Source organism: Paracoccus ravus, assembly GCF_004522175.1.
GTDB classification, from domain to species: domain Bacteria; phylum Pseudomonadota; class Alphaproteobacteria; order Rhodobacterales; family Rhodobacteraceae; genus Paracoccus; species Paracoccus ravus.
Genome location: NZ_SDEB01000009.1, coordinates 56,287 through 112,570, shown reverse-complemented (window position 1 = coordinate 112,570; position 56,284 = coordinate 56,287). Strand labels below are relative to the sequence as shown.

The 56,284-nt window shown below is 64.3% G+C and carries 51 protein-coding genes and 1 pseudogene (2 of these 52 running past the window's edge); 28 read left to right on the top strand and 24 right to left on the bottom strand.

Annotated elements, in window-relative coordinates; genetic code table 11:
* The 3 genes and pseudogenes from ESZ60_RS09730 to ESZ60_RS09720 all read left to right on the top strand — a co-directional run.
* Nucleotides 1–925 (top strand): annotated as a pseudogene (locus tag ESZ60_RS09730) (FecCD family ABC transporter permease); it begins 107 nt to the left of the window's first position.
* Between the two features lies 1 nt (nucleotide 926).
* The gene (locus ESZ60_RS09725; RefSeq protein ID WP_134680379.1) at nucleotides 927–1,961 is read left to right on the top strand and encodes a FecCD family ABC transporter permease; all 1,035 of its coding nucleotides are present in this window, start codon (nucleotides 927–929) and stop codon (nucleotides 1,959–1,961) included.
* Nucleotides 1,958–2,776 (top strand): ABC transporter ATP-binding protein, encoded by an 819-nt coding sequence (locus ESZ60_RS09720; protein WP_134680378.1) that lies wholly within the window; start codon nucleotides 1,958–1,960, stop codon nucleotides 2,774–2,776. The genes ESZ60_RS09725 and ESZ60_RS09720 overlap by 4 nt, the downstream gene beginning before the upstream one ends.
* A 9-nt stretch (nucleotides 2,777–2,785) precedes the next feature.
* Here the strand turns inward: ESZ60_RS09720 and ESZ60_RS09715 are convergent, their stop codons facing one another.
* Both ESZ60_RS09715 and ESZ60_RS09710 read right to left on the bottom strand, forming a co-directional pair.
* Entirely contained in the window at nucleotides 2,786–3,619 is an 834-nt protein-coding gene (locus tag ESZ60_RS09715) for a GNAT family N-acetyltransferase (protein ID WP_134680377.1), read from the bottom strand.
* Nucleotides 3,616–4,299, bottom strand: coding sequence for a GntR family transcriptional regulator (locus ESZ60_RS09710; RefSeq protein WP_134680376.1), 684 nt, complete (start codon nucleotides 4,297–4,299; stop codon nucleotides 3,616–3,618). Before ESZ60_RS09710 ends, ESZ60_RS09715 begins: the two co-directional genes overlap by 4 nt.
* A gap of 227 nt (nucleotides 4,300–4,526) precedes the next feature.
* Here ESZ60_RS09710 and ESZ60_RS09705 point away from each other — a divergent pair, with 227 nt between their 5' ends.
* From ESZ60_RS09705 to ESZ60_RS09650, 12 genes are all read left to right on the top strand, one after another.
* Entirely contained in the window at nucleotides 4,527–5,498 is a 972-nt protein-coding gene (locus ESZ60_RS09705) for an ABC transporter ATP-binding protein (RefSeq protein WP_134680375.1), read from the top strand.
* A 35-nt stretch (nucleotides 5,499–5,533) separates the two neighbouring features.
* On the top strand, nucleotides 5,534–6,799 hold the full coding sequence (locus ESZ60_RS09700; RefSeq protein WP_134680374.1) for an ABC transporter substrate-binding protein: 1,266 nt from the start codon (nucleotides 5,534–5,536) through the stop codon (nucleotides 6,797–6,799).
* A 58-nt stretch (nucleotides 6,800–6,857) separates the two neighbouring features.
* Nucleotides 6,858–7,712, top strand: a complete 855-nt coding sequence (locus tag ESZ60_RS09695) for an ABC transporter permease (protein WP_134680373.1) — start codon at nucleotides 6,858–6,860, stop codon at nucleotides 7,710–7,712.
* 1 nt (nucleotide 7,713) lies between these two features.
* Nucleotides 7,714–8,532, top strand: a complete 819-nt coding sequence (locus ESZ60_RS09690) for an ABC transporter permease (RefSeq protein WP_134680372.1) — start codon at nucleotides 7,714–7,716, stop codon at nucleotides 8,530–8,532.
* Nucleotides 8,532–9,188, top strand: coding sequence for an aspartate/glutamate racemase family protein (locus ESZ60_RS09685; protein ID WP_134680371.1), 657 nt, complete (start codon nucleotides 8,532–8,534; stop codon nucleotides 9,186–9,188). The genes ESZ60_RS09690 and ESZ60_RS09685 overlap by 1 nt, the downstream gene beginning before the upstream one ends.
* Nucleotides 9,189–9,272: 84 nt before the next feature.
* Nucleotides 9,273–10,997, top strand: coding sequence for an aspartate-alanine antiporter (aspT, locus tag ESZ60_RS09680; RefSeq protein ID WP_209021270.1), 1,725 nt, complete (start codon nucleotides 9,273–9,275; stop codon nucleotides 10,995–10,997).
* A gap of 549 nt (nucleotides 10,998–11,546) precedes the next feature.
* Nucleotides 11,547–12,560, top strand: a complete 1,014-nt coding sequence (locus tag ESZ60_RS09675) for an ABC transporter substrate-binding protein (RefSeq protein ID WP_134680370.1) — start codon at nucleotides 11,547–11,549, stop codon at nucleotides 12,558–12,560.
* A complete protein-coding gene (locus ESZ60_RS09670; RefSeq protein ID WP_245155646.1) occupies nucleotides 12,557–13,339 on the top strand; it encodes an ABC transporter ATP-binding protein in 783 nt (260 codons plus the stop codon). Before ESZ60_RS09675 ends, ESZ60_RS09670 begins: the two co-directional genes overlap by 4 nt.
* A 13-nt stretch (nucleotides 13,340–13,352) precedes the next feature.
* A complete protein-coding gene (locus ESZ60_RS09665; RefSeq protein ID WP_245155645.1) occupies nucleotides 13,353–14,249 on the top strand; it encodes an ABC transporter permease in 897 nt (298 codons plus the stop codon).
* Nucleotides 14,250–14,335: 86 nt separating this feature from the next.
* Nucleotides 14,336–15,331 carry an isopenicillin N synthase family dioxygenase gene (locus ESZ60_RS09660; protein WP_134680368.1) on the top strand — a complete coding sequence of 332 codons (996 nt, stop codon included), beginning with the start codon at nucleotides 14,336–14,338 and terminating at the stop codon, nucleotides 15,329–15,331.
* A 67-nt stretch (nucleotides 15,332–15,398) separates the two neighbouring features.
* Nucleotides 15,399–16,301, top strand: coding sequence for a LysR family transcriptional regulator (locus tag ESZ60_RS09655; protein ID WP_209021269.1), 903 nt, complete (start codon nucleotides 15,399–15,401; stop codon nucleotides 16,299–16,301).
* Nucleotides 16,302–16,340: 39 nt separating this feature from the next.
* Nucleotides 16,341–17,702 carry a cytosine deaminase gene (locus tag ESZ60_RS09650; RefSeq protein ID WP_134680366.1) on the top strand — a complete coding sequence of 454 codons (1,362 nt, stop codon included), beginning with the start codon at nucleotides 16,341–16,343 and terminating at the stop codon, nucleotides 17,700–17,702.
* A 77-nt stretch (nucleotides 17,703–17,779) separates the two neighbouring features.
* On the opposite strand, the gene ESZ60_RS09645 is transcribed toward ESZ60_RS09650, so the two are convergent.
* The 6 genes from ESZ60_RS09645 to ESZ60_RS09620 form a co-directional block, all read right to left on the bottom strand.
* The gene (locus tag ESZ60_RS09645) at nucleotides 17,780–18,949 is read right to left on the bottom strand and encodes a Hint domain-containing protein (RefSeq protein WP_245155644.1); all 1,170 of its coding nucleotides are present in this window, start codon (nucleotides 18,947–18,949) and stop codon (nucleotides 17,780–17,782) included.
* Between the two features lie 370 nt (nucleotides 18,950–19,319).
* Complete coding sequence (locus ESZ60_RS09640; protein ID WP_134680365.1) at nucleotides 19,320–20,282, bottom strand: ABC transporter substrate-binding protein; 963 nt, start codon at nucleotides 20,280–20,282, stop codon at nucleotides 19,320–19,322.
* A 20-nt stretch (nucleotides 20,283–20,302) separates the two neighbouring features.
* Nucleotides 20,303–21,274, bottom strand: coding sequence for an ABC transporter permease (locus ESZ60_RS09635; RefSeq protein WP_134680364.1), 972 nt, complete (start codon nucleotides 21,272–21,274; stop codon nucleotides 20,303–20,305).
* Nucleotides 21,271–22,755 (bottom strand): sugar ABC transporter ATP-binding protein, encoded by a 1,485-nt coding sequence (locus ESZ60_RS09630; RefSeq protein ID WP_134680406.1) that lies wholly within the window; start codon nucleotides 22,753–22,755, stop codon nucleotides 21,271–21,273. Before ESZ60_RS09630 ends, ESZ60_RS09635 begins: the two co-directional genes overlap by 4 nt.
* The gene (locus ESZ60_RS09625; RefSeq protein ID WP_134680363.1) at nucleotides 22,752–23,846 is read right to left on the bottom strand and encodes a Gfo/Idh/MocA family protein; all 1,095 of its coding nucleotides are present in this window, start codon (nucleotides 23,844–23,846) and stop codon (nucleotides 22,752–22,754) included. The genes ESZ60_RS09630 and ESZ60_RS09625 overlap by 4 nt, the downstream gene beginning before the upstream one ends.
* Entirely contained in the window at nucleotides 23,843–24,895 is a 1,053-nt protein-coding gene (locus tag ESZ60_RS09620) for a sugar phosphate isomerase/epimerase family protein (RefSeq protein WP_134680362.1), read from the bottom strand. The genes ESZ60_RS09625 and ESZ60_RS09620 overlap by 4 nt, the downstream gene beginning before the upstream one ends.
* Before the next feature lie 82 nt (nucleotides 24,896–24,977).
* On the opposite strand from ESZ60_RS09620, the gene ESZ60_RS09615 reads away from it, so the two are divergent.
* The gene (locus ESZ60_RS09615) at nucleotides 24,978–25,991 is read left to right on the top strand and encodes a LacI family DNA-binding transcriptional regulator (RefSeq protein WP_134680361.1); all 1,014 of its coding nucleotides are present in this window, start codon (nucleotides 24,978–24,980) and stop codon (nucleotides 25,989–25,991) included.
* Here ESZ60_RS09615 and ESZ60_RS09610 read toward each other — a convergent pair.
* The 8 genes from ESZ60_RS09610 to ggt all read right to left on the bottom strand — a co-directional run bounded on the left by ESZ60_RS09610 (nucleotide 25,975) and on the right by ggt (nucleotide 36,563).
* The gene (locus tag ESZ60_RS09610) at nucleotides 25,975–27,786 is read right to left on the bottom strand and encodes an ABC transporter ATP-binding protein (RefSeq protein ID WP_209021268.1); all 1,812 of its coding nucleotides are present in this window, start codon (nucleotides 27,784–27,786) and stop codon (nucleotides 25,975–25,977) included. The genes ESZ60_RS09615 and ESZ60_RS09610 overlap by 17 nt on opposite strands.
* A gap of 1 nt (nucleotide 27,787) precedes the next feature.
* Nucleotides 27,788–29,569 carry a gamma-glutamyltransferase family protein gene (locus tag ESZ60_RS09605; protein WP_134680359.1) on the bottom strand — a complete coding sequence of 594 codons (1,782 nt, stop codon included), beginning with the start codon at nucleotides 29,567–29,569 and terminating at the stop codon, nucleotides 27,788–27,790.
* Between the two features lie 15 nt (nucleotides 29,570–29,584).
* Nucleotides 29,585–30,445, bottom strand: a complete 861-nt coding sequence (locus ESZ60_RS09600) for an ABC transporter permease (protein ID WP_167620102.1) — start codon at nucleotides 30,443–30,445, stop codon at nucleotides 29,585–29,587.
* Nucleotides 30,442–31,389: an ABC transporter permease gene (locus ESZ60_RS09595; protein WP_134680358.1), complete on the bottom strand. Its 948-nt coding sequence runs from the start codon at nucleotides 31,387–31,389 to the stop codon at nucleotides 30,442–30,444. Before ESZ60_RS09595 ends, ESZ60_RS09600 begins: the two co-directional genes overlap by 4 nt.
* Before the next feature lie 90 nt (nucleotides 31,390–31,479).
* Nucleotides 31,480–32,988 (bottom strand): ABC transporter substrate-binding protein, encoded by a 1,509-nt coding sequence (locus ESZ60_RS09590; protein WP_134680357.1) that lies wholly within the window; start codon nucleotides 32,986–32,988, stop codon nucleotides 31,480–31,482.
* A gap of 53 nt (nucleotides 32,989–33,041) precedes the next feature.
* Entirely contained in the window at nucleotides 33,042–33,767 is a 726-nt protein-coding gene (locus ESZ60_RS09585; RefSeq protein WP_134680356.1) for a FadR/GntR family transcriptional regulator, read from the bottom strand.
* Between the two features lie 207 nt (nucleotides 33,768–33,974).
* Nucleotides 33,975–34,964 carry a bile acid:sodium symporter family protein gene (locus tag ESZ60_RS09580; RefSeq protein WP_134680355.1) on the bottom strand — a complete coding sequence of 330 codons (990 nt, stop codon included), beginning with the start codon at nucleotides 34,962–34,964 and terminating at the stop codon, nucleotides 33,975–33,977.
* An 18-nt stretch (nucleotides 34,965–34,982) separates the two neighbouring features.
* On the bottom strand, nucleotides 34,983–36,563 hold the full coding sequence (gene ggt / locus ESZ60_RS09575) for a gamma-glutamyltransferase (RefSeq protein WP_245155643.1): 1,581 nt from the start codon (nucleotides 36,561–36,563) through the stop codon (nucleotides 34,983–34,985).
* Nucleotides 36,564–36,648: 85 nt separating this feature from the next.
* Between ggt and ESZ60_RS09570 the strand changes: the two genes are divergently transcribed.
* Complete coding sequence (locus tag ESZ60_RS09570; RefSeq protein WP_134680354.1) at nucleotides 36,649–37,269, top strand: GntR family transcriptional regulator; 621 nt, start codon at nucleotides 36,649–36,651, stop codon at nucleotides 37,267–37,269.
* Between the two features lie 9 nt (nucleotides 37,270–37,278).
* Here ESZ60_RS09570 and ESZ60_RS09565 read toward each other — a convergent pair whose 3' ends face one another.
* From ESZ60_RS09565 to ESZ60_RS09535, 7 genes are all read right to left on the bottom strand, one after another.
* On the bottom strand, nucleotides 37,279–38,178 hold the full coding sequence (locus ESZ60_RS09565) for a glycosyltransferase family 2 protein (RefSeq protein WP_245155648.1): 900 nt from the start codon (nucleotides 38,176–38,178) through the stop codon (nucleotides 37,279–37,281).
* A 345-nt stretch (nucleotides 38,179–38,523) separates the two neighbouring features.
* Entirely contained in the window at nucleotides 38,524–39,975 is a 1,452-nt protein-coding gene (locus ESZ60_RS09560; protein WP_134680352.1) for an aldehyde dehydrogenase, read from the bottom strand.
* 16 nt (nucleotides 39,976–39,991) lie between these two features.
* Nucleotides 39,992–40,708 carry an ABC transporter ATP-binding protein gene (locus ESZ60_RS09555; protein WP_134680351.1) on the bottom strand — a complete coding sequence of 239 codons (717 nt, stop codon included), beginning with the start codon at nucleotides 40,706–40,708 and terminating at the stop codon, nucleotides 39,992–39,994.
* A complete protein-coding gene (locus ESZ60_RS09550) occupies nucleotides 40,701–41,429 on the bottom strand; it encodes an ABC transporter ATP-binding protein (protein ID WP_134680350.1) in 729 nt (242 codons plus the stop codon). Before ESZ60_RS09550 ends, ESZ60_RS09555 begins: the two co-directional genes overlap by 8 nt.
* A complete protein-coding gene (locus tag ESZ60_RS09545) occupies nucleotides 41,426–42,337 on the bottom strand; it encodes a branched-chain amino acid ABC transporter permease (RefSeq protein ID WP_134680349.1) in 912 nt (303 codons plus the stop codon). Before ESZ60_RS09545 ends, ESZ60_RS09550 begins: the two co-directional genes overlap by 4 nt.
* On the bottom strand, nucleotides 42,334–43,209 hold the full coding sequence (locus ESZ60_RS09540) for a branched-chain amino acid ABC transporter permease (protein ID WP_134680348.1): 876 nt from the start codon (nucleotides 43,207–43,209) through the stop codon (nucleotides 42,334–42,336). The genes ESZ60_RS09545 and ESZ60_RS09540 overlap by 4 nt, the downstream gene beginning before the upstream one ends.
* 75 nt (nucleotides 43,210–43,284) lie before the next feature.
* Complete coding sequence (locus ESZ60_RS09535; protein WP_134680347.1) at nucleotides 43,285–44,499, bottom strand: amino acid ABC transporter substrate-binding protein; 1,215 nt, start codon at nucleotides 44,497–44,499, stop codon at nucleotides 43,285–43,287.
* Nucleotides 44,500–44,618: 119 nt separating this feature from the next.
* Here ESZ60_RS09535 and ESZ60_RS09530 point away from each other — a divergent pair, with 119 nt between their 5' ends.
* The gene (locus tag ESZ60_RS09530; protein ID WP_134680346.1) at nucleotides 44,619–45,434 is read left to right on the top strand and encodes a helix-turn-helix domain-containing protein; all 816 of its coding nucleotides are present in this window, start codon (nucleotides 44,619–44,621) and stop codon (nucleotides 45,432–45,434) included.
* Nucleotides 45,435–45,437: 3 nt separating this feature from the next.
* Here the strand turns inward: ESZ60_RS09530 and ESZ60_RS09525 are convergent, their stop codons facing one another.
* On the bottom strand, nucleotides 45,438–46,457 hold the full coding sequence (locus tag ESZ60_RS09525) for an Ldh family oxidoreductase (protein WP_134680345.1): 1,020 nt from the start codon (nucleotides 46,455–46,457) through the stop codon (nucleotides 45,438–45,440).
* 192 nt (nucleotides 46,458–46,649) lie between these two features.
* Between ESZ60_RS09525 and ESZ60_RS09520 the strand changes: the two genes are divergently transcribed.
* The 10 genes from ESZ60_RS09520 to ESZ60_RS09475 form a co-directional block, all read left to right on the top strand.
* On the top strand, nucleotides 46,650–47,456 hold the full coding sequence (locus tag ESZ60_RS09520; protein WP_134680344.1) for a transporter substrate-binding domain-containing protein: 807 nt from the start codon (nucleotides 46,650–46,652) through the stop codon (nucleotides 47,454–47,456).
* A 72-nt stretch (nucleotides 47,457–47,528) separates the two neighbouring features.
* The gene (locus tag ESZ60_RS09515) at nucleotides 47,529–48,194 is read left to right on the top strand and encodes an amino acid ABC transporter permease (RefSeq protein ID WP_134680343.1); all 666 of its coding nucleotides are present in this window, start codon (nucleotides 47,529–47,531) and stop codon (nucleotides 48,192–48,194) included.
* Between the two features lie 12 nt (nucleotides 48,195–48,206).
* Nucleotides 48,207–48,860 carry an amino acid ABC transporter permease gene (locus ESZ60_RS09510; RefSeq protein WP_134680342.1) on the top strand — a complete coding sequence of 218 codons (654 nt, stop codon included), beginning with the start codon at nucleotides 48,207–48,209 and terminating at the stop codon, nucleotides 48,858–48,860.
* Nucleotides 48,853–49,575, top strand: coding sequence for an amino acid ABC transporter ATP-binding protein (locus ESZ60_RS09505; RefSeq protein WP_134680341.1), 723 nt, complete (start codon nucleotides 48,853–48,855; stop codon nucleotides 49,573–49,575). The genes ESZ60_RS09510 and ESZ60_RS09505 overlap by 8 nt, the downstream gene beginning before the upstream one ends.
* 2 nt (nucleotides 49,576–49,577) lie before the next feature.
* Nucleotides 49,578–50,852 carry an NAD(P)/FAD-dependent oxidoreductase gene (locus ESZ60_RS09500; protein ID WP_134680340.1) on the top strand — a complete coding sequence of 425 codons (1,275 nt, stop codon included), beginning with the start codon at nucleotides 49,578–49,580 and terminating at the stop codon, nucleotides 50,850–50,852.
* Nucleotides 50,853–50,855: 3 nt separating this feature from the next.
* Entirely contained in the window at nucleotides 50,856–51,857 is a 1,002-nt protein-coding gene (locus ESZ60_RS09495; RefSeq protein WP_134680339.1) for a 4-hydroxyproline epimerase, read from the top strand.
* On the top strand, nucleotides 51,854–53,530 hold the full coding sequence (gene lhpI / locus ESZ60_RS09490; protein WP_134680338.1) for a cis-3-hydroxy-L-proline dehydratase: 1,677 nt from the start codon (nucleotides 51,854–51,856) through the stop codon (nucleotides 53,528–53,530). Before ESZ60_RS09495 ends, lhpI begins: the two co-directional genes overlap by 4 nt.
* A gap of 10 nt (nucleotides 53,531–53,540) precedes the next feature.
* Nucleotides 53,541–54,569, top strand: coding sequence for a trans-3-hydroxy-L-proline dehydratase (locus ESZ60_RS09485; RefSeq protein WP_134680337.1), 1,029 nt, complete (start codon nucleotides 53,541–53,543; stop codon nucleotides 54,567–54,569).
* Nucleotides 54,570–54,647: 78 nt separating this feature from the next.
* Nucleotides 54,648–55,349, top strand: a complete 702-nt coding sequence (locus ESZ60_RS09480) for a GntR family transcriptional regulator (RefSeq protein ID WP_134680336.1) — start codon at nucleotides 54,648–54,650, stop codon at nucleotides 55,347–55,349.
* Between the two features lie 164 nt (nucleotides 55,350–55,513).
* Nucleotides 55,514–56,284 carry the 5' portion of a dihydrodipicolinate synthase family protein gene (locus ESZ60_RS09475; RefSeq protein WP_134680335.1) on the top strand. The gene runs 192 nt beyond the window's last position, so the window shows 771 of its 963 coding nt (coding positions 1–771); the start codon lies at nucleotides 55,514–55,516; the stop codon falls past the right edge of the window.

The window sequence follows — 56,284 nt, the reverse complement described above, 5'->3', positions numbered from 1 at the left end:
GCTGGCCATCGGAACCCGCAGCGTCGCCTGGCCCGAGATCGTCTCGGCCCTCGGCGGGCGGACCGACACCATCGGCGAGGCCGCAGTCGGAACCCGCATTCCGCGCACGGCCCTGGCGCTTCTGGCGGGCTCGGCCCTTGGCCTTTCGGGGGCGGTGCTGCAGGGGCTGACACGCAATCCGCTGGCCGATCCCGGCATTCTGGGGCCCAATATGGGAGCCTCGCTCGTCGTGGTGATCGGGGTGGCGTGGTTTGGTATGACCTCGGGCCATGCCTTTATCTGGGCAGGCATTCTCGGGGCCGGACTGACCGCGGTTCTGGTCTATGTCATCGGCGCGGCAGGACGGGGCGGCGCGACGCCGCTCAAGCTTGCCCTGGCGGGGGCTGCAGTGACGGTGGCCTTCTCGGCGCTGGTGATTGCCGTTGTCCTGCCCCGCAATGATATCGCGGGCGGAATTCAAAGCTGGCAGATCGGCGGGGTCGGCGGCGCGACCTTCGCGCGGATCCTGCCTGTTCTGCCATTTCTTGCGGCGGGCTATGCCATCAGCCTGCTTTCGGCCCGCCGTCTCAATGCCCTGGCGCTTGGCGACGAAATGGCGATGAATCTGGGCGAAAGCGTGATCCGCATCAGGTTTGTGAGCGGGCTGGGCGCGATCCTGCTTTGCGGCGCGGCGACCGCGGTCTGCGGTCCGATCGGCTTTGTCGGGCTGGTCGTGCCGCATCTGTGCCGCCTTCTGGTCGGACCTGACCACCGTTGGCTCCTGCCCTTTTAGGGCCTGGTCGGTGCGGGCCAGCTGCTGCTGGCCGATATCGTCGGCCGCCTCGTCGCCCGTCCGAGCGAGCTTGACGTGGGAATCGTCACTGCCCTGATCGGCGCACCTTTCTTCATCTGGATCGTCCGGCGCCAGCGCATCCGCGAGCTTTGACATGATCTCACCCACGATTCGCCATCTTGCCGCCGGGCGCAGCATCCGCCGGCGGCAGCGGCAGGTAATCCTCGCCCTGTTGGCTGGCGTGATCTGCCTTGCCTTTGCCCTGAGCCTGATGCTGGGCAAATCCTTCGTGCCCTCCGGCGCGGTGCTGGGCGTGCTGCGTGGCGAGAATGTGCCGGGCATGTCCTTCATCGTCGGCCAGTTGCGCCTGCCCCGCGCCTTGCTCGCCATGCTTGCGGGCTTGTGTTTCGGCATGGGCGGGGCGGCCTTTCAGATCTTGCTGCGCAATCCGCTGGCCAGTCCCGACATCATCGGCATCAATATGGGCACGAGCGCCGCGGCGGTCTTTGCGATCGTCGTTCCGGGCCTTGAGGGTGCGATGGTTTCGGTCTGCGCCGTCGCTGCCGGGATGGCGATTGCAATGGCGATCTATGCGCTGTCCTTTCGACAGGGCGTGACGGGCAGCCGCCTGAGCCTAATCGGCATCGGCGTCTCGGCCATGCTGCAAAGCGTCATCGCCTGGATCCTGTCGCGCGCGCCGGCCTGGGATCTGCAAGAGGCCATGCGCTGGCTGACCGGCAGCGTGAACGGCGCCGGGATCGACCAGATCTGGCCGCTGCTGGCGGCGCTGGCACTCTTCGGCACTGTCCTTCTGGCCCAGGCGCGCAATCTCGAGACGCTGCGCATGGGGGATGATCTTGCGGTCGCCCTGGGCATTCGCAGCAATCGCACCCGGTTCATGGTGTTCGGAGGCGCTGTCGGCCTGATGGCGATCGCGACGTCGATGACCGGGCCGATAGCGGCCGTCGCCTTTCTCTCGGGATCCATTGCAGCTCGGATCACCGGCAATAACGGATCTCTGCTCCTGCCCGCCGGCCTGATCGGCGCGGGGCTGGTCCTTGTCGGGGATTACGCCGGGCAGAACCTGATGCCCGGCCGCTACCCGGTCGGCGTCGAGACCGGGGCGCTCGGAGCGCCCTATCTGATCTACCTCATCCTCCGCGTCAATCGCGGCGGAGACTCGCTATGACCGTGGAACATCACCTTGTCGCCGAAGCGCTGTCGGCGGGATATCACGAACGCATCGTGGTCAAGGAACTGGATCTGGCCATTCCCGCCGGCCGGATCACCGCCATCGTCGGGGCCAATGCCTGCGGCAAATCCACGCTGCTGCGCAGCCTGTCCCGGCTGCTCCCGCCGCGCAGCGGACAGCGGCTTCTGGACGGGCGGGCGATCCATCGCATTCCCTCGCGCGAATTGTCACGCATGCTGGGCCTGCTGCCCCAGGCCCCGATCGCGCCCGAGGGGATCACGGTGGCCGAACTCGTCAGCCGGGGCCGCCATCCCCATCACCGGCTGATGTCGCGCTGGAGCCCCGGCGATGACGCGGCCGTGGCAGAGGCGCTCGAGGCCACGCATATCGCCGAGCTTGCCGATCGTCCGGTGGATGAGCTTTCCGGCGGCCAGCGTCAGCGGGTCTGGATCGCTTTGGCCTTGGCGCAGCAGACCGACCTGTTGCTGCTCGACGAGCCGACGACTTTTCTCGATGTCTGCCATCAGGCCGAGATGCTGGATCTGCTGGCCGATCTGAACCGGAAGCGCGGAACGACCGTGGTGATGGTCTTGCACGACCTGAACCTTGCCGCACGCTATTCGGATTGCCTTGTCGCGATGCGGGCGGGCCAGCTTTACAAGATGGGTTCTCCCGACGAAATCCTGACCGTCGACACGGTCCGCGCGGTTTTCGGGCTTGAAAGCCGGATCATTCCAGACCCAGTCTCGGGCAAGCCGATCATGCTGCCCATCGGCCGGCATCATATCACAACCGATGGACCGGCAGGCTAGGCCTGTCCGCTAGCCCAGTTCCATCGAGGCGATGGCCTGCATGTGCGGCGAATGGCGCGGGGATGGTCCGCGAGACATGCGCGCCGTCGTAAAGCCGGGATGAAATCCGCTCTCGACAAGACGCGCGGCAAACTCGCGCGACGCCTCGGGCAGGTCGATCGAAACCGGCCCGACCGGAAGCTCTGCGACTGCTGCGCGGGCCAGATCCACGGCTTGCTCGGCATTTGGCGCGATAATCGGCCCGATCTTGCCCCCCTCGCGGCAGAGGCGGATCGTCGCGAAACCGTCGATCCCGGCGGGACCCTCGTGCAGAACGGTCAGGCGCGACGGGGCGCAGGCGGTCCATTCCCGCAGAAAGGGCTTGCGCGCAAAGCCGCATGCCTGCCGATCGAGCAGATGCAGCGCCTCGAAATCGCCGCTCGTGGCGCGCCGGACCCCACGCGACCGCCCGCCCTCAAGCGCGCCGGTAAAGCGCGTGCTGCTGCCCATGCGCACGAAACCCGAGCGGGCGTAATTGGCTTGCTGGGCAGCCACGCCATCCAGCCCCACGCTGCGATCACCGGCATGGCGCAAGGCATGGTTCCAGAGGGCAAGCCCGATCCCATGGCCGCGCCATTCCGGACGACAGATGTAGAGACCCAGAAAGGCGAAATCCGCATCATGGTTCACGACCGAAATGGCGGCCACCGGCTGTTCATCCAGTTCGGCCAGAAAAAACCCTTTCGGATCGGCCGCGAAAAAGGGCGCGGCATCCGCGAGGCCCGGATTCCACCCCTCGGCTGCGGCCCAGTCAAGGACATCGTCCAATTCCGCAAGGCCCATCTCACGCAGGATGATGCTCATGCGCCAAGCGCCTCGCGCAGCGAGGTGGGCACGGCATTGCGGTCGCGCAGGTCCAGCGAGGATACCAGCGTCACCAGATGCTCGGCCATCACCTCTTCGGCCCGGCTGCCATCCCCGGCGGCAAGCGCCCTCAGCAGGGCGTGATGTGCATGGCTCTCGCAAAGCGCCACGCGGCGCTGCCAGTATAGCGCGATGACAAGCGACGAGCGCGCGACAAGCTGGGTGATGATCTCGGCCACCGTCGCCTGATCGGCAATCCGCGCGATCTCGACATGGAACTGGCCGGACAGATAGACCGCATGTCCGGCCGCCCCCTGATCCAGCGCCGCATGTTCCGCCTGGATATGGCGCTCCAGCCGGGCATGCTCGGCAGGGCTCATGCGCGCCGCCGCCGCGCGGGCCGTGCGCGGCTCGAGCAGGGCGCGGGCCTCGAAAACCTCGCGCGCCTCGCGCAGGCTTGGCTGGGCGACAAAGGCGCCGTGATTGCGCCGCAGTTCCACAAGACGGCTATGGGCAAGGTGCTGCAAGGCGGCGCGGACCACGGTGCGCGACACGCCGAAAATCTCGCCGACCTCGTCCTCGGACAGTTTCGAGCCGGGCGCCAGGCGATGTTCGTGGATCGCATGGGCCAGCGCGGCCGCGATCGCCTCGGCGCTGTTCTGCTTGTCATGCCGGACCATCGGATGCCTCCTTTGCTTCTAGCTGGGTCGGATTGGCACGTGGGGCAAGGCCCGCAGGTGGGACACGAGATTGTATACGATCTTGGATGAAAAAGCGGGCGACGTGAGAGCGGGCGCGATCAAAAGCCGCGCATTGTCATAAACTCGCCTGTCTGGGGGTCGAATTTTCCGCGACTTGGGCGGAATCGACGCAGGCTTGGCGCATCTTCGGACTTGAAGGAATGTCGATGCGCACCCCAAACGACCTTGAGCTTGCCAAGCTGACCAAGCGCTATGGCGACACCGTGGCCGTGAACGGCATCAGCCATCTTTTCGCTCCGGCAAGCTACGTCTGCCTGCTGGGCCCCTCGGGATGCGGCAAATCGACGACATTGCGGATGATCGCGGGGCATGAAAGCGTCTCGGACGGCAATATCGTGCTTGAGGGGAAAGAGATTTCGCATCTACCCCCGGCGCAGCGCGGCACGGCGATGATGTTTCAAAGCTATGCGCTGTTCCCGCATCTGTCGGTGCGCGATAATGTCGCCTTCAGCCTCAAGATGAAGGGCGTGGACAAGGCCACGCGCCACGCCAAGGCCAATGCCCTGCTGGAACTGGTGGCGATGACCCATCTGGCCGATCGCATGCCCGCGCAGCTTTCCGGCGGCCAGCAGCAGCGCGTGGCCCTCGCCCGGGCGCTGATCACCGAGCCCCGCGTGCTTTTGCTCGACGAGCCGCTTTCGGCGTTGGATCCGTTCCTGCGCATTCGCATGCGGGCCGAGCTAAAACGCCTGCAACGCGAACTGGAGATCACCTTCATTCATGTCACCCATGGTCAGGACGAAGCGCTGGCCTTGGCCGACGAAGTCGTGGTGATGAACAATGCCGTCATCGAGCAGGCCGGTCCTCCGCGCGAGGTCTGGGGCAAGCCGCGCACCGAATTCGTGGCGCGTTTCATGGGCGGGCATAATGTCGTGACCGTCGATGGCGGGCGCTATGCCATCCGCTCGGACATGATCCGGCTGGGCGAGGGCCTGCCCGCCACCGCCACCGGGGTCGAATATCAGGGCGACCGCGTCGCCGTGACCGCCCGCACTGCAACTGACGAAGAAATCGTGGCCCTGCTGCCCGAGGACGCTTTTTTCACCCAGCCGATCCATCCCGGCGATGCCGTCCAGCTGGGCTGGGATGCCCGCTGGCAGCACCCGCTGGAAGCCTGAAAACCACCAAGAAGAACCAACAGAGAGGAAATGCCATGTCCAGAATGAGATTTTCCCGTCGTTCTCTGCTCAAGACCGGGGGGGCCGCGCTGGCTGCCTCGGCCCTGCCCGCGCCGATGATCTGGGCGCAAGAGATCAAGGACGTCACCCTGCGCCAGTTCGGCACCGGGGTGTCGAACCTCAATGAGGTCGCCCAGAAGGTCAAGGAAGACCTCGGCTTCACGCTGGAGATGACCGCGCTTGACAGTGACAGCGTGACCCAGCGCGCCGCGACCCAGCCCGACAGCTTCGACATCGCCGACATCGAGTACTGGATCTGCAAGAAGGTCTGGCCGACCGGCAACCTGCAAGCCATGGATACCAGCAAGATCAAGAATTACGACAAGATCGTCGGCATCTTCAAGGACGGCAAGCTGACCCCGGAAAGCGTCATCGCCCAGGGCACCGCGCCCCATAGCGTCGGCTTCGTCGAGGGACCAGACAGCAAGTCCTTCGCCAAGGAACAGACGCAATGGATGACGCTGATCCCGACCATCTATAACGCCGACACGCTGGGCATCCGCCCCGACCTGATCAAGCGCCCGATCGAAAGCTGGGCCGAGCTTCTGAACCCCGAATTCAAGGGCAAGGCCTCGCTGCTGGACATCTCGTCGATCGGGATCATGGACATGGCCATGGTTTGCGAGTCGATGGGCGAGATCAAATATGGCGACAAGGGCAACATGACCCGCGAGGAGATCGACAAGACCATCGCGATCTTTACCGAGGCAAAGAAGGCCGGCCAGTTCCGCGCCTTCTGGAAGAGCTTCGATGAAAGCGTGAACCTGATGGCCTCGGGCGAGGTGGTGATCCAGTCGATGTGGTCGCCTGCCATCACCGCCGTGAAAACCCGTGGCATTCCCTGCGTCTACCAGCCGCTGAAAGAGGGCTATCGCAGCTGGGGCGGCGGCATCGGCCTGTCCAAGTCGCTCAACGGCATCGCGCTGGATGCGGCCTATGAATATATCAACTGGTATCTCTCGGGCTGGGTCGGCGGCTTCCTGATGCGTCAGGGCTATTACTCGGCCGTGCCGGAAACCTCGAAGGAGCACATGAGCCCGAACGAATGGGGCTATTGGTTCGAGGGCAAGCCCGCCGCCGAGGACATCGCCAACCCCTTCGGCGATGTCATGGCCAAGGCGGGCGAGACCCGTGATGGCGGTTCCTTCTACGAGCGCATGGGCGCGGTCGCCTGCTGGAACGCCGTCATGGACGAGAACCAGTATATGGTCCGCAAATGGAACGAGTTCATCGCCGCCTAACGGCCTGACCGGAAGGCGGGCACGGCCTGCCTTCCCCGCAATTTCCGGGACGATTCCGATGAAGAAATCCGATACGCTCAGGGGCTGGGCGCTGGCCTCGCCCTTGGCTCTGGTTCTGCTGGCCTTCCTGCTGCTGCCGATCGCGATGATCATGGTGGTCAGCTTCTGGCAGGCCACCGAATTCGCCATCGTCCCGGCCTTTTCGCTGGAGAATTACCAGTTCCTGTTCAGTTCGCCCGTCACCTACAAGGTGTTCTGGGCGACGCTGCGCTACGCGCTGATCACCTGGGCGCTGACGCTGCTGATCGGCTTTACCGTCGCCTATTACCTCGCCTTCCATATCCGCTCGAACACGGCGCAGACGGCGCTGTTTCTGGTCTGCACCATCCCCTTCCTGACCTCGAACATCATCCGCATGATCTCGTGGATCCCCTTTCTCGGCCGCAACGGCATCGCCAACCAGACGCTGATCGGCATGGGGGTGATCGAGGAACCGCTGGAATGGCTGCTCTATTCGGATTTCTCGGTGATCCTGGCCTTCGTCCATCTCTACACGCTGTTCATGATCGTGCCTATCTTCAACACGATGATGCGGATCGACCGCGCGCTGATCGAGGCCGCGCGCGACAATGGCGCTTCCGGCTGGCAGATTCTGGCCAATGTGATCATCCCGCTGTCCAAGCCCGGCATCATGATCGGCACGATTTTCGTTCTGACGCTGGTTATGGGCGATTTCATCACCGTGCGCTTCATGTCGGGCTCGCAATCCGCCAATGTCGGGCGGCTGATCTCGAACGATATTGCGCTGCTGCAATATCCCTCGGCCTCGGCCACCTCGGTCGTGCTGCTGGTCACGGTGCTCTTGATCATCGGGGCCCTGATGCGCTTCGTGAATATCCGCAAGGAGCTTTGAGATGGAGCCACGCCCGCGCAGCTTCTACTGGCTGACCGCCTTCTTCCTGCTTTTCGTGATCTTCCTTTATGGGCCGACGATCACAATTGGCATTCTCAGCTTTCAAGGGCCGCAAGGTGGGCTGACCTTCCCGATGAACGGGGTCTCGACCTACTGGTTCCACAACCTGTTCCAAGAACAGGCGGTGGGCGATATCTGGGGCGCGTTCCGGCGCAGCTTCGCACTGGGGCTGATGGTGATGGTGGCAACGGTCGCCATCTCGGTCATGGCGGGGCTCGCCTTCCGCAAGCGTTTCGCCGGATCGGGGGCGCTCTTCTACCTGACCATTGCCGCGCTGGTGATCCCCTCGATTCTCGTGTCTCTGGGGGTCGGTCTGATCTTCAACCAGATTGGGGCCAAGGTGCACTGGGCGAGCTCGGGCTTCGGCGCGCAGCTGACATGGACGCTGCCCTTTGGCCTTCTGATCATGTTCGCGGTCTTCAACCGTTTCGACAAGCGCTTCGAGGAGGCCGCCCGCGATCAGGGCGCGACGCCCTGGCAGACCATCCGCCATGTCGTACTGCCGATTATCGCGCCCTCGGTCGTGGGTGTCGCCTTGTTCGGCTTTTCGCTGTCTTATGACGAATTCGCCCGCACGCTGCTGACGGCGGGCAGCCATAACACGCTGCCGCTCGAGATTTTCGGCATGACCACCAACGTGACCAAGCCGGTGATCTTTGCTCTGGGAACGCTGACCACGGTGTTCTCCTTCCTGATCATCGCGGTCTTTCTCGGCACGCTTTGGCTGCTCGGGAAGCGCCGCGCGAGGCGGGCAGGCTGATGCGGCTGCTCTATCTGAACCCCAATTCCTCGGCCCATATGACCGAGAGCATCCTCGCCACGGCCCGCAAGTCCCTGCCCGAGGCCGAGATCCTCGGCTGGACGAACCACGGCGCGCCGCCCGCGATCCAAGGCCCCGAAGATGGCGAGGCCGCGATCCCCGGCCTTTTGGCGCAGCTTCCGGCGGCCAAGGCCGAGGCGGTGGATGCCATCGTCATCGCCTGTTTCGACGATACTGGCTTGGATGAGATGCGCGCCCAAGCCCATTGCCCGGTCCTCGGCATCGGGCAATCGGCCTGTGCCAGCGCGCTGCTGCTGGGGCTTCCCTATACGGTCGTGACCACGCTGCAAGTCTCGGTCCCGGTGATCCGCGAGAATATCGCCCGCGCCGGGCTCGCAGCGCTTTGCCGCTCGGTCCGGGCCTCGGATCTGCCGGTCCTGACCGTCGAGGCCGGGGGTGAGGCGGTGCTTGACCGCCTGGCCGAAGTCATGGCCGAGGCCCAGGCCAGCGAAGGCGTTCAAGCCGCCGTGCTGGGCTGCGCGGGCATGGCAGGGTTGAAGCCCGAGTTGCAAAACCGCAGCAACTTGACCCTGATCGACGGGGTTGCGGCCTCGGCCCATCTCGCGGCGGCGCTGGTGGGGCTGGCGCGGCGCTGACCTCGCTTTTCTGGGAAAACGCGAAATCTTGCTGAAAACATGCCCGGAATGACGATTCCGGTGTAGGCTGGCCGGGCGGGGTGCATGACCCCTGACGAGATTGTCAGCTTGCGGATGGTATTCAGCATGTCGCTTCCCTCTTATCTCGCCGATCCCGTTCTAGTCCTTTTTCTCTGCCTCGGCCTTGGTCACCTGATCGGGCGGCTGCGCATCGGCCCGGTCGCCATTGGAGGCGTCTGCGGCACGCTTTTCGTCGCGCTGGCCCTTGGCCAATTCGGCATCCGACTGCCGGATGAGCTGAAAAACGCGGCCTTCGCGCTCTTCATCTATGCCTTGGGCTTTACCGCAGGGCCGCAATTCTTCACCAATATCCGGGGCGGGGCGCGCTATGCGGTCTTTCCCGTGATCGAGGTCGCGGTGGCCCTGAGCCTGACATTGGCTGCCGTCGCCGCAATGGGCCTTGATCCCGGCACGGCAGCGGGGCTTTTCGCCGGCTCCGCCACCGAATCCGCGGTGCTGGGCACGGCCTCCGAGGCGATCTCGAAACTGCCTCTGACGCCCGAGCAATCCGAAGGGATGCTCGCCAATATCGCGACGGCCTATAGCTTGACCTATCTGTTTGGCCTCGTCTCGATCGTAATCTTCGTTACTCAGGTCGCGCCGGTGTTCTTGCGCCGCAACCTGCGCGATGAGGCCGAGGCCCTGGCCGACAGGCTGGGCGGCGGCGAAAACATCGGCGATGGCGGGCTGCCGATCATTGTCGAGCGCGCCTTCGAGGTCGGAGAGCTTGCCGGTAAGACCGCGCGGGATTTCGAGGAAGGCCGCAACTGGTCGCTTGTCATCCATAGCGTGCGCCGCGGCGCCGAGACCCTGCCGGTCGATCTGTCCTTTCGCTTCGAGCCGGGCGATATCATCCTGCTGCGCGGGTTGCGCAGCACGCTCATCGCCGCGCGCAAGCTCTTCGGGGTCGAGGTCTCGCTCAACGAGGGGACCGGTTTCCCGGTCGTCTCGCAAGAGGTCGTCCTGACCCGTCGCGAAGCCTTTGGCCATGAGGCCCGCGATCTGCGCAAGCTGGTCTCGCCCGAGGCGCAGCGCGGCATCTTCATCACCAATATCCGCCGCATGGGGCTGGAGATTCCGGCTTTGCCCCGCACCATCCTGCAAGAGGGCGATATCCTGACGCTTTACGGCCCGACAGAGCCTGTCGCGCGCGCGGTACCGGTTCTGGGCGAGCCCCTTCCCCCGGGCGATCACACCGATTTCGTCTTTCTCGGCCTTGGCATCGTGGTCGGCCTGCTGATCGGGCATCTGAGCCTGAAGCTCGGCGCATTGGAACTGACGCTGGGTCTGGGCGGCGGTGCGCTGCTCTCGGGTCTGGTTTTTGGCTGGCTCAATATGCGCAGGCCCCGGCATGGGGCTTTTCCCGATGCGGCGGCGCATTTCGCCAAGGATTTCGGCCTTGCCGCCTTTATCGCCGCGATCGGCTTAGGCGCGGGTCCGGATGCGATCAAGCTGATCAAGGAATATGGGCTGGTCTTTCCGGTTCTCGGGGTCCTGCTTTCGACCGCGCCAGCCTTTGTCTCGCTGCTGGTCGGTTTGAAGCTGATGCGGATCCCGCTGCCGATCCTGCTGGGCGCGATCGCGGGCCAGCATTGCAGCACGCCCGCGATCAGCGCGCTGGTCGGCATTGCCGGAAACACCACGCCGGTCATCGGCTATACGGTTACCTATGCCATCGCCAATGTCCTGCTTCCGTTGACAGGACCGATCGTGGTGAACCTTGCGCAGGCCATCGTCGGGACGCCCTAAGGCAATGCAGATTCGGCCGCGCAAACACCAAGGACGCCGCTTCGGCGTCCTTATTTTTCGAACGCCATGTTTTGTGATTTCGTCACAAAAGCCACGTATTCCCGACGTGTTTTAGATTAAACCTGAAATTATATCGTTATTTCAATATATTGTATGAATGCCTTGAAACAGGGCAGCCTGCCGGATTTAAAACAGGCAAAACGAATGCGGCGGCAAAAATACCGGAATGTCGTTGCCGAAATCGGGACGCTTCGCTCAACATGAAGCCAAGCGAGTAGAAGCGGTCGGGGACGAAAACCTTGGACATTGCTCGGCGGTACAACTGTCGAAACGAGGTCCAGATGTTCGAAAAATTCGCCCGGACAAATCCAAAGCCCAGCCCCGTCAACGAAATGGGGCATCGCTGCCTTGACTGCCTTCGCGGCAGCGATCCCGACAAGCGCGACTGCGCGATGCGCCATTTGCTGGCCGAAGGATATTCGGCCCAGCGGATTGCCGCTTTGCGCGGTCAAAACGCCCTCCCCCAATAGCCAACAGAGAGACGCAGCCATGCCCAACCGATTGAATGCCCGCCCTTCCCTTGGCCGCAAGGCCAGTCTGGTCGCGACGCTCGCCTTGCTTGCCAGCCCGGCACTGGCCGCGGATAAGGTGACCTTCCAGCTTGACTGGCTTCCGGGCGGCGACAAGGCCCCGATCTATGTCTGCATCGATCAGGGCTTCTGCAAGGATGCCGGGCTTGAGGTCGAGATCGCGCCGGGTCGCGGTTCGACGGATGCGATCTCGCGTCTGGCCGCCGGCTCGGCCGATATCGGCGTCTCGGATATCGGCGCGTTGATGGCCGCCCGCGCGCTGGAAAAGGTTGGCGTCACCGCTGTAATGTCGGTCTTTAACAAGGGTCCGCATGCCTTCTACACGGTCAAGGGCTCGGGCTTCGAGGCCGTGAGCGACGTCAAGGCCAAGAAGATCGCGACCTCGCCCTTTACCTCGTCGAATGTCTATCTGCCGCTCGTCCTGAAGGATGCCGGCATCGCCGAGGATGAGGTCACCGTCATCAAGGCCGAACCGGGCGCTTTGGGTCCGATGCTGATGACCGGACAGGTCGACGGCATCGTGGCATGGATGACCGACGAGACGCGCTACACCAACCAGGGCAAGGAAGCTGGCAAGGAGATTCAGGCCCTGCCCTGGTCGGCCGCCGGTCTGAATCTGTACTCGGCCGCGCTGATCGCCAATGACGGCTTCCTGAAGGATCGCCCTGATGTTGCGCGCCGCTTTGTCGCCGCTTTCCGGAAATCGGTCGAATTCACCCATGAGAACCCCGAGGCGGCCGCAAAATCGGTACAGAACATTGTCGCCGAACTGGGCACCGAGGACGTTCAGGGCTCGGTCAATGATGCAATGAAGCTGGTCTTCAACGAGGTCACCGAGAAGGACGGCTTTGGCGTCTTCGAGCCGGGCCGTCTGGCCGAGACCTGGGCCCGCGTCGCCGCGGCGCAGGGCATCGACCCGGCCAGCTATGACGCGGAATCGACCGTCACCCGTGAGATGATCGCGTCGAAATGATGATCCAGCAGCCCCCCGCAATTCGCTTCGACCGTCTGGGCCAGGTCTTCCGGACCCGCTCGGGCCAGACCGAGGCCCTGCGCGATGTCAGCTTCGAGGTCGCCCATCACGAGTTCCTCGCCGTGCTTGGTCCCTCGGGCTGCGGCAAGTCCACGCTTCTGCGGATGATCGCGGGGCTGCTGAAACCCACCAGCGGGCAGGTCGAAGTCTTTGGCATGCCCGTCACCGGACCGCGCGACGATATCGGCATCGTGTTCCAGAAGCCCACCTTGCTGCCCTGGGCCACGGTCGAGGACAATGTGATCTTCCCGGTCCGCCACAAGACCGGCCGGGTCAGCCCCCGCGAGCGCGAGCGCGCACAGGAACTGCTGGCCATGGTCGGGCTTGAGGGCTTCGGCACGCGCCTGCCCGACGAATTGTCGGGCGGCATGCAACAGCGCGTGGGCATTGCCCGCGCCCTGCACATGGATCCCGACATCCTCTTGATGGACGAGCCCTTCTCGGCGCTGGACGCGCTGACCCGCGAGGTCATGGGCTTCGATCTGCTGCGCATCTTTGCCGAACGCCCGAAGACGGTGGTCTTCATCACCCATTCCGTCAGCGAGGCGGCGCTTCTGGCCGATCGCGTCCTGGTCATGTCGGGCCGTCCCGGCTCGGTCGCCAGCGAACATCTCGTCCCGGTCGCCCGTCCACGCGGGCCCGACAGCATGAAGGATCCGGCGCTTCTGGACCTGACCGCCGATCTGCGCGACCGGCTGATGACGCGGGCGGCGGCCTGAGATGGAGGATCACGTGACCCAGACCCAGAGCCAGGCCACCGCGGCAAAGCCCGCCCGCCCGGCCCCCGTGCGGCCCGCCCCGGCGCGACCCGTCGCCTCGACCGCCCCCGCAACCGCCCCGCTCGACGCGCGACCCTTTGTGCAGCGCCTGGCCGATCTGCCCGGCCTCACCACCGGTGCCACGTTGATCGGCACGCTCCTGCTTTGGGAAGCGGCGGTGCGGCTCCTCGCGATCCCCTCCTATCTGCTGCCCGCCCCCAGCGCGATCCTGAGCTCTTTCACCGCGATCGGGTTCGAACGCTGGATGACCCATATCTGGTCCACGCTGCGCGTCGCCATCCTTGGCTTTGCGCTGGCCATCGTGGTCTCGGTGCCGCTTGCCATGGTGATGATGCGTTCGGCCCTGCTGTCCAAGACACTCTATCCGCTCTTGGTCATCGTCCAATCCACGCCGGTCGTCGCCATCGCGCCGATCATCATCGTGGCGCTTGGCGCGGGTGACCTGCCGCGCGTGGTCATCACGACGCTGATCACCTTCTTCCCGCTGGTCGTCTCGACCGCGACCGGGCTGGCCGCGACGCCGCCGGAACTGATCGAGCTGTCGCGCAGCCTGCGCGCCCCGGCATGGCGCGAAATGACCCAGATCCGCCTGCCCTACGCCGTGCCCTATATTTTCTCGGCGCTGAAGATCTCGATCACGCTGGCCGTCATCGGCGCCGTCGTGGCCGAATTCGTCGCCGCCGAGGCCGGGGTGGGCTTTTTCATCCAGTTCTCGACCTCGATGTTCAAGCTGCCCCAGGCCTGGGCCGGGCTGATCGTCCTGGCCGCGATGTCGCTGACGCTGTTTCAGCTGGTCGTGCAGGTGCAGAAACGGGTTTTCCCCTGGAGCCTGCCCAAGTCCGAGCACTGATTTTACCCCGGAGTAGAAGCGTTCAGGCCCCTCAGGGTCCGGAAATTGCTCCCCAACCGCCCGCAAGGGCACTCAAGGAGACTGCAATGTCCAATGCAAACTACGCTCTGGCCGAGCTGAACAAGGAAACAACCATCGGCGGCGAAGGCACCACCGTCGAACGCGCGATCCCGGTGATCGACCTCTCGGATTTCGAGACCCGCAAGCACGAGATCGCGGATGCGCTTTGGGCCGCCTCGACCGATATCGGCTTCTTCCAGGTCTATAACCACGGCATCCCGCAGGAGGATATCGACGCGGCTTTCGACAATGCCTGGGAGTTCTTCGAACTGCCCCAAGAGGTCAAGGCGCAATACCCGATGCCCAAGGGCACCAATGCAGGCTGGGAATTCAAGGCGCAGGTCCGGCCCTCGACCGGCACGCCCGACAATAAGGAAAGCTATCAGGTCACCCGCCCGCTGATGGAGGGCAAATGGCCGACCGAGGCCGAACTGCCCGGCTTCCAGGAACGCGCCTTGCGCTTCGAGCGGCAGAACTGGGAACTTGGCATGCGGATCCTGTCCTGCTTTGCCCTGAAGATGGGCTTTGCCGAGGATTTCTTCACCAAGGCGCATGACCCGGCCTCGGACCAGTATCAGTCCACCCTTCGGATGATCCATTACATGTCGATGGAGAACGCCCAGCCCGAAGATTTCAAGGCATGGCGCGCCGGTGCGCATTCCGATTTCGACTGCCTGACCATCCTGCACCAGAAAGAGGGCGAAGGCGGGCTGCAGGTCTGCCCGGGCAAGGATGCCGCGACCGGGCAATGGACGGATGTTGCTCCGCGCAAGGGCTATATCACCTGCAATATCGGCGACATGCTGATGCGCTGGTCGGACGACCAGCTGCAATCGACCCTGCACCGCGTCCGCATGCCGCGCGAGGGCGAGTATATGGGCCGCCGCCTTTCGCTGCCCTTCTTCTGCCAAGCCAATCGCGATGCGCTGATGGTCGGTCCCTTGGGCAAATACGAGCCGATGACCGCGGGCGACTACCTGACCATGCGCATCAACGCCAACTTCGCCGCGATCAAGAAGTGAGGCATTGAGAATGGGCCTTCCGGGTGACATCGTCAGGGCATCCCCCGCTTCGGACCCCGGAAGGCTCATGCTGCATGGACGCGCGCTGCGCTATATCGACGAGGTCGCGCGTCAGGGCTCGATCCGCAAGGCGGCAAGAGTGCTGAATGTCTCGCCCTCGGCGGTGAACCGTTTCGTGCTGGAAATGGAAGAGGACCTTGGCGCGCCGATCTTCGAACGGCTGCCGAAAGGTCTGAAACTGACCACCTCGGGCGAGATGCTGGTCGCGCATATCCGCGAGACGCTGCGCGCCCATGACCGCATGCGGGCGCAGATCAAGGCGCTGAAGGGCTTGGGCCGGGGCGAGGTCACCATTGCCACCATGGCGACCTTGGCGGCGGGGCGGCTGGCCGATGTGGTCACGGAATTCCGCGAGGCCCATCCGCAGGTCCGGCTGCGCGTCATGGTCGGAACCCGTCCCGAGGTGATCGAATCCGTGGCCTCGGGTCAAGCCGAACTGGCTCTGGCCTATAACCTGCCGCAGGATCCGCGCCTGCATTTGGCGCAGGAGTTTCAGCACCGGTTGGGCGCGGTGGTGGCGCGTGACCATCCGCTGACGATCAAATCCTCGGTGCGGCTTTCGGATTGCCTGATCTATCCGCTGATCATGGCCGATCGCAGCCTGTCCCTGCGCGAGGTGGTCCAGAACCTGCTCCCGACCGGGGTGGATCTGAACCCGGTGGTCGAGACCAATTCGACCGAAATGATGAAACGGCTGGTCCGCCGCGCGCCGCATATCACCTTCCTGAACCGCGTCGATGTCGATCAGGAATTGCGCGACGGCGATCTGGCCTTCCTGCCGATCGAGGCCTCGGCGGGCCGACAGCGCCTGATGCTGGCCCATCGGGCCAAGGGGCAGCTTTCGCCTGCGGGCAGTCGCTTCCTGCAACTCGTCCAGCGTCTCTTCGATGCCGCCCCCTTGGTCGAATGACCCTGCCGCTCTCCCAGATTTCAAGAAAGAACGACCGTGATGGATGACCAATCGATTGCTCCCGCAGCCCGGCTGAGCCAGCTTGACGGGAAAGCGCGCCTTTTGCTGCGCAATGCCCGCGTGCCCCGATCCCTGCTGGCCGAGGGCGCAGCACAGGGCGCAAGAATTGATAGCGACGGATCGGCCCATATCGACCTGCTGGTCGAAGGCAGCCGGATCGCGGCGATCGGCCCCGCCGGCGCGACCGAGGCCGGCGCGCCCGCAATCGACCTGCAGGGCCGCCAGCTTTGGCCGATGCTGATCGACGCCCACGCCCATCTGGACAAGGGCCATGTTGCCGGGCGCGCGCCGGATTCGGGGGGCACCCATGCCGGAGCGCGCGAGGCTACGACCCGCGACCGGATCGCCCATTGGCGCCGCGACGACCTGCTGCGGCGGATGGATTTCGCACTGTCCTGCGCCGAGTCCCATGGCGTCGCCGCGATCCGCACCCATCTCGACAGCCATGAAGGCCAGGGCGAGGAAAGCTGGGCCGCCTTTGCCGAGACCCGCTCCGCCTGGGCCGGGCGCATCGACCTGCAGGCCGTGGCGCTGGTGCCGGTCGATGCCTATCGCGGCGATTACGGCACACGTCTGGCCGATCTGGTCGCTGCGCAGGGCGGCTTGATGGGAGGCGTCACCCGCGCCGCGGGGGGGACTCATGGCGATGGTCTGGCCGATCTCGACATGCTTCTGGACCGCCTGTTCACGCTCGCCAAAGAGCGCGATCTGGATATCGACCTGCATGTGGACGAGGCCGCGCAGGCAGGCGCCCTGCCCCATGTCGCCCGGGCCACGATCCGCCACGATTATCAGGGCCGCGTGACCTGTGGGCATTGCTGCTCGCTGGCTTTGCTGCCCGAAGCCGAACTCGACGCGACGATTGCCCTAATTGCCGAAGCCGGGCTGCGCCTGATCACGCTGCCTACGGTCAACATGTATCTGCAGGACCGCCAGCCCGGCCGGACGCCGCGCTGGCGTGGGGTCATGCCGCTGCATGAGTTGCGCGCAGCCGGTGTGCCGGTCGCGGTCGCGGGGGATAATTGCCGCGATCCCTTCTACGCCTATGGCGATCATGACATGCTGGATACCTGGCGACAAGCCGTGCGTATCCTGCATCTCGACCATCCTGTGGGAGACGCGCCCGGTTTGGCCGGCCCTGCCCCCGCAGCCATGACGGGATTTGATTGCGGCATCATTGCCGCCGGCCGTCGAGCGGATCTGATGCTCTTCGAGGCATGGAGCATCGAGCAGCTGCTGTCCCGTCCGCAATCCGACCGCACCCTTGTGCGTTCAGGCGCATTGCTGGCGGCACGGGCGCCATCCTACGCAGCATTGGCCGATCTGGCCCTTGGCCGTTAGGCCCGCGTGTCGAGACCCCGACACGAATGGAAAAGGTCGCACCCGGCCTGCGGAAAGCGGGCCCGGGTGCGACCCGATCAGCAGACCAGTGCCTTGCCCTTGTCGGCGTGGCGCAGGGCCAATTTGCGGGAACGGCGCCCCGAGACCAGCGGACGCGCGGACTCAGGTTCGAACGACTCGTCCTGCAACTCGGGGAAGAGGGTATAGACCTCTTGAAGCGCGGCCGAGGACAGGCTGCGCAGCGCCTGCGGTCCGGTGAACAGGCTCTCGGTCTCGGCCCCGTTCGACAGGACGATCTGGTGGCGGTCAAAAAGGAAGTGGAAATACACCACATCCGGCCGGTCATCGGCATAGTCGATCCCGTCAAGCTGCAAAAGCTGCTTGGCCGGCACCAGCACCTCCATCGCGCCGAACATCTTGACCGCAATCTTGGAGCGCACCAGGATCCGGTGCTGCGGCGAGACGTAGAGATCGGCCGAAGGCAGGCCAGAACCCAGCGCCCCCGCCTTGATCCGCACCGGCCGAAGTTTCGGCTGGCGGGCCAGCCGCGCAGCCGAGAGACGGACGGATCCGATCCAGCGGATCGGCTGATAGCCGTCATCGCGGGTCAGGACCATGTCGCCGACTTTCAGATCCTCGACGGCAACGGGGCCGTGCTGGGTCTCGATGATAGTGCCGAGCATGAAGCAGAGCACCTCGACGTCGGTCAGAATCAACGGCACGGTATTGTCATGAACGATGCCGATCGGCGATTGTGCGGCCACGAATGCCACCAGCTTATCAAGATCGTCGATCTTGCTCGCCAGGAAATCGGCATATGGTCCGGGCAATTCGGCGATCTCGGCCGCGAAAGCATCCGCCAGATCGTTGATCGGAGCGGTTGCGGAAATCTCGAGATCCGGGCCGGGCAGGGCCAGGAACAGCGAGAGTTCGGCCTCAAGGCTGTCCAGATCCATCGGATCTTCGGTGATCAGGTAATAGGACCCGTTCGACTCGATCAATGAGCCGGTGAGCGGGGGAACCTGCACCGTGACATTGGCCAGCGGCCCACCAAAGACCAGAGGGGCGAATTCAATGGTGCCGGAACCAAGATAGGTCCCCTCGCCACTCAGAGAATTGCCTTCCGAATCGACCAGCGAAATATTGTCGCCGGGAATGAGCGTCGTCGCACCATTCGCATCGACGTCATAGAGGTTGAACTCGACGGAGTCGCCAGTCAGATCCTCAAGTGTGGGGGTGCCGGTCAACGTGATGGTCCCATCGGGAGACACACTGATAAAACCGGATGGAATCTCGGTAAAATATGGCATCGTTACGACCCTGAACAGAACGCGGCGGGCAGCCGCTACTTCGACAGTAACCGGACAAACACACATCCGGTCGCGATCAGCATTCGTTCAAAAAGTCAGCCTGACAAGAAATATAATTTGCCCTTGCCATTATATCGGGCACAAAACTGCTTTTCTTTTGACCGCTTCGCGCGTAGGGCGAGGTCTCTGTCAATCGCTCATTTTCGACGGGTAATAATCCGCTCATCCGCCCCGATACTCTCGGCAGAAAAGCAAAGAAAAACCCCGCCATTCGAAATGGCGGGGTGAATAGGAGCAGGTGAAAGAATCAGAACGGACTATCGGGATAATAGAACTGCTCTGCGTTCTCAGGGGTGATCAGTTGCGAGCCGATAATGAATCGGCCGGTCATCGGCGCGTTCGAGACGAAACGCAGGGCCGTCATCTCGATAGCCGATGAGATCAGCGCAGGCGGATAGGTGACATTCACCGGGAGCTGCTTGTCGCCCTCCATGATGCGCTTGATGATTTCCTTCATGCCGGCCCCGCCGATCACCCACATCTCGTCGGTGCGGTTTGCGGCCGAGATGGCTTCCATCACGCCAATCGCCATGTCGTCATCGGCGGCCCAGACCGCATCGATCTGGGGATATTTCGACAGGTAGTCCTGCATCACGGTGAAGGCGTCATCGCGGTTCCAGTTGCCGTGCTGCATGTCGAGGATCTCGACTTCAGAACCTTCCAGCGCCTTCTGGAAAGCCTCGACACGCTCATTGTCCAGCGTCGTGGGGATGCCGCGCAGCACGACGATCTTCGAGCCCGGTTTCAGATTCCCCTTGAAATACTCGCCCGCGACGCGGCCAAAGGCGGTGTTGTCGCCCGCGACATAAAGATCCTCGATGCCCTCCTCGGACAGACCGCGATCGACGACGGTGACGAATTTGCCAGCTTCCTTGACCGCCTTAACCGGCGCGGTCAGCGGCTCGGATTCAAAGGGCAGCACCACCAACCCGTCGATATTGCGGGTCGCCATCATGTCCTCGATGTCATTGACCTGCTTGGCGGCATCGCCCGCCGTGGCCAGCACGAATTCGAGGTTAGGATAGGCCTTGCCCAGCCGCGTGATGGTGTCCTGCGCGTGCCAGTTCAGCCCGCCCATGAAGCCATGCGTCGCCGACGGGATCGACACACCGATGATCTTCTTCTCGGCATCCTGCGCAAGGGCCGGGCTTGCGCCCATCGCCAGCGTCGCGGCGAGCACCGCGCCCTTCATCAGGTTTCTGCGTTTCATCTTTCCTCTCCTCCCCAGGATTACCGCTCGTCGGCGGCGCTTTTCTCCCGCTGCAAAACAACAGCAAGAACGATGATGACCCCCTGGATCGCCCCGTTCAGATAGGGGCTGACCAGGTCGGCCAGATTCAAGATATTGTCGATCAGCGACAGGATCAGGACACCGACGACAGTCCCCCAGACCCGGCCCGTGCCGCCTTTCAACGCGGTTCCGCCGATGATGACGGCAGCGATGGCCTCAAGTTCCCAGAGCACCCCGGTCGAGCCCGAGGCCGAGCCAAGGCGCGGAACGTAAAGCACCACCGCGAGCCCGACCAGCAGGCCGAGCAGCACATAGGTCATCAGCTTGACGCGGTTCACGTCGATGGCCGAGTAGCGCGCGACGCGTTCATTCGAGCCGATGGCCTCGACATGGCGGCCAAAGCGGGAATGGCGCATCATCCATTCGCCGATGATCGCGACCACCGCAAAGGTGATGATCGGCCAAGTGATCCAGCCGATGCCACCGTAATAGACCGGGCGGTAAAGCGTCCTCAGCCCCGATTGCAGGCTCAGCGTGCCGCCATCGGCCAGCCATGTCACCAGCGAGCGGAATATCCCCATCGTGCCCAACGTGACGATGAAGGGCTCGATCCGCGCCTTGGTGACCAGCGCGCCGTTGAGCCAGCCCGCCGCCAACCCGCCCAGCAGCGCCACGCCCATGCCGATCAGGATCGTGCCCCAATGCACCCCGAGCGCGGGCGCGACGGCATTCATCGCCATGATCGCCACACCGGCCAGAAACGCCGCCATCGAGCCGACCGACAGGTCCAGCCCGCCCGAGGTGATGACGAATGTCATCCCCACCGCGATCATCCCGATGAAGGCCGAACGCGCGAGGACATTGGTGATATTCGCGGGCGCAAGAAAGGCCGGGTTCAGCATCGCGCCCAATATGACCAGCGCGATCAGGGCGACGATGGGGCCAAGAGTGTGAAGGTTCAGGCGTCTCATGCGGCCTCGCTGCTGACGCCCATGGCAAGGCGCACAATGTTTTCTTCGGTCATGGCAGCGCCCGCGACCTCGCCCGCGATCCGACCCTCGCGCATGACGAGGACGCGGTCCGACAGGCCGATGACCTCGGTCATTTCGCTGCTGATGACGATGATGCTGCGGCCCTCGGAGGCCAACTTGCGGATGAAGGCATAGATCTGCCGCTTGGTCCCGACATCGATGCCGCGCGTCGGTTCGTCGATAATGATGATCCGAGGATCCGGCAGCATCACCTTGGCCAGCAAGAGTTTCTGCTGGTTGCCGCCCGAAAGCCGTCCCGCCAGCATGTCGCGGCGCGGGGCCCGAATGTCGAACTCGGCGGTCGCGCGGTCCAGTGCGGCGTCCTCGGCGCGGTTGTCGATCCTGACGCGGCCAAAGCGTTCCAGGGCCGCAAGGGTCAGGTTCTCGCGCAGAGGCTTTTCAAGCAGCAGGCCGGCTTCCTTGCGATCCTCGGTCAGATAGGCAAGGCCAACGGCAAAGGCATCGCGCAATTCGCGGACGCGCGTGGGCTGGCCATTGACGCGGATTTCACCATGGGAGGGACGCAATCCGACCAACCCTTCGGCGAGTTCCGTGCGCCCCGAGCCGACAAGGCCCGCGATCCCCAGAACCTCGCCCTTGCGCAGGGTGAAGCTGACGCCGTGGACCTCGCCCGGCACGGTCAGGTCTTGGACCTCAAGCGCCGGGGCCGCATCCGGCTGACCTTTCGGCGGGTAGAAGTCCTGCAACTCGCGCCCGACCATGGCGGTGGCCATACCGGATTCGTCCAGCTCGCCACGCAGGGCCTGCCGGACCACGCGACCATCGCGCAAAACGGTGATGCGGTCGGCGAGATGGGCAACCTCATCCAGACGGTGCGAGCAGTAAAGGATCGCGACGCCCTGCGCCCGCAAGCGGTCGATCTGCTCGTAAAGCGCGCCGACCTCGCGATGGGTCAGCACTGCGCTCGGTTCGTCCATGATCAGGACGCGAGCCTTGCGCGACAGGGCCTTGGCGATCTCGACCATCTGGCGATCGGGCACCGAGAGGTCGCGGATCAGCGCGTCCGGGTCGATCGGGCTGTGAAGCTGGTCCAGAAGCGCCGCCGTCCCAGCCCGCATCGCGCGGTGATCCAGCCGAAAGCCCCCGGCCTCGCGGCCCAGAAAGACATTCGCCGCGACCGAGAGATCGGCGGCAAGGTTGAATTCCTGATGAATCACGACCACGCCCGCCGCCTCGGCCTGCGGACCGCTGGCAAAGCGATGGGGTTGGCCGTCGAGCAGCAACTCGCCGCTGGTCGGGTCCAGAAACCCGCCAAGGATCTTCATGATGGTGGACTTGCCCGCGCCGTTCTCGCCGATCAGCGCGTGCACCTCACCCGGCTCAAGGCCAAGATCGACGCCGTGCAGCACCTCGATCGGGCCGAAGCTTTTCGAGACATTGCGCAGCGCCAGAACCGTCATGGTGCGACCGGAGTCCATGCCCCGTCCTTGGCGGATGACGCCTTGGCGGCGGCGATGAAGGCCATGCCGGAAAGCCCCGCCGCCAGTCCCGGCACCCGGTCCACGCGCGTCTCATTGCCCCGGATGATCTCGGCAATGTCGAGATAGAGGTTCGCGAAACCCTCGAGATAGCCCTCGGGATGACCGGGCGGCGTGCGGAAAGACCCCGAGCGGTCCTGTGCCCGCGTCAGGATCTGCGCCGGACCGTCCTTGGGGGAAAAGATCAGCCGTTCGCTGTCCGAGAGCCGCCATTCCAGCGCCCCCTTGTCGCCAAAGACGCGCAAAGACAGGCCGTTTTCCTGACCGACCGCGATCTGACTGGCCCAGATCCCGCCCTTGGCCCCCGAGGCATAGCGCAGCGCGGCCCGCGCATCGTCGTCAATGGGGCGGCCAGGCACCATGCTCGAAAGTTCGGCCGAGACATGGCTGGGGGTCTGGCCGGTGACAAATTCAGCCAGTTGCCAGGCATGCGTTCCGATATCGCCAAGCGCGCCCGCGCCCGCCTGCGCCGGATCGGTGCGCCAATCCGCCTGCTTGTTATGGACCTCATCGGCGAGCCAGCCCTGCAGATATTCGGCATGGACCAGCCGGACCTTACCCAGCGCGCCCTCGGCCACAAGGGCGCGGGCCTCGCGCACCATGGGCAAGGCGGAATAGTTATGCGTCAGGAAGAAGCGTGCAGCGCTAGCAGAGGCGGCCTCGGCGATCTCGCGTGCCTGCTCGGCCGTCGCGGTCAGCGGCTTGTCGCAGATGACATGGATCCCGGCGCGCAGGAAGGCCACGGCAGGCGCGGCATGCATGTGGTTTGGCGTGACGATGGCCACGGCCTCGATCCCGTCCTCGCGCGCGGCCTCGGCCTCGGCCATCTCGGCAAAGTTTGCATAGCCGCGAATGCCCAGATCGGCGGCGCTGGAGGCCGCGCGTTCAGGGTTGCTGCTGAGCGCCCCGGCGACGAGGTCGTATTTCCCGTCCATGCGGGCGGCGATGCGATGGATCGCGCCGATGAACGCCCCGCTGCCGCCGCCCACCATGCCCAGTCTGATAGGTTTCATAGCCCAAGTGCCTTGTTGATGGCGGCCGGATCGACCGAACTGGCCGCAAAGTCGTCGAACGCGTGAGGGGTCACGCGGATGATGTGATCACGCACGAATTTCGCGCCTTCTCGCGCCCCATCCTCGGGGTGTTTCAGCGCACATTCCCATTCCACGACCGCCCAACCGTCGAAATCATATTGCGTCAGCTTCGAGAAGATCGCCTTGAAATCCACCTGCCCGTCGCCAAGGCTGCGGAAGCGCCCGGCGCGGTTCACCCAAGACTGGTAGCCGCCATAGACGCCCTGCCGCCCGTCGGGGCGGAACTCGGCGTCCTTGACGTGGAACATCTTGATCCGCTCGTGATAGATGTCGATATTCTGCAGGTAATCAAGCTGTTGCAGGACATAATGCGAGGGATCGTAGAGCATGTTCGCCCGCGCGTGATTGCCGATGCGATCAAGGAACATCTCGAAGGTCACGCCGTCATGCAGATCCTCGCCGGGATGGATCTCATAGCAGATGTCGATGCCGTTTTCCTCGGCCAGATCCAGCAGCGGACGCCAGCGCGCCGCCAGAGCATCGAAGGCCGCCTCGACCAGCCCCGGCGCGCGTTGCGGCCAAGGGTAAAGATAGGGCCATGCCAGCGCACCGGAAAAGGTGACCATCGCCTTCAGGCCAAGCTGGTGGCTCACGCGGATCGCCTTGCCGACCTGATCGACTGCCCATTCCTGACGCGCCTTGGGATTGCCGCGCAGTGCCTCAGGTGCAAAGGCATCGAAGCCATCGTCATAGGCCGGGTGCACGGCGACAAGCTGGCCCTGAAGATGGGTCGAAAGCTCGGTCACCTCGACGCCGTTCTGGCGCGCGATGCCCAGAAACTCGTCGCGATAGGCCTGCGATTCAGCGGCGCGATCGAGATCGAGGATGCGCGGGTCATTGGTCGGGACCTGCACCCCCTTGTAGCCGCATTCCGCCGCCCAGCGGGTAATGCCATCCCAACTGTCGAAAGGCGCGTCCGCACCGATGAACTGCGCCAGAAACAGCGCAGGCCCCTTGATCGTCTGCATGGATGTTCCCCTCTCCCTGCGCCTAGGCTGCACGGACATGAAATCGATTGCAAGGACTTCTTTCGGGTCCTAGAAACGGGACATGGACAAGCAGGTTTTCCGGGTCAGACTGGCGGATGTGGCGCGGCAGGCCGGGGTCTCGGCCGCGACCGTCAGCCGGGTCCTGTCGCAGCCCGATCTGGTGGCCGAGGCGACGCGGCAAACCGTGCTGGCGGCTGTCGAGGCCTCGGGCTACCGGATGAACCACGCGGCGCGCAATCTGCGCATGCAGCGGACGGGCTCGGTCGTGGCCCTTGTCCCCAATCTGGGCAATCCGTTTTTCTCGCGCATCCTCGAAGGGATGGGACGCGAGCTTGCAGCGGCGGGCTACGATCTGCTGGTGGCCGACACTTGGGGCGAGGACGGGCGGCACACGACGCTTGCCCGGTTCCTCGACCCCTCTCGCAGCGATGGCATCGTCCTGCTTGACGGGCTGGTGGCGCTCGAAGGCATCGCCGGGCGCGCCGACCTGCCGCCGGTGGTGAGCTCTTGCGAATGGGTCGCCGAGCGTGGTGTCCCCGGCGTCATGCTGGACAATCCCGAGGGGGCGCGGCTCGCGATGCGGCATCTGCTGGAGCTTGGCCACCTGCATGTCGGGTTGGTCGGCGGCCCGCCCGAGAACGTCTTGCACAAGGCCCGGCTGCAAGGCGCGCTAGAGGCCGCGGGCGCGGGTCGCGTCACCTTGTTTCCCGGAGATTTCACCCTGCCCTCGGGCGAGATGGCGGCGCGGCAATGGCTTGCGCTGCCTGCTGGGGCGCGGCCCAGCGGGATCTTTGCCTTTTCCGACGAGATGGCCTGCGCCTTCATCTCGACGATCCGGCGCGCGGGGATGGTTGTGCCGCGCGATGTTTCGGTCATTGGTTTCGACGATATCGAACTGGCCTCGTATCTTGCCCCGGCGCTGACCACCATCCGCCAGCCCAAGCGCGAGATGGGGCGCAAGGCGGCGCAACTGATCCTGCATCGCATCGCCGGGCGCGAGGTCGCGCCCGTGACGCTGCTGCCGCCCCGCCTGATGCTGCGCGAAACCACCGCGCCGGTCAGCCCGTCTGCATGACCAGATGCCCTGCGCCCAGATCGCGCCATTCGCGACGGGGCGCGACATGGCCGCGGGGACGGATCGGGCTTTTCAACTCATCCGCCGCGGCCGCCCGCCGCATGCCGCGCCGCGCCGGATCGGGGATCGGGACAGCCGCGATCAGCTTGCGGGTATAGGGATGCTGGGGATTGGCAAAGATCGCCTCGCGCGGGCCGATCTCGACGATCTCGCCCAGATACATGACGGCCACGCGATGGCTGACCCGCTCGACCACGGCCATGTCATGGCTGATGAACAGATAGGCGATGCCCAGCCGGTCCTGCAGATCCATGAGAAGATTGCAGACCTGCGCCTTGATCGAAACATCCAGCGCCGAGACGCTTTCATCGGCGACGATGAGCTTGGGGCTGAGCCCGAGCACCCGCGCGATCGCGACGCGCTGCCGCTGCCCGCCCGAGAATTCATGCGGATACCGGTCGAACATCGACCCGTCCAGCCCGACCTGTCCCAGCAGATCGGCGGCCAGCGCCCTTGCCTCGCGCCCCTTGGCGATGCCGTGTTTCAGGATCGGTTCGGCCACGCTCTGTCCGATCGTCATGCGCGGATTGAGGCTGGAAAACGGGTCCTGAAAGATCATCTGCCCGGCCCGCCGCATCCTTTGCAGGGCGCTGCCGCGCAACTCCATGACGTCGAAGCCGTCCAGCGTGACCTCGCCCGATCGCGGTTCGATCAAGCGCAGGATCGAGCGGCCCGTGGTGGATTTGCCGCAACCGGATTCACCCACCAGACTGAGCGTCTCGCCCTGCCAGAGATCAAAAGACACGTTCTCGACGGCATGGACATGCCCCTTGGCGCGGCCCAGCAGATCCGCTCCGACGGCAAAGCGCGTCACGAGATTCCTGACCGACAGAACCGGCATCGCCTTGCGGTCGATCTGGCGCTGAAGGGGCGGCTCGGAGATGATCGTGCCATCGGTCGTGTCGATGCGGGGGAAACGCCGCGGCAGGGGCGCGCCTTGCATCGAGCCAAGACGCGGCACGGCGGCCAGCAGCGCCGCAGTATAGGGATGCTCTGGACGCGCGAAGACGGTTTCCGTCGCGCCGGTTTCGACGCAATCGCCGCGATACATCACCACGGTCCGATCCGCGATTTCGGCCACGACGCCCATGTCATGCGTGATGAACAGGACGGCCATACCGGTTTCCTGCTGCAACTCCTTGATCAGGTCCAGGATCTGGCCCTGGATCGTCACATCCAGCGCGGTGGTCGGCTCATCCGCGATCAACAGCCGCGGCCGCGACGCGAGTGCCATGGCGATCATCACGCGCTGTCGCATCCCGCCCGAGAACTGATGCGGATATTCGTCGATCCGTGTCGCCGCATTCGGGATCCGCACGCGCTCCATCAGGCGCAGCACCTCGGACCGGACCTGCTCGCGGCTCATCGCGCCCTGCCGGTCCAGCGCCTCGCCGATTTGGCGCCCGACGGTAAAGACCGGGTTCAGCGACGTCATCGGCTCCTGAAAGATCATCGCGACCTGATTGCCACGGATCTGGCGCATCGCGGGTTCCGGCAGATTTAGCAATTCGGTGCCGTTCATCAGAACGCTCCCCGTGGGGCGGCTTTGCCGGCGGTCGAGCAGCCCCATGATGGCGAGCGAGGTGACGCTCTTGCCCGAACCGCTTTCGCCGACAAGCGCCACGGTTTCGCCGGGTGCAACAGTGAAGGACATATCCCGCACCACCCCGCGCCACTCCCTGCCCGATTTGAAGGCGATGCTCAGCCCCTCGACGGAAAGCACTGGTTGATCCATCTCAGCGCCCCGCCGCATAGGCCTGCATCAGGCGCGGGGTCGCAGCGGCGCGCAGAAGCCCCGAGGCCTCGCGCCGCGCGGCGGTCATTCGTCCGATGTCCCAGTCGCCCGCCACGGTGATCTCATGGCCGCGGCGGCGCAGCTCCGTGATCGTCGCCGCGCCCATCCGGCCCTCGATCAGCATTCCCGCGGGCGATGAGGTGCGGGGGTGGAAGGATGCCGGGAAATGCGTCGAATGGAACAGCGGCGCGTCGATCGCCGCCTGAAGATTGGCCTCGTGATGGACATGACGCAGGAAGAACGCGAGCTGCCACTGGTCCTGCTGGTCGCCGCCCGGCGTGCCGAAGGCCATGACAGGCCTGCCCTCCCGCAGCGCGAGCGAGGGGGTCAGCGTGGTGCGCGGCCGCTTGCCGGGCGCGAGCGAGGTCGGCAGCCCCTCTTCCAGCCAGAACATCTGGGCGCGCGAATTCAGGCAGAAGCCAAGCTCGGGGATAATGGGCGAACTTTGCAGCCAGCCGCCCGACGGCGTGGTCGAGACCATATTGCCCCAGCGGTCGATCACGTCGATATGGACCGTATCGCCGCGCTTCTCGGACAGATGCGCCATGGTCGGCTCATAGACCGCGCCGGTCCCCATCCGGGCCAGCATGGCGAGGGTCCGTTCGTGCTGCGTCTCGAAACCGGGGACAAGGCCCGGGCGCAAGTCGCGCGAGGCCTCGGCCCCGATCAGTTCGCGCCGCTGGGCGGCGTATTCCTCGGATAACAGGGTCGCCATCGGGACGTCGTGAAACAGCGGATCGCCGTAATAGACCTCGCGATCGGCATAGGCGAGCTTCATCGCCTCGATCACGGTATGGATATAATCCGGCCCGTTCGGATCCATCGCACCCAGATCGAAACCTTCGAGAAGTTTCAGTCCCTGCAAGAGAACAGGTCCCTGCCCCCAGGGCCCGGTCTTGGCCACGGTCCAGTCGTGATAGCTGCCGTAAAGCGGAGCCTCGACATGGGCCTGCCAGCCCGCCATGTCCTCGGCGGTCAGGACGCCGCGATGGGGATTGCCCGAGCCGTCCATCACCTCGTTTTCCCGGCAGAAGCGGTCGATCGCCTCGGCGATGAAACCACGATAGAAGGCATCGCGCGCGGCCTCGATCCCGGCTTCGCGTCCGGGCGCGGCCTCGGCCTCGGAAAGCACGCGCTGCCAGGTCCGGGCCAGCACCGGATTGCGAAACAGGGCATGGGCCTCGGGCAAGGCCCCGCCCGGCATCCAGGTCGTCGCCGAACTGGGCCAGTGCGCGCGGAAGAAATCCGCAAGCCCCGCGATAGTCCCCGCGACGCGCGGCAACATCGGATGGCCGTGCTCTGCATAATGGATTGCGGGCTCGAGCACCTCGCGCAGCGTCATCGTGCCATAATCGCGCAGCATCAGCATCCAGCCGTCGAAGGCACCGGGGATGACCGTCGCCAAGAGACCGTTGCCCGGAATGAGATCGATCCCTTCGGCGCGGTAATGTGCGATGGTCGCGCCCGAGGGAGCCGGCCCCTGGGCGCAGATCACCTCGGTCTGGCCGGTCCGCGCGCTATGGATGATCGCGGGCAGATCACCCCCCGGCCCGTTCAGATGCGGCTCGACCACCTGCAGGACAAAACCTGCCGCCACCGCCGCGTCAAAGGCGTTGCCGCCCCGTTCCAGAATTCCCATGCCGACGGCGGTGGCAATCCAATGCGTCGAGGTGATGACACCGAATGTGCCCTGTATCTCGGGGCGGGTGGTGAATGCTGTCATCGTCACTTCCTTTACTCAATCTTCGCGCGGGTCGAGCGCATCGCGCAGCCCATCGCCCAGCAGGTTGAAACCGATCACGACCAGAAAGATCGCGGCCCCCGGCCAGAGCGCCATCCAGGGCGCCTGGCTCAGGAAATTCTTGGCGACATTCAGCATCGACCCCCAGCTTGGCGCCGGGGCCTGCTGCCCGAGCCCCAGAAACGAGAGCGACGCTTCGGCAATGATCGCCGTCGCGACCGTCAGCGTCGCCTGCACGATCAGCGGCGGCACGATATTGGGGAGGATATGACGCCACATGATGTCGATATGCCCCAGGCCGACGGCGCGGGCCCCCTCGACATAATCCTCGGTCCGGACGGCCATGACCTGCCCGCGCGTCAGCCGGACAAAGACCGGCATGGCCGAAAGCCCGATGGCGATCATCGCGTTCATCAGGCTGGGCCCCAGAAAGGCCGCAAGCGCAATCGCCATGATCAGGAAGGGCATGGCCAGAAGCGCATCGGTAAAGCGCGAGATCACGGTATCGGTCCAGCCGCCGAAATAACCCGCCAGCAATCCGATCGGCACGCCCGTTACCAGCGCGATCGCCACCGAGATCACCCCCGCCATCAGCGAAGCCTGCGCGCCCCAGATCATCCGCGACAGCACGTCGCGCCCGATCTCGTCCGTGCCCATGAGATGGGCGGCCGAGGGCGCCTTGCGGATCGCGCTCCAGCTTGTCGCGAGCGGATCCGCGATGGGCAGCAAGGGCGCCAGAAGCGCCAGGGCCGCGAAAAAGGCGACAATGGCCGCGCCGGCAAGCGCCGAGGGGTTGCGCCGCAGCTTGCTCCAGACCCGGCTTTGGCGGCGCGCGGGAAACGCGTCGAGGCTCGTCATAGCGCGCTCCTCATCCGGGGATTGAGCAGGACGTACAGCACATCGGCCACCAGATTCATCACGAGAAAGCCCACCGCCGTGCACAGCACGACACCTTGCACCACCGCATAATCTCGGTTGAAAACCGCATCGACGATCAGCTTGCCGAAGCCGGGAATGGTAAAAATCTGCTCGGTCAACACGGCCCCGGCCAGAAGCTCTCCGAACAGCAGGGCCGTCAATGTCACCACCGGCAGAAGCGCATTGCGCAGGGCATGGACCATCACGACCTCGCGGCCGTCGAGACCCTTGGCCCGCGCGGTCCGGATATAGTCGGCGCTCAGCACCCCCAGCATGGCCGAGCGCGTGTGGCGCATCAGCGTCGCAGCCAGCCCCGATCCCAGCACAAAGGCGGGCATGATCATCGTCTGAAGCGAACGCAGCGGATCGACAAAAGGCGATTCATAGCCCGAGGCGGGAAGCCAGCCCAGCTTCACCGACACGAAGAGGATCAGCATGATCCCCAGCCAGAAATTCGGGATCGAGAGGCCGGAAAGCGCGACAATATTCGCCAGCCAGTCGATTGCCGTGCCCTTGCGCACCGCCGCGATGATGCCTGCGGGAATGCCGATCAGCAGCGCGAAGCCCATCGACATCAGCGCAAGCTGGATCGTGACCGGCAGTTTTTGCGCAATCAGTTCAAGCACCGGCTGGCCAGTCCGCAGGGACACACCGAAATCGCCGGTCAGCACCCCGCCGAACCAGCGCAGATATTGCATCACGAAGGGCTCGTTTAGGTGATATTTCTCGCGCAGAAGTTCCAGCGTGGCGGGATCGCGCTCTTCTCCGGCCAGGGCCAGAACGGGATCGCCGGGCAGAAGTTTCTGCAATGAGAACACAAGGATCGAAACGATCAGCAAGGTCGGCAGCGCGACGAGGACGCGCTTGGCGATATAGATCAGCATGGTCATTATTCCCGATTGCGGCAACGCGTAACAGGCGCTTTTAAGGCCGCAGGTCGTACCGGCGCGGGCAAGACCGCGCCGGCGTTTCGATCAATCCGCGTCGGTCACGCCCTTGAGGCGGATCATCCCGTCGGGATAGGCCTCAAAACCCTCGACCCCCTTGTCCATCGCAAAGACATAGGTCTGATGGCCCAGATAGATGATCGGCAGATCCCGGTTCAGGATTTCGCCCGCAGCATCGTATTTCGCCTTGCGGGCCGCGTTATCGCTGGTGGCGCGCGCCTCGTTGAGCAGCTGGTCCACCTCGGGGTTGCAGTATTTCGGATCGTTGATACCCCCCTCGCAGGTGACGAACTGATGCAGGTTGCCATCCGGATCCGGACGACCCGACCAATCCGACCGCGATAGCTGGAAATTGCCGGCGGTCTGTTCGGACAGCAACGTGGCAAATTCCGTGGCCTTCAGCGTCACATCAAATCCCGCTTCGGCGGTCATCGCCTGGATGACCTGCATCATCTGCGTCACCACGGGATTGTTGGCGTGCTGCACCTCGACTGCGACACGTTCGAGCCCGGCTTCGGCCAGAAGCGCCTTTGCGGCCTCGACATCGCGGGCCGGGACGGGGATGTTCTGGTTGAACCAGGGCGAGGTCGGGGCAAAGGGCTGGTTGCCGGCCCGCGCCGTGCCCTCGAACACGACCTGGTTCAAGGCCTCGCGGTCGATCGCCAGCGAAAAGGCCTGACGGACGCGCGCATCCTGTCCGACCGGAGTATTGGCGCGGTCTCCGTTCCGGACATTGGCATAGATCGCCATATAGCCCAGCCCGACGGATTCCTGCGAGTTCAGCGCTTCGTCCTCGCGCACCCCGGCGACATCGCTCGCGGCCACGCACTCGATCATGTCAAGCTCGCCCGAGCGAAGGTTCGCGAGCCGGACGGTGGTGTCGGGAATGGGCAGATAGGTGACCCGGTCTATCTTGATCTGATCGGCATCGTAGTAATCGGCGAATTTCTCGAGCACGATTCGATCCTGCTGAATGCGCTCGACGAATCTAAACGGGCCCGAGCAGACCGGGTTCTGACCGAAATCCGCCCCCGCTGCCTCGGCCGCGGCGGGCGACAGCATCATCCCGGCCCGGTCGCTGAGCTGTGCCAACAGCGAGGAATCCGGCGCTTTCAGCGTAAAGGTCACCTGCAGCGGGCCGGTCGCCTCGATCCCGGACACCGAAGCCAGTTCGGATTTGCGCCGCGATTCCGGCAAGGTCATGGCGCGGTTGATATTATAGACCACAGCCGCGGCATCAAAGGCGGTGCCGTCGTGAAAGACCACGCCGTCGCGCAGGTTCATCACCAGCTTCAGCCCGTCCTCCGAGGTGGTCCAGTCCGTCGCAAGCTGCGGAACGATGTTCACGTCCTTGTCCAGATCCACCAGCTTGTCGCAAAGCCCGGTATAGACGATGCGGCCAACGAAAGTGCGCGACTGGTGGGGGTCGAGGATGTCGGCATCGTCCTGCAGGCCGATGCGAAGTTCACTCGCGAGCCCCGGCGCGGAAAGCAGCGCGCAAAGAGCAGCAGCCGATAGAAGTGAAGTCCTGATCATGTCATCTCCCGGTTGGTTCATGGTTGCGCCGGTTTGGTCCGGCTTGTGCTTGCTTATGTCTGTGATCCGTCGAGCGAGGTTTGCCGGATCAGCTTTTCCTGAAGCATCAGCAGATGCTGGCGCATGTCCTCGGCGGCGGCCTGCGGGTCGCGCGCGGCGATGGCCGCGATAATGGCGTGATGCTGGCGCAAGGTCACATCGCGCGTGCCGTTTCCGCCGCGCGCGCGCTCGCGCAGGCGCTGCCAGGCCTCGTCCTGGCGCAGGCGGTTCACCCTGTCGAACAAGGACAGGAACAGCGCATTTCCGGCGGCCTGGGCAATCTGGCGGTGCAAGGTGCCGTCCCAGAGTTCGCGCGCATCCGCATCCTCGCATTGCGCGATCCGGTCAGCGAGTTCCTGCATCCGGGCGATCTGCTCGGGCTTGGCGCGCATCGCGGCCAAGGCGGCAAGCTGGGGTTCGATGCGCAGCCGGACCTCCATGATCTCGAGAAAATCAGTGGTCGCGACGGCGTCGCCTGTTTCGGGATTTGGGCCGACGAAAGTGCCAGAGCCTTGCCTGCGCCAGATCAGCCCCTCGGCCTCGAGCGCCTCGAGCGCGCGGCGCACCGCACGGCGACCAATGCCGAGCGTCCCCGCCAACTGGCGTTCGGTGGGCAGCTTTCCCCCCGCCCGCACCCCGGCTTCGGACAGATAGGCACGGAGCCGTTCCAGCGCATAGGCGGAATTGCCGCTCTCGCCACGGCCTTCGTCATTTGCGCCCAGAATTTCCAAAGCCGGCATGTGGGACCAATCTCTTGATTGGCTCCATCCAATCCGAGGGCTGCGGATTCGTAAAGCGTTTGTTGCCGCATCGGGCCGGTTTCGCAGAACGGTTTCGTTCCTGCGCAATTTCTGCGCATTACTGCCTTTTTGGTGCGGGGAATTCCGCATGAAAAAGCCGACCGTCCCGCAAGGGATGGTCGGCCAATTGGTTCAGTCTATTAGTCCTTATCCGACCGTCACGACCTGCGCCCGGTCCCTGCGTCGCGCGCTGGCCTGGGCGATCATCGCGCAAGCCAGAAGCTGGGCCATGTGATAGACGAGCACCGGCAAAACCGTCGCCCCCAGCGTGGCCGCAGGAAAAAGCGCGGTCGCGATGGGCAGGCCGCTCGCAAGGCTCTTGGTCGAGCCGCAAAAGAACATCACCGCACGATCCTCATAGGGCAGACGGAACAGCTTGCCTACCGCCGCCATCACGCCAAAGACCAGCGCCAGCAGAACCAGCATCACGAGGATCAGCGCGATCAGGCTTTTCGGCGGGATCGAGGCCCAGAGACCCGAAACTGTTCCCGCGCTGAAGGCCGAATAGACGATGAGCAGGATCGAGCCGCGGTCCACCGTCAAGGTCAACACGCGATGCCGCTTGACGAATTCGCCCAGCAGCGGACGCAACAATTGGCCCAGGATGAAAGGCAGCAAGATCTGCATGCCGATCCGGATCACCGCGTCAAAGCTGATGCCCCCGCCGCCCTGGTGCAGCATCAAGGCGACCAGCGCCGGGGTCAGCACCACACCGATCAGGTTCGACAGCGAGGCCGAACAGATCGCCGCCGGGACATTCCCGCCCGCCATCGAGGTGAATGCGATCGAGGATTGGATCGTCGAGGGCAGGACCGACAGGAACAGCACGCCCATCGTGACCTGCGGCCCAAGCAGCCCGCCAAACAGCGCCGCAAAGATCAGGCCCAGCAGTGGAAAGACCAGATAGGTCGCGGCAAAGCTGAGCCCCTGCAAGCGCCAGTTCAACAGGCCGGCCCGGACGGATGCCGAATCGAGCTTGGCGCCGTAAAGGAAGAACAAGAGCGCCACCGCCCAATAGGTGACGCCGCGCAGGATATCCGCCGCGACCCCCTGCGCCGGCAGAAGGAGACCGAGCAGCACGGTGACCAGCAGCATGATCATGTAGCTGTCGATGCCGATCCGTTTCAGGAAATGCATGTCTATTCCTCCTTTCGCTCAATAACCCAGAGCCATGCCGTCCTTGCGGCTGTCCGAGCCCCCTTCCAGAATACCGCTGTCCCCGATGCGGATCGCCTGCGCCCCGCCCATCGGCGCATCCAGCACGCGGATATCATGGCCGCGCGCAGCCAGGGCATCGCGGATCTCCGGCGGGATGCCCGGTTCCAGATCGAGCTTGCCGCCAAAGGCAAAGCTGCGCGGCTGGTCGATTGCCTCTTGCAGCGTCATGTCGCGGTCGATCACGCCCGACAGAAAGCCCGCATGCCCCGCCGCCTGATATTGCCCGCCCATCACGCCGAATGGCATGACCACCGATCCGTTCCGCGTCACGATGCCGGGAATGATCGTGTGCATGGGCCGCTTGCGCGGACCGATCGCATTGGGATGACCTTCGATCAGCCGGAACGAGGCGCCCCGGCTGTGGAACAGGATTCCTGTCACGGGATCGAGCCGCCCCGAACCGAAGCCGTGAAAGATCGAATTGATGAACGAGATGGCATTGCCCTTCTCATCCACGACGCAAAGATAGACCGTGTCCTTATGCTCTGGCTCGTCCCAAAGCGCGGGGGGCATGGCCTGCTGCATGTCGATCCGCCCACGCAACACCCTCACGACCTCGTCCGAGAGCAGGCGCTCGGCCAAACCCTCGCAATGCGCCGGATCGCCCAGCAATGCGTCGCGATGGTGATAGGCGAGCTTTGTCGCCTCGGCATGGACATGGATGCGGTCGGCCTCGGACATCGCGGCCAGATCATAGCCCTCGAGGATGCGCAGGATCAGCAATGCGGCGAGCCCCTGCCCGTTCGGCGGGCATTCATGGATATCGTAGCCACGATAGCGCGCGCTGATCGGCGCGACCCATTCCGCGCCATCCTTGGCCGCGGCGAAATCAGCCTCGGTATGAAGCCCGCCCAGTCCCCGCAGATAGGACACCATGCTGCGGGCGGTCTCGCCTTCGTAAAATCCCGCGGGGCCCTGCGCGGCGATTTCGCGCAGCCGATCCGCCAGCAGGGGCTGGGCATGCCGATCTCCGGCGCGCGGCGCGACGCCGCCGGGCAGAAAGACCGCCGCCGCCCCGGCATCCTGCGCAATCAGCGCGGCGGCCGCGCTCCAATCCTGAGCCACGCGCGTCGCCACCGGATAGCCGTCCTCGGCCAAGGCGATGGCCCGCGCAAAGATCTGCGCCATCGGGATCGAGCCATGCGCCTCATGCAGTTTGCACCAGGCCGAGACCGCGCCGGGGATCGTGACCGCATGCGGGCTGGTCTGCGGGATCTCGTCGCTCAGGCCGGCCGCCTTCAGCGCCGCGACCGAAGCAGCCGCCGGTGCACGCCCCGACCCGTTCAGTGCCGTGACAGCCCCACCCGCGGGCGCATAGAGCGCAAAGCAGTCTCCGCCCAGCCCGGTCATCAGCGGATCGACGACGCATTGCACGGCGACTGCGGCAAGCGCCGCATCGACCGCGTTTCCGCCCGTCTGAAGAATTTCCAACCCGGCCGAAGTCGCCAGGGGATGCGAGGTCGCAATCATCGCCTTGCCGGCGAAACTTGAAGGCCTGCGCCCCGACAGAAAGTCCATGCTTCTTCCCTTTGCAATTTCCGGTTTCATCGCAGCCAGAATATGTATACATATTTTATAGTCCAGTACACATGTGATTTTGGCGATGACAAACGGCGCAAGATCGGCCGACCAGATCTATGACATCCTGTCGCAACGCATCGCCGAGCGGGCGCTTGCGCCGGGCGCGTCCCTGACCGAAACCGTGCTGGCCAGCGAATTCGGGCTTTCGCGCACACCGGTCCGCGAGGCGCTGCACAGACTGGCGGGCGAGGGGCTCGTGGAACGCGGCGCGAGACGCGCCTTTTTCGTGCGCAGGATGACGGCCGCCGATCTCTCCGATCTGTTCGAATCCTTGGGCGAGATCGAGGCCACCTGCGCACGTCTCGCCGCCTTGCGCATGACCGAGATCGAACGCGACGGCCTCAACCGCATGGTCACGGAAATGCCGCGCGACTATGCCCGCCACAATTCCAGCTTTCACGCGGCGATACGCGCCGGGGCGCGCAATCAGATTCTGGCCACACTCGCGCTAGACCTCGAACGGCGCAGCCTGCCCTGGCGGGATGCCAGCCTGCGTGCCAGCGCGGCACGCGTCGAGCAATCTCGGCTGGAACATCGCGCGATCGTGGAGGCCGTGCGGGATGGGGATGGCAGCCGCGCCGCGAAATTGATGCGCAGCCATATGGCGGGCTCGCTTAGTACGATTTCGGAAAGACTGGGCTAAGCCTGCCGGTCAGATCACGCCCAGCATCGCCGAGACCGGCGGGATGAGCCGTCCAAACCGGCCCTGACGGTGAATATGTTCGCGAAGGCAAACCAGCGAGAACAGGACCTGGCTTGAACTGCGGGCCTCGACCAACAGTTCGACCAGACTCCGGTTCTCGTCATCCAACATGTCCAGTATCTCGGACATGGCCTGAAGATTGATCGTCAGCCATTCCGAGTGTCGGTTGGAAAACATCGCCTGCACCTTGCGCAATTGCCGCTCAAGGCCCCGTGCTTCGCCGACGACATTGCCGCTGTGCTGGCGGTAAAGCACGTCGCTGCGATCATCAAAGATGACCTCACCGCCAGCACCGCTGATCACGAGATAGGCCCACCAATCATGCATCACCACCTGCGGCAAACGGGCGGCGGCGGGACGCAGGATCTCATGAGCGGCCTGGTTGAAGACGATCGTATTGCCATGGGCGATATTCTGGATCAGCGCATTGCGAAAGCCAGGTCGGCTGGTCGGCGGGGGCGTCAGATGCAACTCGCGCAGGCTTGCATCGCAGACGGTGACACGCGCGCAATAAAGCGCTGGCCGATCCTTTGGCACACGGGCAAGGGCTTCGGTCGCATGGGACAGCTTCTCGGGCAGCCAGACATCGTCCTGATCCGAAAAGGCGTAATATTCAGCCTCGGGTGCGCGGCGGATGAGCGACATGAAATTCGCCGCCGCGCCCTGTCCCGGCCCTTGCAACAGCTCGACCTGACCCTGCGGGAGCCTGCGCGAATATTCCGAGATAATTTCATAGGTGGCGTCGAGCGAACAATCGTCACTCACGAATAATTTCCAATCACGCAACTTCTGATTGCATATACTTTGCAATTGGTCGGGAAGAAAGCACGCGCCATTGCGCGTCGCCATCAGTATTGCAACAGAGGCCATTACTGCCCTTCCCTTTCGTGCCTTTCCTTTTTTCCTTTATTTTTAATATTATATAAAAACAGTTTTTCGGAAAACGTCGGTTTCGAAGCAGCCGCTAAAATTGTGGCGTTCGATTAAATTCCGCTGCGGCAAAATAGTTCCCGCCCTTTACGACAGCACCGAAGTTTCGGGCGGTCAACTCATCGCGAAGGAAGCAGCGAATTACCGCCCATATGGGCCAGAAATACACGCTAAACGGTATTTAATACCACATTGCACACGTTTGAATTTAAAAAGGGCGACCCCGTCGCCAGGGCCGCCCTCCGAAATTGTGAAAACCGTCGATCAGATCGGATAGTGCAACGCGCCGTTCTGCTGCGTGACCCAGCGAAGTTCGGTGAATTCGGCAATGCCCGCCTGCCCGCCGAACCGGCCATAGCCCGAGGCCTTGACGCCGCCAAAAGGCATCTGGGCTTCGTCATGCACGGTCGGGCCGTTGACATGGCAAATGCCGCTCTCGATCCGGGCGGCAACGGCCATGGCCTTGGCCTGATCGCGGCCAAAGACTGCCGAAGACAGTCCCATTTCATTCTCGTTGGCGATCGAGACCGCCTCGTCCACGCTTTCCGCCCGGATGATCGAGACGACCGGACCAAAGCTTTCCTCGGCGTAAAGCCGCATCGCGGGGGTGACATGATCCAGCGCGACGGCGTCAACCAGCGTGCCCGTGCCCCCACCGCCGGCGACCAGCCGCGCGCCCTTGCCCAAGGCATCCTGAACCATTTCCCGGATCCGGTTCGCGGCCTCAAGGCTGACCATCGAGCCCAGCAGCGTGTCGCCCTGTCGCGGATCGCCCGCTTTCAGCGTCGCGACCTTGCGGGCAAAAGCTTCGACGAAGCGGTCACCGACTTCGCCCACGGTGATGATCCGCTCGGTGGACATGCAGATCTGGCCCTGGTTCATATAGGCCCCGAAGGCCGCGGCCGAGACGGCGGAATCGATATCGGCATCCTCCAGCACGATGAAGGGTGCCTTGCCGCCCAGTTCCAGAAGCGCGGGCTTGATATGGCGGGCGGCGGCCTCGGCGATGATCCGTCCGACCCGGGTCGAGCCGGTGAAATTGACCCGACGCACCGCCGGATGGGCGATCAGCGCCTCGACGATCGCCGGGGCATCCTCGGGCGCGTTCGACACCACGTTCAGAACTCCCACCGGGAAACCCGCAGAAGCCATGGCCTCGACGATCAGCCCATGCGTGCGGGGGCAAAGTTCCGAGGTCTTCATCACGACGGTATTGCCGCAGGCCAGCGGCGCCGCAAGCGAGCGCACGCCAAGGATCACCGGCGCATTCCAGGGCGCCATGGAAAACACCACGCCCACAGGCACGCGCAGCGCCATCGCCGTGCTGCCGGGCCGGTTAGAGGGGATCACCTCGCCCTTGATCTGGGTCGTCATCGCGCCGGCTTCGACCAGCATTTCCGAGGCAAGCTTGACGTTGAACCGCGCCCAGGCCTCGGTTGCGCCAATCTCTTCCTTCATCGCGGCAACGATGTCGCCGGCACGGTCCAAAAGCGCCTGACCGGCGGCGAAAAGCAGGCGGCGACGCTCGCCCGGTGCGGATTGCGACCAGCCGGCGAAGGCGCGTGCCGCGGCGTCGGCCGCCGCCTGCGCATCCGCGACGCTGGCAGCGGCGGCCGAGGTCGCGATCTCGCCGGTGATCGGGTTCGTCCGCTCGAACCGGCGACCATCCGATGCGGGAATGCTGGTTCCGTCAATGTAAAGCTCTGCCATATGCATGATCTATCCTTTCGTCTCAGGCGGTGCCGGTACGACCGAGAAAGGTCTCGGCCAGTCGGGGGTCGGTGGCAATGCGGGCGCTGCTATCCTCGCCGGTGATGCGCCCGCTGGTCATGAGATAGGCGCGCTCGGCCATGCCAAGGCCCAGCCGCACATTCTGCTCGATGAGCAGGATGGCAAGGCCGCGGCTGCGGATCCGGTGCAGTGCCGCGAAAAGCTCTTCGGTCACGATCGGCGCAAGCCCAAGGCTCGGCTCGTCGAGCAGCAGGTAATCGGGCCGCGACATCAGCGCCCGGCCGATCGCGACCATCTGCTGCTCGCCGCCGGACATCGTGCGCACCGCCTGCCGCCGCCTTTCGGCAAGGCGCGGGAAAAGCGCATAGATCTCGTCCATCGCCTCGGCCGCGCCGGTGCGGGCGCGCCGAGGCATCGCGCCGAGACGCAGGTTTTCCTCGACCGAAAGCGGTCCGAAGACGCCGCGACCTTCCGGCACGAGGGCCACGCCCTCTTCGACGATGCGGTGATCGGGCAGGGCCGCGAGATCGCGCCCATCCAGCGAGATCAGGCCTGAGGCAGGCCGCACTCGTCCCCCGATCGCATTCAGGACCGAGGATTTGCCCGCACCGTTCGCGCCCAATAGCGCGACTGTCTCGCCCTTGGCCACATGCATCGATACATTGTCGACCGCAAGGTGGCGGCCATATCTGATGGTCAGGTTCTGGATCTCAAGCATGGGCGGCCTCGCCAAGATAAGCCGCGATGACCTCGGGCTGCGACAGGACATCGGCCGTCGGCCCATCCGCGATCTTGCGTCCCGCGGCCATCACCACCGTCCGCGGACAGAGTGCGCGCACGGCCTCCATGATATGTTCGACCATCAGGATGGAGATCCCGTCATGGGTCAGGCTGCGGATCAGCGCGATACCCTCCTGCAATTCCGCAGGGTTCAGACCTGCCAGCCATTCGTCCAGCAACAAGAGTTGCGGCTCGGCCGACAGTGCCCGCGCCAGTTCCAGCCGCTTCTGGTCGATATAGGTCAGATCGGCGGCGCGCAGATCGCATCGCGCCTTCAGCCCGACCCGGTCCAGACAGGACGCGGCATGACGCAGCGCCTCGTCTCCCCAAAGCCTGCGCCGGCCAAAGGCGGCGGGCACAACGACATTCTCGATCAGGCTCAGCGAGGGCAGGATACGGACCAGCTGAAAGGTCCGGGCGATGCCCGCCCGCGCGATCCGGTCCGGCGCGCGGCCCGCGATGTCATCGCCCTGAAACCGGATCTGGCCGTTGCTCGGGACCAAGGCGCCCGAGATCATGTTGATCATCGTGGTCTTGCCCGAGCCATTCGGGCCCAGCAGCGCCACGATCTCTCCATGCTTGACCGAAAAACTCAGATCCGACACGGCCGCCAGCCCGCCGAAACGTTTGGTCACGCCGGATATGTCGAGGATGCTCATACGCCCGCCCCTTTCCGCAGTCGCAGCCGTTCCAGCGCCGCAAGGACGCCATTGGGCAAGGCAAAGACCACGAGGATGAAGAGAAGGCCCAAGAGGATAGAGAAATGATCGGGAAAATGGGCCGAGAGGAATTCGAAGGCCAGATAAAGCGGAACCGCCCCGAGGATCGGGCCCCAGATCCGGTTCGCGCCGCCCAGAAGCGCCATGATGACGGCGGTAAACGAAACCGTCGGATTGAAGACGATCGAGGGCTCGATATAGACCCAGCGCGGCGACTGAATCGCGCCTGTCAGCGAGATCAGGACCGACGAGATCACGAAGAGCGTCAGCTTGCTGCGGGCCAGGTTGATCCCGGCATGGGCCGCCACCGTCTCGTCATCGCCGATCACCCGCAGCGCCAGCCCCAGTCGCGAGCGGTGGATCCAGACCGAAAGCGTCAGCGTCACGGCCAAGAGCACCAGCAATTGCCACAGCAGGTCGCGGGGCTGGAATTCGGTAAAGATATAGCGCCCCAGCGTGCCTGTCACATTCACCTCATACCAGGTCAGAAGCTGGCGGATCAGTTCCGCGAGGCCAAAGGAAAAGATCACGAAATAGATCCCCGCCAGGCGCAGCGTCGAGAGCCCCACGACAAGGGCGACAAGCCCACCGCAACCCGCCGCCGCCAGCAGGACAACCGGCCAAGGCTGGCTTTCCGCAAGCGCCGCCACGACATAGGCACCGATCCCGTAAAAGGCCACCGTCGCAAGCGAGACATAGCGCGTCGGGCCCGAGAACATGGCCCAGGCCGTAGCCAGGATCGCCGCGCTCGTCATGCCGAGCAGCAGCCCGGCCCCGTAATCGCCCAGCCAGAGCGGAGCCAGCCCCGCAAGACCCAAGAGGGCATAGAATGGCAGAAGCTGTCTCATCTTCCCGCCGCCTTTCCGAACAGGCCCTCGGGACGCCAGAGCAGAACCGCGAGGAAGAGGATATAGGTTGCAGCGAGCGTCAGCCCCGGATCGACCCAGCGCGCCACCGCGGTTTCCATCAGCCCCAGGAGAAGGCCCGAGACAAGCGCGCCCAGCACATTGCCGACCCCGCCCATGATCACGATGACCAGAGCCTTCATGGTGAAGAGCACGCCATCATGTGCCGAAAAGGTCTGGAACATCGAGACGGTGACGCCGCCCGCGGCCGCCAGCGCCGTGCCGAGGCCGAATCCCAGCGCAGCGATGCGGCGCATGTTCAGCCCGACAAGCGCCGCCGAGCCCGGCGCAAGGGCCACGGCCCTCAGGGCCAGACCCCAACGGCTGAATTGCAGCAGCGCGAAAAGGCCGCCGGCAAGCCCGATGCTCAGCGCAAAGGCCAGCAGCCGGTTCGCGGCAAGCGTGGTGCCGAGGACATTCACGCCCTGATCGAGAAAACCATAGGAGGTGTAATTGCCGCCAAAGGCCAGCAGCATCACCCCTTGCAGCACGAAAAGCAGGCCGAAAGTCGCGAGGATCGAATCCACCTCGAGCCGGCCCGAGCCGCCTGCACGGGTCACGAGCGGGCGCATCATCACCTGAAAAAGCGCCACGCCCAGCCCAAAGGCGATGACCGGGATGATGAGCAGCGCGACGATCGGGCTGATGCCCAGGCTGCCGAACAAGAGATAGGTGGCAAAGGCCGCAAGGATGATGAATTCGCCATAGGCAAGGTTCATGATCCGGGCGATGCCATATTGCAGCGTCATCCCGACGGCGACCAGCGCATAGCTGCCGCCCAGGACAAGGCCCAGGATCAGGGTCGAGGAAAGCAAGGTCCGTCTCCGAATTGGGTAGAAAGGGCGATGCGCCGGCAATCCCGGACCGCAAGCGGTCCGGGAGGCGCTACATCACCAGGCGGGTTTCGGGATCACCGGGGCCATCGCACCGGTCCGGTCGGCAGGTGCGACGCCGACGAACTTGTCCCCCTGCCATTGCCCGACCAGCCACAGCTGGCGCAGCTGATTGTCCTCGAGCTTGACCTCGCCGATGACGGTGTCGAAGCTGCCCGAAGCCAGTTCGCCCGCCACTGCCTCGCGGTCCAGGCCGACACGCGACACGGCCTGCGCCAGCATTTCAAGGCTGGCATAGGTGATCGCAGATGCCCAGCTGTCGGGGGGCGTGCCGACGACTTCGGCATGACGCTTGAAATAGGCCGCGATCTTTTCCGAGTTGCCATCGACGCCGCCGACCGACATCACGCCTTCCTGCCTGCCCTCGACGATGCCGGGGTAATTCGGGAAGGGCGTGCCGACGCCCGTGAAGAAGATCTTGGGATTGAAGGCCACGGTGCGGGCCTGCTTGGCCAGTGCAAAGGTCTCGGGCGGGTAGGAGAAGGCCACGAAACTATCCGCGCCGCTGGATTTGACCTCTTCGATGATCGCCGCGAAATCCGTCGTGCCCATGGGATAGGACTGGTCATAGACCAGTTCCAGACCCTGCTCCTTGAAGATCGGGCGCGCCGCCGAGATCAGGTCGATGCCGAACCCATCCGCGACCGAGATGACCGCGACCTTGCCATTGACCTTGCCTTCGGCCTGAGCCTTGGCGACGGTCTGAGCCAGCGCGCCTGCGTAATCATGCCCGCCGCCCAGCATCCAGAAGCTCTTTTTCCAGCGCTTGGCAAAGTCCGGGGCCTTGTCCGTCATCGAGGTAACCGCCAGATGCGGATAGCCCAGCCGGTCCATCAGCGGAGCGATGGCAAGGTTGAAGCCGGTGCCCCAAGGCGGCAGGATGAAATCGACCTTGTCCTGGCTAGCGAGCCGCTCGACCGCGCGCACGGCATCCTCGGCGCTGGATCGGTCGTCATAGGAAATCAATTCGACCGGACGCTGACTGCCATCAGGAAGCTTCAGCCCCCCGGCCGCGTTCACATCCTTGGCCCATAATTCGTAATTGGGGATGGTCGTGATCCCCGCGCCCGCGGCGGCCGGGCCGCTCTTCGATGCGACATAGCCGATCCGGACCGGCTCTGGCGCCTGCGCCATGCCCGGTCCAAGCGACAGCGCCGAGATGGCGACACCCCCAAGCAGGCCCATGGCGGCCCGCCGTGTAAATCCGATCATTCTCTCCTCCCTGTCACGATCGGGCCCCTCTTCCCGATCAAGGTCAGCATCGAACAGGACGGCTTGCCAAACATTGCATATTTGTGACTATTAGCAGTACTTTTGTGACGGGCGCGGCGATGGAAGTCCGATTTCTGAACCCATCTCTCGCGCCGCGGGAATTCCGGCTGGATCCTCGGGCCGGGCATCTGATCTTTCAGGAACGTGGCGCGGCCAGCCTTGCCGGCTCGGGGCGCGAGATTTCGAGCGGGCAGATGGTCTGGCTTGCCCCCGACAGCACGGAAACCCTGCATCTTGATGCCGGGGCACGTCTGTTGTGCTTGTCCCTGCCCCGGATCGAACTCACCCGCATCATGGCACAGGGCGATGACGGCGCGCGGCTCGCGCCGCTCGCGGTAATGAGTCTGAGCGCCGCCCCGCCGCGCGAACGCCATCAGCACGTCACCCTGCTCTTTGAGGACATCGCCGCCGAACTGGCCAATCCCCGGCTCGACAGCCGGCTTGTCACCGAGGCGGCCTGCACCTTGCTTCTGGTGAACTTCCTACGCCTCGTGCATCCGGACAGCCGCGATTCCCGACGGCAGCCGCCACTGGCGGAACGATTCATGCTTCTTGCCGCGCAGCATTGGCACGAGCATTGGAGCGTGGCGACCTATGCCCAGGCGCTTGGGGTCACGCGCTTTCAGCTGAACGCGGCCTTGCGGCGCAATTCGGGAAAGACGCCACAGGAATTCCTGCAGCAGCAGATTCTGGCCAAGGCGATGGCGCTTCTGGAGCAAAGCCCGCTGAGCGTCGCGGCGATCGCCTATCGGCTCGGTTATCAGGATCCGGCCTATTTCAGCCGGGTCTTCCAGCGCCAGACCGGACAGAGTCCAGGTCTGTGGCGGGCCGCCCGCAAGGTCGCGGCACCGCAATCCTACGCCGCCTGGCCTTGACGCTCAGCCCTGCTCGAGGCGCTCGAGCATCCGCGCCTCATCCGCGCTGAGATGAATGCCCTCGGCCAGCGACTTTTCCCGCGCGGCGAAGCGGCGCTGCGAGGGCAGGCGCGCGCCCTGCCCGGCGATCGCCTCGAACAGGATCTCGGCCCGGTCGAGCGGATTGCCGGATCGCCCGGCGGCAAAGCGCTCGGGGCAAAAGGCGATGATGAGTTCGCCGTGATGCGGCAAGATGCTGGTCGTGCCCAGATAGTCCAAGGCGTCGCGGCTGGTCATGTCGCCGATCATCACCCCGGCCAGCAATTCGATCATGGTCGAGATCGCCGAGCCCTTGTGCCCCCCAAAAGGCAGCATCGCGCCTTCCAGCGCGCGTTCCGGATCGGTCGTGGGCTGGCCCGCGGCATCCATCGCCCAGCCCTCGGGCAGGGCCTTTCCGGCGCGGCGATGCAGCTCTATCTCGCCGCGCGCCGCGACCGAGGTCGCGAAATCGAAGACATAGGGCTGACCCGAGGCGCGCGGCCAGCCGAAGGCAAAGGGGTTCGTCCCCAGAAGCGGCTCGCTGCCTCCGGCCGGAGCCACGGTGGAGTAGCTCGGGCACATCGCCATGGCGCTGATCCCGGCCTCGGTCAGCACTTCGATTTCGGGCCAGAGGGCCGAAAAATGGGTGCAGGAATTGATCGCCAGCGCCGCGAGGCCCAACTGTTTTGCCCGCTCTGCGAGCACCGGCGCGCCAAGCGCGAATGCCGCCGGAGAGAAGGCACCTTTGGCATTCACCCGTATGACCGCCGAGCCATCATCAGCAAGGAGCGGTTCGGCGCGGGGATCGACCTTGCCCGCCGCGATCGTCTGCAAGCAGCCCTCGATCCGGTAGATGCCATGCGATTTGCAGGCGTCGCGCTCGCCCGCCACGATGACCTCCGCCACGCTGCGGGCCTGAAGATCGGTCAGCCCGGCGCGACGGAAAATTTCCTCGACGCGCCTTGTGAGCGCCGCCACCGTCAGCCTGATTCCCTGTTCCGACATGCCGCTTCCTCTTTCCTTGTCCCGGTTCTTGAATACAAACTGTATGCAAGCCGAACAATCACTTCAGCATTGTTTGCGTGAAATTTGTATACAGCATGTATTTTATGTTTGATTTTTCGTGATGCGGCCGGGAATATCACCCCCGTGGAATCGGCCGTGAAGGGCCGGACATGCCAACACGGGAGAAAAATCATGAAAAAATCGCTTCTCGCCCTCGCCGCCGCTGCGACGGCTCTTGCCGGTCCGGCCTTTGCCGACAAGCTTGACGACATCATTGGCTCGGGCAAGCTGCGCTGCGCCGTGGTGCTGGATTTCCCGCCGATGGGCTCGCGCGACGCCGACAATAATCCGCAGGGCTTCGACGTCGATTATTGCAACGACCTCGCCAAGGCGCTCGGCGTCGAGGCCGAGGTGGTCGAGACCACCTTCCCCGAACGTATCCCCGCGCTGATGTCGGGCTCGGTCGATGTCGCCGTCGCCTCGACCTCGGACACGCTCGAGCGCGCCAAGACCGTCGGCTTCTCGATCCCCTATTACGCCTTTGAAAACGCCGTTGTCGGTCGCGACGGCGTCGATATGGCGAATTGGGAAGGCATGAAGGGCAAGACCGTCGGCGCGACCGCTGGCACCTATGAGGCGATCTGGCTCGAGGGCAAGGTCAAGGAATGGGGCGAAGGCGAATTCCGTCCCTATCAGAACCAGGCCGATGTTTTCCTGGCGCTGTCGCAGGGTCAGCTGGACGCGACCGTCTCGACCGTCGAGGTTGCCGAGGCCAATGTGAAATCGGGCAATTTCGGCGGCATCAAGATCGTCGACAAGGCCCCGATGGTGCCGGACTATGTCGCGCTGATCACGCTGCGCGAGGAATATGGCCTGATCAATTACATGAACCTGTTCATCAACCAGCAGGTCCGCACCGGCCGTTATGCCGAGCTTTACAAGAAGTGGGTCGGCGAGGGCGTGCCTGCTGACCTGACGATCCAGGGCGTCTATCGTTGATCCTTCCGATTATCCGCGGTGCGGGGCCTTGCGCCTCGCACCGCATCACCGCTGACAACCTCCGAGGCGGTCATGTTCAACTATAATTTCCGCTGGAATCAGGCGCTGAACTCACTTCCGCAAATGCTGGAAGGGGCGCTTGTCACCATCGAGATCGCGCTTTTGTCGATGCTGATCGGCATTTCGGTCGCGATCCTCCTTACCGTGTTCCGCCTTTCGGGCAGTCGCATCCTGAATGCCGTCGCAACGACCTGGGTCGAGATCGCCCGCAACACGCCTGCACTCTTCCAGATCTATATGGTGCATTTCGGGCTTGGCGGCTTCGGGATCCATCTCAGCCCCTATCTGTCGCTCCTGATCGGCATCGCCTTCAACAATGCGGGCTATCTGGCCGAGAATTTCCGCGGCGCGTTGAAAGCCATTCCCGAGACCCAGACCCGCGCCGCGCGCTCGCTGGGGATGAGCGCGGGCAAGGCCTTCCGCCATGTCGTGATGCCGCAGATGCTGCGCATCTCGTTCCTGCCGATGACCAACCAAATGGTCTGGGCCATCCTGATGACCTCGCTTGGTGCGGTCGTGGCGATGAATACCGACCTTTACGGCGTCACCAGCGAGTTGAATGCGCGGACCTTCCGCACCTTCGAGCTTTTCGCCATCGCGGCGGTGATCTTCTACCTGATCACCAAGGCGATCACCCTTTCGGCCCGCCTGCTCGCGGCCCGGCTGTTCCGTTACTGAAGGGCGCGAGAGATGTTCGAAACCGCCTTAACCGCCAAAGACCTGATCTTCCTCGCCAAGGGCGCGGGAATGACGCTGGTCGTCACTGCGATCTCGGTCTTCTTCGGCACGATCCTCGGCATCATCTTCGGGGTCTTCCGCTATCAGGTCGGTCCCTGGTGGGCCGCGCCCCTGACCTTCGTGCTGGACGTGTTCCGCTCGATTCCGCTGCTGATCCAACTGGTGCTGGCCAATGCCTTTGTCACGACCGTGCTGGGCATCCGCATCTCGGGCTTCACCGTTGCCTGCGGTGTGCTGTCGCTCTACACCGCCGCCTATTGCGCGGAAATCGTTCGCGGTGGCATCGAATCCGTGCCGCCGAACCTGCGCCGCGCCGCCCGCTCACTGGGGCTAAGCTGGGGGCAGGACATGACCCAGATCGTCATGCCGCTCGCGACGCGGGTGGCCCTGCCTTCGTGGATCGGGCTCGCGCTTGGCGTGATGAAGGATTCCGCGCTGGTCTATATCGTGCAGGTCGTCGAGTTGCTGAAGTCGACCCAGATCCTGATCACCCGCCTGCAGGAGCCGCTGTTCCTCTTGATGGTCTGCGGCGCCTTCTACTTCCTCATTTCCTTCCCCATCGCCCGCTTCGGTGGCTATCTGGAGAAACGGTGGTCCCATGATTGAGATCCAGAACGTCCGCAAATCCTTCGGCTCGCTGGAGGTCCTCAAGGGCATCGACCTGACCGTCGCCAAGGGCGAGGTGCTGACCATCATCGGCGGTTCCGGCTCGGGCAAATCGACGCTTCTGACCTGCATCAACGGGCTCGAGCCGATCGATTCCGGCAAGATCCTCGTCGACGGCACCGAGGTTCATGCCAAATCGACGGACCTCAACAAGCTGCGGCAAAAGATCGGCATCGTTTTCCAGCAATGGAACGCTTTCCCGCATCTGACGGTGCTGGAAAACGTCATGCTCGCACCGCGCAAGGTCCTCGGCATGGCCAAGGCGGATGCCGAGGCCATGGCCGTCAAGCAGCTCACCCATGTCGGTCTGGCCGACAAGCTGAACGTCTATCCGACAAGGATGTCGGGCGGCCAGCAGCAGCGCATGGCGATTGCCCGTGCGCTGGCCATGTCGCCCGATTACATGCTGTTCGACGAAGTCACCTCGGCGCTCGATCCGCAGCTTGTCGGCGAGGTTTTGGACACGCTCAGGATGCTGGCCTCGGAAGGCATGACGATGATCTGCGTCACCCATGAGATGAAATTCGCCCGCGAGGTCTCGGATCGCGTCGCCTTCTTCCACAAGGGCGTCATGGCCGAGATCGCCCCTCCGGCCGAGCTGTTCGGCGCGCCGAAGGATGCCGATTTGCAGAAATTCCTCGCGGCGACGCATTGACCATGAACGCATCGCCTTCCTTTTCGGAGCTGACACAACAGCGCGCACCCGTCGCTCATGCGGTCACTGTCATCGGCGCGGGTGTCATCGGCCTGTCCATCGCGATTGCGCTGCGCGCGCGCGGGCTGTCGGTCGTGGTGCTGGACCGCGAAGGGCCCGCTGCCGGGGCCTCGGCCGGCAATGCCGGGGCCTTCGCCTTCACCGATATCCTGCCGCTCGCCTCGCCGGGCATCCTGAAGAAAGCGCCGAAATGGCTGCTCGACCCTCTGGGGCCGCTGTCAGTGCCGCCGAGCTATGCGCTGAAGATTGCGCCTTGGATGTATCGCTTCTGGCGCGCCTGCTCGCCCGCCCGCGTCGCGCATTCGACCGCCGCCCAGACCGCGCTCATGGACTTGTCGCGGGCCGAGCTCGAGCCCTTCCTGGCCGCCTCGGGGACGCTGCCGATGCTGCGCAAGGACGGCAACCTGCAGGTCTATGAAACCGAGGCCGAGTTCCAGGCCTCGCTTCCCGGCTGGCAAGCCCGCGCCGAGCATGGCATCGAGTTCCGGCATATGGACGCCGCTGAGATGGCCGGGATTCAGCCCGGCCTCGCGCCGCGTTTCATCAAGGGCAGCTTCACCCCCGGTTGGTATTCCATTGCCGATCCAAAGCTTTACACTTTGGCCTTGGCGGATCGTTTCCGCGCCATGGGCGGCGTCATCGAAGAGTTGGAGGTGACCTCCCTTCGCGCCAATCCTGAAGGCGTGCAGATTGACCGCCATCACGCCACCGGCCATGTCGTCATCGCCGCCGGGGCCTTTTCGCATCGTATCGCCCGCAGCCTCGGCGAGAAAATCCCGCTCGAGACCGAGCGCGGCTATAACACCACCCTGCCCCCCGGCGCGCTGGATCTGCGCACGCAGATCACCTTTGGCGGGCATGGCTTTGTGGTCTCGAACCTGTCGACCGGCATTCGGGTCGGCGGCGCGGTGGAACTGGGCGGCCTCGACCTGCCGCCGAATTTCAAGCGCTCGGAAGCCATGCTGAAAAAGGCCAAGGCCTTCCTGCCCGATCTCGACACGACAGGCGGCACGCAATGGATGGGCTTCCGCCCCTCACTGCCCGATAGTCTGCCGGTGATCGGGCATTCCCGCAGCAGCCCGCGCGTCACCTATGCCTTCGGGCACGGCCATCTGGGCCTGACGCAATCGGCGGGCACGGCGAGGCTCGTCGCCGATCTGGTGATGGGGCAAAAGCCCCTGATCGACCTTACTCCCTTCTCGCCCCAAAGGTTCTAGACCATGACGACCCATACTTTCTCCTGCATCGACGGGCACACTTGCGGCAATCCCGTCCGCCTCGTCTCGGGCGGCGGGCCGCGCCTCGAAGGGGCCAATATGCTGGAGCGGCGCGCCCATTTCCTGCGCGAATTCGACTGGGTCCGCACCGGGCTGATGTATGAGCCGCGCGGCCATGACATGATGTCGGGCAGCATCCTCTACCCGCCGACCCGGCCCGATTGCGATGTCGCGGTGCTGTTCATCGAGACCTCGGGCTGCCTGCCGATGTGCGGCCACGGCACCATCGGCACCATCACCATGGCGATCGAGAACGGCCTGATCCAACCCCGCGAGCCGGGCAAGCTGTCGATCGACGCCCCGGCAGGCAAGGTCGATATCACCTATCGCCAAGAAGGCCGCTTCGTCGAGGAAGTCCGCCTGACCAACGTGCCGGGCTTCCTTTACGCCGAGGGGCTGACCGCCGAGGTCGAGGGCTTGGGCGAAATCGTCGTGGACGTGGCCTATGGCGGGAATTTCTACGCCATCGTCGAGCCGCAAAAAAATTTCCGCGACATGGCCGATCACAGCGCGACTGAACTGGTCGGCTGGTCGCCGAAGCTGCGGGCGGCGCTGAACGCGAAATATGAATTCACCCATCCCGAACATCCCGAGATCAACGGCCTGTCGCATATCCAATGGACCGGTGCTGCGACCGTCGAGGGCGCACACGCCCGCAACGCGGTCTTCTATGGCGAAAAGGCCATCGACCGCTCGCCCTGCGGCACCGGGACCTCGGCGCGCATGGCCCAGCTTGCCGCCAAAGGGAAGCTGAAAGCGGGCGACGAATTCTGGCATGAATCCATCATCGGCTCGATCTTTAAGGGCCGGGTCGAGGCCGAAACCACCGTCGCGGGCCGCCCCGCCATCATCCCCTCGATCGCTGGCTGGGCGCGGATGACCGGCTATAACACCATCTTCATCGACGAGCGCGACCCCTTCGCGCATGGCTTCGTGGTGAAATGAGTACCCCGGCCCTTCGCATCCTGCCGGGCATGGCCGAAGGGCCGGTCCTTGCGCTGAGCGAGGGGCTCAGCTTCTGGGGCGGCGTCGATCCCGTCACGGCGCGCATCATCGACGCCCATCACCCCGCGCATGGCGAAAGCATCGCGGGAAAGGTGCTGATGATGCCGACCAGCCGGGGCTCTTGCTCTGGCTCGGGCGTGGTGCTGGACCTGATCCTCAAGGGCAATGCACCCGCCGCGCTGATCTTTTCCGAGCCCGAGGATATTCTGACGCTCGGCAGCCTGATCGGGGCCGAGATGTTTGGGAAAAGCTTTCCCATCCTGCGCGTCTCCGAGGCCGATTATGCCCGTCTCGCCGCCCTGCCGCGCCTCGCGATTCACGAAGATGTCCTCTTCGCGGACGGGCTGAGCCTGCCCATCACCGCGCCGCATGAAACCGCACTGACGCTGAGCGAGAACGACCGCGCCATGCTCGCGGGCCGCGACGGCGAGGCCGCCGCTTTGGCCTTGCGCATCATCTGCGCCATGGCGCATCAGCAAGGGGCGGCGGAACTCACCGATATTTCGCGCGGCCATATCGATGGCTGCATCCTCGCCCATCCGGCAAATCTGATCTTTGCCGAGAAGATGGACGAATTGGGGGCGAAGGTCCGGGTCCCCACCACAATCAATGCCATTTCTGTGGATCGCGAGCATTGGCAGGATCAGGGCGTTCCCGCGCTGTTCGGCAATCAGGCGTCACGGCTCGCCGATGCCTATACACGCATGGGCTGCCAGCCCAGTTTCACCTGCGCGCCCTATTTGCTGAGCGACCGGCCCCAGCTTACCGAATCCATCGCATGGGCGGAATCGAATGCCGTGATCTATGCCAACAGCGTCTTGGGCGCGCGTTCGCCCAAGCATCCGGATTTTCTGGATCTTTGCATGGCGGTGACCGGGCGCGCGCCGCTTGCGGGCGTTTACTTGGATGAGGGGCGCAAGGCGGGGCTGATCGTCAATTTCGACCTGCCCGAAGGGACCGACGATTCGGTCTGGCCGCTGATCGGCTATCTCGCCGGGTTGAAATCCCCCGACCGCATCCCCTTGCTTTGCGGCCTTGCCCCCGCGCAGCCGAGCAAGGACGACCTCAAGGCGCTTTGTGCGGCTTTCGGCACGACCTCGGCCGCGCCCATGCTCCATATCGAGGCTGTCACCCCCGAGGCCGAGGGCGCTGCCGCACCCGGCACCCCGCGCCTGACCATCACGCGCGTGGACCTTGCCGAGGGCTGGGCGCTGCTCAATCAAGGCCCGGATCAGGTCGATCTGATCGCCATTGGCAGCCCGCACGCCTCGCTTGCCGAGTTCTGCGCACTTGCCAAGGCGCTGGCCGGGCGCAAGACCCGCATTCCCGTCATCGTCACTGCAGGCCGCGAAATCATCGCGCAGGCAAGGGCCGAGGGTTGTCTGGACCCGCTCGCGGCCTCGGGCGTGCAGATCCTGCCCGACCTTTGCTGGTGCTCGATCACCGAGCCGGTCTTTCCGCCCGAGGCCCGCGTGGTGATGACGAATTCCGGAAAATACGCCCATTACGGGCCGGGACTTTCCGGCCGTGACATGCGCTTCGGCAGTCTCGCCGATTGCGTAACCGCCGCCATGACGGGACATGCGCCGCCGCGCCCAAAATGGCTCGCCTAAAGGAAGAACCATGCGCAGCAGCAAGACCATCCATGTAATATCCGCCCATGCCGAAGGCGAAGTGGGGGATGTGATCGTGGGGGGCGTTCTCCCCCCACCGGGCGACACCATCTGGGAGCAAAGCCGCTGGATCGCCCGCGATCAGACCCTGCGCAATTTCGTCCTGAACGAACCGCGCGGTGGCGTCTTTCGCCATGTGAACCTGCTGGTACCACCCAAACACCCCGAGGCTGACGCCGCCTTCATCATCATGGAGCCCGAGGACACGCCGCCGATGTCCGGCTCGAACTCGATCTGCGTATCGACGGTGCTACTGGATGGCGGGCTGATCCCGATGGTCGAGCCGGAAACCCACCTGACACTGGAAGCACCGGGCGGATTGGTCCGCGTCCGTGCCGAATGCCGCAACGGCAAGGCCGAGCGCATCTTTGTCCAAAACCTTCCCAGCTTCGCCGGCGATCTGGACCAGAAACTCGAGGTCGAGGGCTTGGGCACGCTGACGGTCGATACCGCCTTTGGCGGCGACAGCTTCGTCATCGTCGATGCCGAGGCCATGGGTTTCAAGCTGGTCGAGGATGAGGCGCATGACATTGCCCGCCTTGGCGTGAGGATCACCGATGCCGCCAATGCGGCTTTGCGTTTCCGCCATCCGACCTTGCCCGAGTGGAAGCATTTTTCCTTCTGCCTGTTCGCCGGTCCGGTGACGCGCGGACCGGAAGGGCTGCGGGCCGGCGCGGCGGTCGCGATCCAGCCCGGCAAGGTCGACCGCTCGCCCACCGGCACCGCGCTTTCGGCCCGCATGGCGGTGTTGCATTCCCGTGGCCAGATGAGCGAAAGCGACCGGCTGACGGCGGTCTCGGTGATCGGCTCGACCTTCGAGGGGCGCATTGCCGGGACCACGACAGTCGGCAATATCCCGGCGATCCTGCCCGAGATCTCGGGACGCGGCTGGATCACCGGCATCCACCAGCACATGCTGGATCCTTCGGACCCCTGGCCGCAGGGCTACCGTCTTTCGGATAGTTGGGGTGCGCGCTAGGGCTCACGCCCCGTCCCCGACGATTTCATATGGCCCGCTTGCGGGCAGCGACAGGAAACCGCCCATGAGGCAGACATAATGAGCACAAAGCCGATCTCCACCCCAGAGCGCAAGCGCGGCGAGGGCGTCAAGCTTGTCTACGAGATCCTGCGCGACGACATCATCGATCTCGTGATGCCGCCCGGCAGCCCGATCGACGAGATCCAACTGGCCGAGCGCCTCTCGATGTCGCGCACTCCGATCCGCGAGGCCCTCGTGCGCCTCGCGGGCGAAGGGCTGGTCACCACCCTGCCGAACCGCTCGACGGTGGTCTCGAATATCGACTTCCTGAACCTGCACACCTTCTTCGACGCGCTGACGCTGATGTATCGGGTGACGACGCGGCTCGCTGCGGAATATCGCAGCACTGAGGATCTGGCGCAGATCCGCGCGCATCAGGCGGCGTTTACCCATGCGGTGGAGACTCAGGACGCGCTTGCGATGATCTCGACCAACCGCGCCTTCCATGCCGCCATCGCCGAGGCCGGACGCAATCCCTATTACACGGGCCTCTTCTCGCGCCTGCTTGACGAGGGGCGGCGCATCCTGCGGATCTATTATTCCTCTTTCGACGACCGGTTGCCGCAGGAATATGTCGATGAGCATAACGACATCATCGCCGCCATCGAGGCGCAGGACATCGCCGCCGCCGACCGTCTGGCGAGCCAGCATGCCGATCAGATCGTCAATCAGATCCGTCGCCTGATCTCGCGCGACCGGCGGCAGCAGATCGCCCTATAAGCCTCGCGAAATACCATTCTGAACCCGCCGCATGTCTCATCGGCGAGTTTTCTCTTGCCGCGCAGAAAAAACTTGTCGACAAGAAAAATACAAACACTATTGTCAAAGTCGACCCGACCACCAAGCCAGTGCCCTCCACGGCCCGGCCCGACAGGAGAGAGACCATGAACGCCCAAATCTTTTCCGGCTGTATCCCGGCCCTGATGACGCCCTGCACCCCGGACAGGAAACCCGATTTCGACGCGCTGGTGCGCAAGGGCCGCGAGTTGATCGCGACCGGCATGTCGGCGGTGGTCTATTGCGGCTCGATGGGGGATTGGCCGCTGATCTCGGATGAAGAGCGGATGGAGGGCGTCGCGCGCCTCGTCGAGGCCGGCGTTCCGGTCATCGTCGGCACCGGCGCGATCAATACCGCCAAGGCCGTCGCGCTTGCCGCCCATGCCCAATCCGTCGGCGCGCAGGGCCTGATGGTCATTCCCCGCGTGCTGTCGCGCGGCCCCTCGGTCAGCGCGCAGCGCGACCATTTCAAGGCCATCCTCGCCGCCGCGCCGGACCTGCCAGCGGTGATCTACAACAGCCCCTATTACGGCTTCGCGACCCGCGCCGACCTGTTCTTTGCCCTGCGCGCCGAGCATCCGAGCCTCGTCGGCTTCAAGGAATTCGGCGGCCCCGCCGATCTGCGCTATGCCGCCGAGAACATCACCAGCCGCGACGATGATGTCGTGCTGATGGTCGGCGTCGATACCGCCGTCTTCCATGGCTTCGTGAATTGCGGCGCGAAAGGCGCGATCACCGGCATCGGCTGCGTGCTGCCGCGCGAGGTGCTGCATCTGGTCGCGCTGAGCCAGGCCGCGGCCGCAGGTGATGTCGAGGCCCGCGCCCGCGCCCTCGAACTGGAATCCGCCCTCGCGGTGCTGTCCTCCTTCGACGAGGGC

Excerpts from the sequence above, each read along its gene's own strand:
- ESZ60_RS09705 (WP_134680375.1), top strand. The coding sequence starts at position 4,527 with ATGCGCACCCCAAACGACCTTGAGCTTGCCAAGCTGACCAAGCGCTAT.
- lhpI (WP_134680338.1), top strand. The coding sequence starts at position 51,854 with ATGAGTACCCCGGCCCTTCGCATCCTGCCGGGCATGGCCGAAGGGCCG.
- ESZ60_RS09555 (WP_134680351.1), bottom strand. The coding sequence starts at position 40,708 with ATGCTTGAGATCCAGAACCTGACCATCAGATATGGCCGCCACCTTGCG.
- aspT (WP_209021270.1), top strand. The coding sequence starts at position 9,273 with ATGACCCCTGACGAGATTGTCAGCTTGCGGATGGTATTCAGCATGTCG.
- ESZ60_RS09525 (WP_134680345.1), bottom strand. The coding sequence starts at position 46,457 with ATGTCGGAACAGGGAATCAGGCTGACGGTGGCGGCGCTCACAAGGCGC.
- ESZ60_RS09725 (WP_134680379.1), top strand. The coding sequence starts at position 927 with ATGATCTCACCCACGATTCGCCATCTTGCCGCCGGGCGCAGCATCCGC.
- ESZ60_RS09630 (WP_134680406.1), bottom strand. The coding sequence starts at position 22,755 with ATGACGGTTCTGGCGCTGCGCAATGTCTCGAAAAGCTTCGGCCCGATC.
- ESZ60_RS09480 (WP_134680336.1), top strand. The coding sequence starts at position 54,648 with ATGAGCACAAAGCCGATCTCCACCCCAGAGCGCAAGCGCGGCGAGGGC.
- ESZ60_RS09605 (WP_134680359.1), bottom strand. The coding sequence starts at position 29,569 with ATGACAGCATTCACCACCCGCCCCGAGATACAGGGCACATTCGGTGTC.
- ESZ60_RS09700 (WP_134680374.1), top strand. The coding sequence starts at position 5,534 with ATGTCCAGAATGAGATTTTCCCGTCGTTCTCTGCTCAAGACCGGGGGG.
- ESZ60_RS09520 (WP_134680344.1), top strand. The coding sequence starts at position 46,650 with ATGAAAAAATCGCTTCTCGCCCTCGCCGCCGCTGCGACGGCTCTTGCC.
- ESZ60_RS09505 (WP_134680341.1), top strand. The coding sequence starts at position 48,853 with ATGATTGAGATCCAGAACGTCCGCAAATCCTTCGGCTCGCTGGAGGTC.
- ESZ60_RS09690 (WP_134680372.1), top strand. The coding sequence starts at position 7,714 with ATGGAGCCACGCCCGCGCAGCTTCTACTGGCTGACCGCCTTCTTCCTG.
- ESZ60_RS09615 (WP_134680361.1), top strand. The coding sequence starts at position 24,978 with ATGGACAAGCAGGTTTTCCGGGTCAGACTGGCGGATGTGGCGCGGCAG.
- ESZ60_RS09675 (WP_134680370.1), top strand. The coding sequence starts at position 11,547 with ATGCCCAACCGATTGAATGCCCGCCCTTCCCTTGGCCGCAAGGCCAGT.
- ESZ60_RS09640 (WP_134680365.1), bottom strand. The coding sequence starts at position 20,282 with ATGAAACGCAGAAACCTGATGAAGGGCGCGGTGCTCGCCGCGACGCTG.
- ESZ60_RS09515 (WP_134680343.1), top strand. The coding sequence starts at position 47,529 with ATGTTCAACTATAATTTCCGCTGGAATCAGGCGCTGAACTCACTTCCG.
- ESZ60_RS09650 (WP_134680366.1), top strand. The coding sequence starts at position 16,341 with ATGGATGACCAATCGATTGCTCCCGCAGCCCGGCTGAGCCAGCTTGAC.
- ESZ60_RS09495 (WP_134680339.1), top strand. The coding sequence starts at position 50,856 with ATGACGACCCATACTTTCTCCTGCATCGACGGGCACACTTGCGGCAAT.
- ESZ60_RS09560 (WP_134680352.1), bottom strand. The coding sequence starts at position 39,975 with ATGCATATGGCAGAGCTTTACATTGACGGAACCAGCATTCCCGCATCG.
- ESZ60_RS09545 (WP_134680349.1), bottom strand. The coding sequence starts at position 42,337 with ATGAGACAGCTTCTGCCATTCTATGCCCTCTTGGGTCTTGCGGGGCTG.
- ESZ60_RS09610 (WP_209021268.1), bottom strand. The coding sequence starts at position 27,786 with ATGGATCAACCAGTGCTTTCCGTCGAGGGGCTGAGCATCGCCTTCAAA.
- ESZ60_RS09655 (WP_209021269.1), top strand. The coding sequence starts at position 15,399 with ATGCTGCATGGACGCGCGCTGCGCTATATCGACGAGGTCGCGCGTCAG.
- ESZ60_RS09535 (WP_134680347.1), bottom strand. The coding sequence starts at position 44,499 with ATGATCGGATTTACACGGCGGGCCGCCATGGGCCTGCTTGGGGGTGTC.
- ESZ60_RS09695 (WP_134680373.1), top strand. The coding sequence starts at position 6,858 with ATGAAGAAATCCGATACGCTCAGGGGCTGGGCGCTGGCCTCGCCCTTG.
- ggt (WP_245155643.1), bottom strand. The coding sequence starts at position 36,563 with ATGGACTTTCTGTCGGGGCGCAGGCCTTCAAGTTTCGCCGGCAAGGCG.
- ESZ60_RS09550 (WP_134680350.1), bottom strand. The coding sequence starts at position 41,429 with ATGAGCATCCTCGACATATCCGGCGTGACCAAACGTTTCGGCGGGCTG.
- ESZ60_RS09660 (WP_134680368.1), top strand. The coding sequence starts at position 14,336 with ATGTCCAATGCAAACTACGCTCTGGCCGAGCTGAACAAGGAAACAACC.
- ESZ60_RS09625 (WP_134680363.1), bottom strand. The coding sequence starts at position 23,846 with ATGAAACCTATCAGACTGGGCATGGTGGGCGGCGGCAGCGGGGCGTTC.
- ESZ60_RS09720 (WP_134680378.1), top strand. The coding sequence starts at position 1,958 with ATGACCGTGGAACATCACCTTGTCGCCGAAGCGCTGTCGGCGGGATAT.
- ESZ60_RS09670 (WP_245155646.1), top strand. The coding sequence starts at position 12,557 with ATGATGATCCAGCAGCCCCCCGCAATTCGCTTCGACCGTCTGGGCCAG.
- ESZ60_RS09565 (WP_245155648.1), bottom strand. The coding sequence starts at position 38,178 with ATGGCGACGCGCAATGGCGCGTGCTTTCTTCCCGACCAATTGCAAAGT.
- ESZ60_RS09500 (WP_134680340.1), top strand. The coding sequence starts at position 49,578 with ATGAACGCATCGCCTTCCTTTTCGGAGCTGACACAACAGCGCGCACCC.
- ESZ60_RS09570 (WP_134680354.1), top strand. The coding sequence starts at position 36,649 with ATGACAAACGGCGCAAGATCGGCCGACCAGATCTATGACATCCTGTCG.
- ESZ60_RS09595 (WP_134680358.1), bottom strand. The coding sequence starts at position 31,389 with ATGCTGATCTATATCGCCAAGCGCGTCCTCGTCGCGCTGCCGACCTTG.
- ESZ60_RS09600 (WP_167620102.1), bottom strand. The coding sequence starts at position 30,445 with ATGACGAGCCTCGACGCGTTTCCCGCGCGCCGCCAAAGCCGGGTCTGG.
- ESZ60_RS09715 (WP_134680377.1), bottom strand. The coding sequence starts at position 3,619 with ATGAGCATCATCCTGCGTGAGATGGGCCTTGCGGAATTGGACGATGTC.
- ESZ60_RS09685 (WP_134680371.1), top strand. The coding sequence starts at position 8,532 with ATGCGGCTGCTCTATCTGAACCCCAATTCCTCGGCCCATATGACCGAG.
- ESZ60_RS09585 (WP_134680356.1), bottom strand. The coding sequence starts at position 33,767 with ATGCCGGCTTTGGAAATTCTGGGCGCAAATGACGAAGGCCGTGGCGAG.
- ESZ60_RS09485 (WP_134680337.1), top strand. The coding sequence starts at position 53,541 with ATGCGCAGCAGCAAGACCATCCATGTAATATCCGCCCATGCCGAAGGC.
- ESZ60_RS09635 (WP_134680364.1), bottom strand. The coding sequence starts at position 21,274 with ATGAGACGCCTGAACCTTCACACTCTTGGCCCCATCGTCGCCCTGATC.
- ESZ60_RS09710 (WP_134680376.1), bottom strand. The coding sequence starts at position 4,299 with ATGGTCCGGCATGACAAGCAGAACAGCGCCGAGGCGATCGCGGCCGCG.
- ESZ60_RS09590 (WP_134680357.1), bottom strand. The coding sequence starts at position 32,988 with ATGATCAGGACTTCACTTCTATCGGCTGCTGCTCTTTGCGCGCTGCTT.
- ESZ60_RS09580 (WP_134680355.1), bottom strand. The coding sequence starts at position 34,964 with ATGCATTTCCTGAAACGGATCGGCATCGACAGCTACATGATCATGCTG.
- ESZ60_RS09620 (WP_134680362.1), bottom strand. The coding sequence starts at position 24,895 with ATGCAGACGATCAAGGGGCCTGCGCTGTTTCTGGCGCAGTTCATCGGT.
- ESZ60_RS09530 (WP_134680346.1), top strand. The coding sequence starts at position 44,619 with ATGGAAGTCCGATTTCTGAACCCATCTCTCGCGCCGCGGGAATTCCGG.
- ESZ60_RS09510 (WP_134680342.1), top strand. The coding sequence starts at position 48,207 with ATGTTCGAAACCGCCTTAACCGCCAAAGACCTGATCTTCCTCGCCAAG.